44 protein-coding genes and 1 tRNA gene (1 of these 45 running past the window's edge) are annotated in these 57,671 nt (G+C 70.5%); 19 read left to right on the top strand and 26 right to left on the bottom strand.

Features of this window, described 5'->3' with window-relative positions; translation table 11 throughout:
- The 12 genes from KRR26_RS30305 to KRR26_RS30250 all read right to left on the bottom strand — a co-directional run.
- A protein-coding gene (locus KRR26_RS30305) for an RCC1 domain-containing protein (protein WP_217081508.1) crosses the window boundary here: on the bottom strand, window positions 1–1,428 show its 5' portion. 336 nt of this gene lie to the left of the window's left edge; only the first 1,428 of its 1,764 coding nucleotides appear in the window; it begins with the start codon at window positions 1,426–1,428; its stop codon lies beyond the left edge, outside the window.
- Between the two features lie 149 nt (window positions 1,429–1,577).
- A complete protein-coding gene (locus KRR26_RS30300) occupies window positions 1,578–4,679 on the bottom strand; it encodes an efflux RND transporter permease subunit (RefSeq protein ID WP_217081507.1) in 3,102 nt (1,033 codons plus the stop codon).
- A gap of 13 nt (window positions 4,680–4,692) precedes the next feature.
- Entirely contained in the window at window positions 4,693–5,895 is a 1,203-nt protein-coding gene (locus tag KRR26_RS30295; protein WP_233577522.1) for an efflux RND transporter periplasmic adaptor subunit, read from the bottom strand.
- Complete coding sequence (locus KRR26_RS30290) at window positions 5,892–7,133, bottom strand: TolC family protein (RefSeq protein WP_217081506.1); 1,242 nt, start codon at window positions 7,131–7,133, stop codon at window positions 5,892–5,894. Before KRR26_RS30290 ends, KRR26_RS30295 begins: the two co-directional genes overlap by 4 nt.
- A 235-nt stretch (window positions 7,134–7,368) precedes the next feature.
- Window positions 7,369–7,698 carry a hypothetical protein gene (locus tag KRR26_RS30285; RefSeq protein WP_120210652.1) on the bottom strand — a complete coding sequence of 110 codons (330 nt, stop codon included), beginning with the start codon at window positions 7,696–7,698 and terminating at the stop codon, window positions 7,369–7,371.
- A gap of 134 nt (window positions 7,699–7,832) precedes the next feature.
- A complete protein-coding gene (locus KRR26_RS30280; protein ID WP_217081505.1) occupies window positions 7,833–9,458 on the bottom strand; it encodes a bifunctional metallophosphatase/5'-nucleotidase in 1,626 nt (541 codons plus the stop codon).
- 188 nt (window positions 9,459–9,646) lie between these two features.
- The gene (locus KRR26_RS30275) at window positions 9,647–10,393 is read right to left on the bottom strand and encodes an MBL fold metallo-hydrolase (RefSeq protein ID WP_120210650.1); all 747 of its coding nucleotides are present in this window, start codon (window positions 10,391–10,393) and stop codon (window positions 9,647–9,649) included.
- Window positions 10,390–10,887: a pantetheine-phosphate adenylyltransferase gene (coaD, locus tag KRR26_RS30270; protein ID WP_217081504.1), complete on the bottom strand. Its 498-nt coding sequence runs from the start codon at window positions 10,885–10,887 to the stop codon at window positions 10,390–10,392. Before coaD ends, KRR26_RS30275 begins: the two co-directional genes overlap by 4 nt.
- A complete protein-coding gene (locus tag KRR26_RS30265) occupies window positions 10,884–12,098 on the bottom strand; it encodes an MFS transporter (protein ID WP_217081503.1) in 1,215 nt (404 codons plus the stop codon). The genes coaD and KRR26_RS30265 overlap by 4 nt, the downstream gene beginning before the upstream one ends.
- A complete protein-coding gene (locus tag KRR26_RS30260) occupies window positions 12,095–12,703 on the bottom strand; it encodes a TetR/AcrR family transcriptional regulator (RefSeq protein WP_120210647.1) in 609 nt (202 codons plus the stop codon). Before KRR26_RS30260 ends, KRR26_RS30265 begins: the two co-directional genes overlap by 4 nt.
- A gap of 79 nt (window positions 12,704–12,782) precedes the next feature.
- Window positions 12,783–13,613, bottom strand: a complete 831-nt coding sequence (locus KRR26_RS30255) for an alpha/beta fold hydrolase (protein WP_120210646.1) — start codon at window positions 13,611–13,613, stop codon at window positions 12,783–12,785.
- Between the two features lie 92 nt (window positions 13,614–13,705).
- Window positions 13,706–14,248, bottom strand: coding sequence for an adenine phosphoribosyltransferase (locus KRR26_RS30250; RefSeq protein ID WP_120210645.1), 543 nt, complete (start codon window positions 14,246–14,248; stop codon window positions 13,706–13,708).
- A 334-nt stretch (window positions 14,249–14,582) separates the two neighbouring features.
- On the opposite strand from KRR26_RS30250, the gene KRR26_RS30245 reads away from it, so the two are divergent.
- From KRR26_RS30245 to KRR26_RS30230, 4 genes are all read left to right on the top strand, one after another.
- Window positions 14,583–17,861 carry a DEAD/DEAH box helicase gene (locus tag KRR26_RS30245; protein ID WP_236069339.1) on the top strand — a complete coding sequence of 1,093 codons (3,279 nt, stop codon included), beginning with the start codon at window positions 14,583–14,585 and terminating at the stop codon, window positions 17,859–17,861.
- Between the two features lie 154 nt (window positions 17,862–18,015).
- The gene (gene recN, locus KRR26_RS30240; RefSeq protein WP_120210643.1) at window positions 18,016–19,752 is read left to right on the top strand and encodes a DNA repair protein RecN; all 1,737 of its coding nucleotides are present in this window, start codon (window positions 18,016–18,018) and stop codon (window positions 19,750–19,752) included.
- 104 nt (window positions 19,753–19,856) lie between these two features.
- The gene (locus tag KRR26_RS30235; RefSeq protein ID WP_120210642.1) at window positions 19,857–20,654 is read left to right on the top strand and encodes a Stp1/IreP family PP2C-type Ser/Thr phosphatase; all 798 of its coding nucleotides are present in this window, start codon (window positions 19,857–19,859) and stop codon (window positions 20,652–20,654) included.
- Between the two features lie 229 nt (window positions 20,655–20,883).
- Window positions 20,884–21,798: a M23 family metallopeptidase gene (locus tag KRR26_RS30230; RefSeq protein ID WP_120210641.1), complete on the top strand. Its 915-nt coding sequence runs from the start codon at window positions 20,884–20,886 to the stop codon at window positions 21,796–21,798.
- 60 nt (window positions 21,799–21,858) lie between these two features.
- Here the strand turns inward: KRR26_RS30230 and KRR26_RS30225 are convergent, their stop codons facing one another.
- Both KRR26_RS30225 and rlmM read right to left on the bottom strand, forming a co-directional pair.
- Window positions 21,859–22,557 (bottom strand): diguanylate cyclase domain-containing protein, encoded by a 699-nt coding sequence (locus KRR26_RS30225; protein ID WP_217081502.1) that lies wholly within the window; start codon window positions 22,555–22,557, stop codon window positions 21,859–21,861.
- A 42-nt stretch (window positions 22,558–22,599) separates the two neighbouring features.
- A complete protein-coding gene (rlmM, locus tag KRR26_RS30220; protein WP_217081501.1) occupies window positions 22,600–23,619 on the bottom strand; it encodes a 23S rRNA (cytidine(2498)-2'-O)-methyltransferase RlmM in 1,020 nt (339 codons plus the stop codon).
- Between the two features lie 330 nt (window positions 23,620–23,949).
- Here rlmM and secA point away from each other — a divergent pair, with 330 nt between their 5' ends.
- From secA to KRR26_RS30190, 6 genes are all read left to right on the top strand, one after another.
- A complete protein-coding gene (gene secA, locus KRR26_RS30215; RefSeq protein ID WP_120210638.1) occupies window positions 23,950–26,775 on the top strand; it encodes a preprotein translocase subunit SecA in 2,826 nt (941 codons plus the stop codon).
- Window positions 26,776–27,143: 368 nt separating this feature from the next.
- The gene (gene rpsB, locus KRR26_RS30210) at window positions 27,144–28,100 is read left to right on the top strand and encodes a 30S ribosomal protein S2 (RefSeq protein WP_120210637.1); all 957 of its coding nucleotides are present in this window, start codon (window positions 27,144–27,146) and stop codon (window positions 28,098–28,100) included.
- A gap of 161 nt (window positions 28,101–28,261) precedes the next feature.
- A complete protein-coding gene (gene tsf, locus KRR26_RS30205; protein WP_120210675.1) occupies window positions 28,262–28,915 on the top strand; it encodes a translation elongation factor Ts in 654 nt (217 codons plus the stop codon).
- Window positions 28,916–29,101: 186 nt separating this feature from the next.
- Window positions 29,102–29,845 carry a UMP kinase gene (gene pyrH, locus KRR26_RS30200; protein WP_120210674.1) on the top strand — a complete coding sequence of 248 codons (744 nt, stop codon included), beginning with the start codon at window positions 29,102–29,104 and terminating at the stop codon, window positions 29,843–29,845.
- Between the two features lie 27 nt (window positions 29,846–29,872).
- Complete coding sequence (gene frr, locus KRR26_RS30195; RefSeq protein WP_120210636.1) at window positions 29,873–30,430, top strand: ribosome recycling factor; 558 nt, start codon at window positions 29,873–29,875, stop codon at window positions 30,428–30,430.
- Window positions 30,427–31,365 carry a diguanylate cyclase gene (locus KRR26_RS30190; protein WP_233577521.1) on the top strand — a complete coding sequence of 313 codons (939 nt, stop codon included), beginning with the start codon at window positions 30,427–30,429 and terminating at the stop codon, window positions 31,363–31,365. Before frr ends, KRR26_RS30190 begins: the two co-directional genes overlap by 4 nt.
- Here the strand turns inward: KRR26_RS30190 and cyaY are convergent.
- Together cyaY and KRR26_RS30180 are read right to left on the bottom strand one after the other, a co-directional pair.
- Window positions 31,353–31,685 (bottom strand): iron donor protein CyaY, encoded by a 333-nt coding sequence (cyaY, locus tag KRR26_RS30185; RefSeq protein WP_217081500.1) that lies wholly within the window; start codon window positions 31,683–31,685, stop codon window positions 31,353–31,355. The genes KRR26_RS30190 and cyaY overlap by 13 nt on opposite strands.
- Before the next feature lie 16 nt (window positions 31,686–31,701).
- Window positions 31,702–32,256 carry a SixA phosphatase family protein gene (locus KRR26_RS30180; protein ID WP_120210634.1) on the bottom strand — a complete coding sequence of 185 codons (555 nt, stop codon included), beginning with the start codon at window positions 32,254–32,256 and terminating at the stop codon, window positions 31,702–31,704.
- A gap of 186 nt (window positions 32,257–32,442) precedes the next feature.
- Between KRR26_RS30180 and KRR26_RS30175 the strand changes: the two genes are divergently transcribed.
- Window positions 32,443–33,099: a hypothetical protein gene (locus KRR26_RS30175; RefSeq protein WP_120210633.1), complete on the top strand. Its 657-nt coding sequence runs from the start codon at window positions 32,443–32,445 to the stop codon at window positions 33,097–33,099.
- 52 nt (window positions 33,100–33,151) lie between these two features.
- On the opposite strand, the gene KRR26_RS30170 is transcribed toward KRR26_RS30175, so the two are convergent.
- The gene (locus tag KRR26_RS30170) at window positions 33,152–36,931 is read right to left on the bottom strand and encodes an FAD-dependent oxidoreductase (RefSeq protein ID WP_217081499.1); all 3,780 of its coding nucleotides are present in this window, start codon (window positions 36,929–36,931) and stop codon (window positions 33,152–33,154) included.
- A 279-nt stretch (window positions 36,932–37,210) separates the two neighbouring features.
- Between KRR26_RS30170 and KRR26_RS30165 the strand changes: the two genes are divergently transcribed.
- Window positions 37,211–38,146 (top strand): class I SAM-dependent methyltransferase, encoded by a 936-nt coding sequence (locus tag KRR26_RS30165; protein ID WP_236069338.1) that lies wholly within the window; start codon window positions 37,211–37,213, stop codon window positions 38,144–38,146.
- A gap of 14 nt (window positions 38,147–38,160) precedes the next feature.
- On the top strand, window positions 38,161–40,056 hold the full coding sequence (locus KRR26_RS30160; protein ID WP_217081498.1) for a hypothetical protein: 1,896 nt from the start codon (window positions 38,161–38,163) through the stop codon (window positions 40,054–40,056).
- Window positions 40,057–40,158: 102 nt separating this feature from the next.
- On the opposite strand, the gene KRR26_RS37065 is transcribed toward KRR26_RS30160, so the two are convergent.
- Window positions 40,159–40,821: a hypothetical protein gene (locus KRR26_RS37065; RefSeq protein ID WP_236069337.1), complete on the bottom strand. Its 663-nt coding sequence runs from the start codon at window positions 40,819–40,821 to the stop codon at window positions 40,159–40,161.
- Entirely contained in the window at window positions 40,818–43,058 is a 2,241-nt protein-coding gene (locus KRR26_RS30150; protein WP_217081497.1) for a glycosyltransferase family 4 protein, read from the bottom strand. The genes KRR26_RS37065 and KRR26_RS30150 overlap by 4 nt, the downstream gene beginning before the upstream one ends.
- Before the next feature lie 42 nt (window positions 43,059–43,100).
- On the opposite strand from KRR26_RS30150, the gene KRR26_RS30145 reads away from it, so the two are divergent.
- Complete coding sequence (locus KRR26_RS30145; RefSeq protein ID WP_217081496.1) at window positions 43,101–44,198, top strand: glycosyltransferase family 4 protein; 1,098 nt, start codon at window positions 43,101–43,103, stop codon at window positions 44,196–44,198.
- Here KRR26_RS30145 and KRR26_RS30140 read toward each other — a convergent pair.
- On the bottom strand, window positions 44,185–44,688 hold the full coding sequence (locus KRR26_RS30140; protein WP_217081495.1) for an NADAR family protein: 504 nt from the start codon (window positions 44,686–44,688) through the stop codon (window positions 44,185–44,187). The two genes, KRR26_RS30145 and KRR26_RS30140, sit on opposite strands and share 14 nt — an antisense overlap.
- Before the next feature lie 113 nt (window positions 44,689–44,801).
- Here KRR26_RS30140 and KRR26_RS30135 point away from each other — a divergent pair, with 113 nt between their 5' ends.
- Window positions 44,802–45,530: a hypothetical protein gene (locus KRR26_RS30135; protein ID WP_217081494.1), complete on the top strand. Its 729-nt coding sequence runs from the start codon at window positions 44,802–44,804 to the stop codon at window positions 45,528–45,530.
- Between the two features lie 24 nt (window positions 45,531–45,554).
- Here KRR26_RS30135 and KRR26_RS30130 read toward each other — a convergent pair whose 3' ends face one another.
- Complete coding sequence (locus tag KRR26_RS30130) at window positions 45,555–46,490, bottom strand: GDP-mannose 4,6-dehydratase (RefSeq protein ID WP_217081493.1); 936 nt, start codon at window positions 46,488–46,490, stop codon at window positions 45,555–45,557.
- Window positions 46,491–47,465 (bottom strand): GDP-mannose 4,6-dehydratase, encoded by a 975-nt coding sequence (gene gmd / locus KRR26_RS30125; protein WP_217081492.1) that lies wholly within the window; start codon window positions 47,463–47,465, stop codon window positions 46,491–46,493.
- 151 nt (window positions 47,466–47,616) lie between these two features.
- Between gmd and KRR26_RS30120 the strand changes: the two genes are divergently transcribed.
- The 3 genes from KRR26_RS30120 to KRR26_RS30110 all read left to right on the top strand — a co-directional run bounded on the left by KRR26_RS30120 (window position 47,617) and on the right by KRR26_RS30110 (window position 51,345).
- A complete protein-coding gene (locus tag KRR26_RS30120) occupies window positions 47,617–48,894 on the top strand; it encodes a myxosortase-dependent phytase-like phosphatase (RefSeq protein ID WP_217081491.1) in 1,278 nt (425 codons plus the stop codon).
- A gap of 44 nt (window positions 48,895–48,938) precedes the next feature.
- A complete protein-coding gene (locus tag KRR26_RS30115; RefSeq protein WP_217081490.1) occupies window positions 48,939–50,738 on the top strand; it encodes a bifunctional metallophosphatase/5'-nucleotidase in 1,800 nt (599 codons plus the stop codon).
- A 223-nt stretch (window positions 50,739–50,961) separates the two neighbouring features.
- Window positions 50,962–51,345, top strand: a complete 384-nt coding sequence (locus tag KRR26_RS30110; protein ID WP_120210621.1) for a hypothetical protein — start codon at window positions 50,962–50,964, stop codon at window positions 51,343–51,345.
- A gap of 81 nt (window positions 51,346–51,426) precedes the next feature.
- Here the strand turns inward: KRR26_RS30110 and KRR26_RS30105 are convergent, their stop codons facing one another.
- The 4 genes from KRR26_RS30105 to KRR26_RS30090 all read right to left on the bottom strand — a co-directional run bounded on the left by KRR26_RS30105 (window position 51,427) and on the right by KRR26_RS30090 (window position 56,924).
- Window positions 51,427–54,207: an Hsp70 family protein gene (locus KRR26_RS30105; RefSeq protein WP_217081489.1), complete on the bottom strand. Its 2,781-nt coding sequence runs from the start codon at window positions 54,205–54,207 to the stop codon at window positions 51,427–51,429.
- A gap of 25 nt (window positions 54,208–54,232) precedes the next feature.
- Window positions 54,233–56,095, bottom strand: coding sequence for an Hsp70 family protein (locus KRR26_RS30100; RefSeq protein ID WP_120210619.1), 1,863 nt, complete (start codon window positions 56,093–56,095; stop codon window positions 54,233–54,235).
- A 47-nt stretch (window positions 56,096–56,142) separates the two neighbouring features.
- A complete protein-coding gene (locus KRR26_RS30095; protein WP_217081488.1) occupies window positions 56,143–56,751 on the bottom strand; it encodes a DUF2760 domain-containing protein in 609 nt (202 codons plus the stop codon).
- A gap of 97 nt (window positions 56,752–56,848) precedes the next feature.
- A tRNA-Ala gene (locus KRR26_RS30090) sits at window positions 56,849–56,924 on the bottom strand.
- 210 nt (window positions 56,925–57,134) lie between these two features.
- Between KRR26_RS30090 and KRR26_RS30085 the strand changes: the two genes are divergently transcribed.
- A partial coding sequence (locus KRR26_RS30085; protein WP_407931745.1) for a tetratricopeptide repeat protein occupies window positions 57,135–57,671 on the top strand: 537 nt, incomplete at its 3' end.

Below are 57,671 nucleotides of genomic sequence, written 5' to 3'. Positions count from 1 at the left end.
GACGGCGCTCTGCTTCTCCACGCTGATGGCGCCCGTGCCGAGCTGCCCCGCGGAGTCCAGGCCCCACGCGGACACCGTGCCGTCCGCGTGCACGGCGAGGACGTGGTCTCGGCCCGTGGCGATGTCCACCACGTTCTCCACGCCGGGGACCTTCTCGGGCGTCGGGTGGTTGATGGCGTCCGCGGCGCCGAGCCCCAGCGTGCCGTAGGTGTTGCGGCCCCACGTCCACACGGTGCCGTCCGCCTTGAGCGCCACCGAGTGCTGCGAGCCGGCCGCCAGCTTCACCACGTCCGTCAGCCCCACCACCGCGACCGGATAGTCGCGCGACGTGACGGTGCCGTCTCCGAGCTGGCCGTTGCTGTTGTCGCCGAACGCGCGCACGGTGCCGTCCTCCATCAGCACCAGGGTGTGCCGGTAGCCGAGCACGCCCGCCACCGCGCCCGCCACCGCGACCCGCGTGGGCTCCGAGCGCGGCGTGACGTCCGGCGTCCGCGTACCGCCCTCGACGGCGGGGGGCGCGCCGAGTCCGAGCTGCCCGTTCGCGTTCTCGCCCCATGTCCACACCGCGCCCGCGTCATCGATGGCCAGCGAGTGGTTCTGGTTGAACGCGATGGCGGCCACGTGGGTGAGCGTGCGCACGGCGTGCGGCACGGATTGATCCGCCGTCACCGATGCGCCCAGGCCCAGCTGTCCCTTGTTGTTGCGGCCCCACGTGTAGAGTGCGCCCGCGCGCACCACGCCGGTGTGCAGTCCGCCCGCCGAGGTGAGGCTGCCGAAGTGGAACGTCACCGAGGCCGTGCCGGTGTTGCCGCGCGCATCGGTGGCCTGCACCACCAAGGTGTTGGCGCCGGGGCGCGGCGTCACATCAAAGGTGAGCGCGCCATCCGCGCCGGGTCCCGTCACCGGCTGCGCCGTGGCGCCATTCAGCGTGAACGACACCTGCGCTACACCCTGGTCATCCGTGGCGATGGCCTGCACTCGCACCCGGCGCACCGTGAGGGCCTGGTCCGGCTCGGGCGTCACCAACCGGACGGAGGGCGCCGTCGTGTCGGGCGGCTCCTCGCGATGCAGCCGCAGCGTGCGCGTGCTGTGCCCGCCCGCCTGGTCCACCGCGTCCAGTCGCAGCGTGCTGTCCCCAAGCGGGAGCGACACCTGCACGCGGAAGCTCGGCGTGTGGCCCTCCGCCTTGTCCCATTCGACGGGCAGCGGCTCGCCCTCGTCGAGCCGCCCTTCGATGGACTCCACCGGACTGCCCGCCTGCACGTAGCCCGTCACGGTGAGGGGGGCCTGCGTCAGCGTGCCGGACACGGACGACAGCACCGCGATGTACGGCGGCGCGGGGATGCCAGGAGTCGACGAGGAGCCCTCCGAGCCGCAGGCCGCGAGCAACAGCAGCAGCAGCGAGGGCAGGAGACGGAAGCGCTTCATGGGGAGCCCGGTGTTGAAGTTGAAATTGATAGTGATTCGCAAAGTCGAAAGGCGCGCAGGAAATACCGCGTGGGTGGGCCATGACGCAAGAGGGGAGCGCGCCAGCGGTAGGGCCCGCGGCGCGCTCCCCGAATTCCCCGCGCGTGACGCTACGCGGAGTGGGTCTCGCGGCGATCCGGATCCAACGCGGCGTAGAGCGTGGGCAGCACGAGCAGCGTCAGCAGCGTGGAGCTGAGGAGCCCGCCGATGACGACGGTGGCCAGGGGCTTCTGCACCTCGGCGCCCGCCCCGGACGCGAGCGCCATGGGGATGAACCCGAGGCTGGCGACGAGCGCGGTGGTGAGGACAGGCCGCAGCCGCAGGTGCGCGGCCTCACGCGCGGCGTCGAGCGCGGTGCGGCCCTCCTGGCGCAGCTGCCGCATGCAGCTGACGAGCACGAGTCCGTTGAGCACCGCCACGCCGAAGAGGGCGATGAAGCCCACCGCGGCGGAGATGGACAGCGGCATGCCTCGCACGAGCAGCGCCAGGACTCCGCCCGTCACGGCGAACGGGATGTTGAGGAAGATGAGCGCCGCGGGCCTTCCCGCCCCGAACGTCCCGTACAGCAGCACGAAGATGAGGAAGAGCGTGAGCGGCACCACGATGGCGAGCCTCCGCGTCGCGGACTGGAGGTTCTCGAACTGGCCACCCCACTCGAGCCAGTAGCCCGGCGGCAGCGGCACCTCTCGTGCGACCACGGCCTGGGCCTCGGCGGCGAAGCCCTGGAGGTCTCGGCCGCGCACGTTGCCCTCGATGGTGATGCGCCGTTGGATGTTCTCGCGGCTCACCTGGGCGGGGCCCTCTTCCTCCACCACGCGGACCAGCTCGGACAGCGGGATGCCCTGGCCGCTTGGATTGGACACCTTGAGCGCGCCGAGGGCCTCCACCGTCGCGCGCGCGCCGGGGGCGAATCTCACCTGGAGCGTGAAGCGCTTCTGTCCCTCCAGCACGGTGCCCACGGCACGGCCGCCGACCGCCTCGATGGTGTCGAGCACCTGTCGCGTGTTGATGCCGTAGCGCGCGATGGCCTGTCGGTCCACCTGGATGCGCGCCACCGGCAGGCCCGCGACCTGCTCGGCCTTCACGTCGGCCGCGCCCGGGACGCGCGCGAGCGCCGTGACGATGCGGTCCCCCGTCTTCTTCAGCACGTCCAGGTCCTCGCCGTAGAGCTTCACCGCGAGGTCCGAGCGCACGCCCGAGATGAGCTCACTGACGCGCAGCTCGATGGGCTGCGAGTAGCTGAACACGCTGCCGGGCACCGCGCCGCGCAGGGCCGAGTCGAACGCGGCGATGAGCGCCTCGCGGTTCTTCGCGGTGGTCCATGTGTCGTGGGGCTTGAGCATCACGAGGATGTCGGAGATCTCCACGCCCATGGGGTCGGTGGCGATCTCCGCGCGGCCCGTGCGGGACACCACCGTTTCGACCTCAGGGAAGCGCCGCAGCACCTGCTCGATGAGCGTCGTCTGGCGCACGGACTCCTCCAGCGACACGGACGGCATGCGCCACGCTTGGAGCGCGAGCGCGCCCTCGTCGAGCCTCGGGATGAACTCCGCGCCCAGGAACGGGACGACAGCGAGGCTCGCGGCGAGCACGCCCACCGCGGTGCCCATCACCGCCTTGCGATGCTTGAGGCACCGCTCGAGCGCGGGGCCGTACAGCTTGCGCGCCCAGACGACGATGGGGCTCTCCTGCTCGCGGACGAAGGTGGGCAGCACCAGGGACGCCAGCGCCGGCACGAGCGTGAGGGACAGGAGGAAGGCCCCGGCCAGCGCGCAGATGACGGTGATGGCCATGGGGCGGAACATCTTCCCCTCGATGCCGGTGAGGCTGAGGATGGGCAGGTAGACGACGGCGATGATGCCCACGCCGAACGAGGCCGGGCGGACCATCTCGACGGCGCTCTGGTACGTCACCTCGTCGCGCTCGGCGCGCGTCAGCGGCCGGCCCAACTGGTGGTTCTTCTCCGCGATGTGGCGCACGGCGTTCTCGATGATGATGAGCGCGCCGTCCACGATGAGCCCGAAGTCGATGGCGCCCAGGCTCATGAGGTTGCCGCTGATGCCAAGCGCCCTCATCCCGATGAAGGCCGTCAGCATGCACAGGGGAATCGTGCTCGCGACGATGAGGCCCGCGCGCAGGTTGCGCAGCATCAGGAAGAGCACCACCACCACCAGCACGCCGCCCTCGATGAGGTTCTTGGCCACGGTGTGGATGGTTTTGCGCACCAGGTCCGTGCGGTCATAGAACGTCTCCAGCGTGACGCCCGGCGGGAGGGTGGGGCGGATGGCCTCCACCGTGGCCTTCACGTTGTTGACCACCTCGCGCGAGTTCTGCCCGATGAGCATCATCACGATGCCGGTGACGACCTCGCCCCGGCCGTCGCGGGTGACGGCGCCCTGGCGGACCTGCGGCGCGAACTTCACGTCGGCCACGTTGCGGATGAACACCGGCGTGCCGTGCGGGGACGTGGCGACGACGATGTTCCCGATGTCCTCCAGCGACTCGACGATGCCCTCCGCGCGGATGAGCACCTGCTCCTGCGCGCGAGAGATGGAGGCGCCGCCCGCGTTGGCGTTGTTCGCCTCCAGCGCGGTGAAGACCTCCTGCAAGGACAGGCCATGGGAGGCCAGCCGCGCGGGGTCCACCTGCACCTCGTACGTCTTCAGCTCGCCGCCGAAGGCGTTCACCTCCACCACGCCGGGGACGCCGCGCAGGCGGGGCGAAATCTGCCACTCGAGGATGGAGCGCAGCTCCATGGGGCTCGTGCCATCGCCCCGCACCTCGAACTGGTAGATTTCTCCGAGTCCACTGGAGATGGGCCCCATCTCGGGCGTTCCGTAGCCCTCGGGGATGCTCTCCTTCGCGGCGGACAGGCGCTCCTGCACGAGCTGGCGCGCGAAGTAGATGTCCACGTCGTCATGGAAGACGACGGTCACCACGGACAGGCCGAACTTGGAGACCGAGCGGATCTCCTCCGTGTCCGGCAGGCCGCTCATGGCGGTCTCCACCGGCACGGTGACGAACTTCTCCACCTCCACGGGCCCCAGGCCCGGCGAGGACGTGAGCACCTGCACCTGGACGTTGGTGACGTCGGGCACCGCGTCGATGGGCAGCTTGCTCAGGGCATGCAGGCCCAGGCCAATGAGGACCGCGGTGAGGACGAAGACGAGGAAGCGATTCCGGATGGAGAACCGGATGAGGGAAGCAAGCATGTGCGCCTCGCTCTCAGTCGGACTCGCCCAAGCTCTCCTTGGAGAGCTCGGACTTGAGGATGAACGCGCCCTGGGTGATGACCTCCGTGCCCGCGTCGAGCCCCGAGAGGACTTCCACCTCCTGGGCCGTGCGGGCCCCCAGCTTCACCGGCACCGGCCTGAACCGGCCCTCTCCCAAGGGCACGAAGACGACGCGCGCGTCGCCTTGCTCCTGCACGGCCTCGCGCGGGATGACGAGTCGGGCGGGGCTGGGCTCTGTGCCCGCGGCCTCGGTGGTGAGCACCTCCGCCTGGGCGAACATGCCGGACTTCAGCGCGCCGTCCTCGTTGGAGACGGTGACGCGCACGGGAACGGTCCGCGTCTTCTCGTCCACGATGTCGCCGATGGAGTCCACCCGTCCCTCGAATCGCCGCTCGCCCAACGCGGCGACGGTGAGCACCACGCGCTGCCCGGTGCGCACGCTGGAGAGCTGGGACTCGAACACGTCCAGCACGCCCCAGAGGCGGCTGGGGTCCGCCACGGTGAACAGCGGCGTGGAGGCCTCCACGCTTGCGCCCACCGCGCCGGTCATCTCCACCACCGTGCCGTCCAGCGGGCTTCGCGCGGGGAAGCGGGAGCTGTAGTGCTCGTCGGCCTTGAGCGCGCGGATCTCCGCGTCGTTGAGTCCGAGCGCATGCAGCCGCCCCTCCGCGGCGTTCATGTCCGCGCGCGCGGTGGAGAACTCAGCCTCGGCCTGCAGCGCCTCGCGCTCGGACGAGATGCCCTTGCGCAGGAGCTCCTGCTCGCGGCGGAAGTTCTCCTCGGCCACGCGAGACTTCGTCGCCGAGGACAGGTAGTCCGCTCGGGCCTGGCCCAGCTCCGGGCTCTCCAGGTAGCCGAGCACCTCGCCCTTCTTCACCTTCTGCCCGAGATTGACCTCGAGGCTCACGAGCCGCCCGGGTACGCGCGCCGCCACCTGCGCCACGGACTTGGGCAGGAACGCGAGTCGCGCCGTGGCGTTCAGGCCGCGGCGCAGGGGGCGGTGCTCGGCGCGAGCACGCTCCAGCTTGGCGTTCTTCAGGGCCTCGGGGGCCAGGGTGATGACCTCGTCATGCTCCGTGGGCCTCGGCTCGGGCTCGGCCGCCGCGGGGGGCGTGGGGGGGGCCTCGTCGCGTTTCGTGCAGGCGGGGGCGGAGAGCAGCAACGTCGTGAGCCACATCCAGGACAGGCGCTTCATGGAATGCTCCCCAGGGACTGCTTCAGGCGTGCGTCAGCGACGGTCATCTCCCGTCGCGCTTCGATGGCTCCGCGTCGCGTGTCCAAGGACTCGCGGCGGATGATGAGCAGCTCCAGGAAGTCCACCTTCCCCGCGCGGTAGGCCTCGTTGATCAACTCCAGGTTCTGTTGAACGGCGGCGAGCACCTCGTCGCTGTAGTTGGACGTCGCGGTGACTGCGGACTCGTAGCGTTGGCGGGCGAGCGTCACCTCGGAGCGCACCTGCTGCTCGACGGCGCGCACGGTGCTGTCCGCCGCGGTGGCGCGCGCGGCGCTGGCGCCGCGCGCCTCCTGGTTGCGCTGGAAGAGGGGCAGATCGATGGCGAGCGTGCCCTGGATGATGGTGGCGCCCTCCTCGCGGCCGTAGCTCGCGCCAAGGCGTGGACTGGGCAGGGCCTCTCTTCGCGCCAGGGTGGCCTCCGCGCGCGCGGCGGCAAGCCCGGAGCGCGCGGCGCGGACTTCCGGGCGACGGGCGAGGGCGGTGTCGACGAGCGCCGCGAGCGGCGGCACCTCCTCGGGCTTCGTGGGCGTGTTCACCAGGTCCAGCGTTTCGGAGGGCTCCAGTCCCATCAGGAGCCGGAGCTGCGCGAGCGCCACGTCGCGTCGCTGCACGGCGAGCGCGTGCTCTCGCGCGGCGCGGCCTTGCTCCACGCGCGCGGTGTTGACCTCGATGCTCGACGCCGCCCCCGCGGCGTGCCGCTCCCGCGCGGCGCGGAGGGCCTCTTCCGCGAGCGCCCGGCCTTCCTCCGCCAGCCGGGTCTCCTCCTGGGCCGCGAGCGCCAGGGCATGCGCCTCACGCGCCTCGGCGGCGAGGTCGACCCGGAGGGCCTCCCAGCGCGCCTCGCTCGCATCGAGCCGCGCGCCCGCCGCGTCACGGCGGGCACTGCGCTGGCCTGGCAACTCAATCCGCTGGCTGAGGCCGACCGACACATCCGCGCTGTCGCCTTCGGGGCGCAGCCGGGGCCCCGCGGCCACGGTCAGCTCGGGGTTTTGTTGGAAGAGGAGTCCCGCGCCTTGCACCCGCGCGCGGGCTTCCTCCACCTCCGCGCGGGCGGGAATCAAACGAGGGCTGTGGTCCAGCGCGAGCGCCACCGCGTTCTCCGCGGTGAGGGCGCGCTGGGCCAGGGCGGGCATCGACAAGAGGCCCACCACGAAGGGGAGCCAGGGTTTGCGTGCGACGGTGAATCGGAAACGAGACATGAACGTGCCTCCGCGACGCCACTCCGGGCACACCGGAGACGGCCTTCGCGAGGACTGCGAGAAGGTGCCAGGGCAGCCCCAGGCCCAATGCCTTGCATGGACCTGGGAGCGCCACGTTGGAAGCGTCAGGCTTTCGCGCGCGCGACGAGTCCACGGCGCGCGCAACGCCAGCGCGGCCCAGCCCGGACGAGCGGGTGGCCACGATGGACGCGAGCCATGACCGTGAGGGCGCGCGCTACGCCGCTATGGGCGGGCGCAGCAGCCGCTGAGGCGTTCCGGTGGCGACCTTCAGCTCGGCGCCGCGGATGGGCTCGTCCGCCCGGATGGGCGGGAGCACCGTCTGGGCAATCCCCGAGGGAAGCATCGACTGACTGACACAGCAGGAGCAGTGGTGGGCCACGGGGCCACAGCCATGCTCCCGGTTGCCCGCGTCCAAATCCTTCTCACCGGCCTGGAAGTGCGCCAGGTGGCCGGTCGTCGCGAAGTGCACGGCCATCTCCACGGCCTCTCCCAGGGGAGGCACGAGGCCGAGGACCAGCACGAGGACGAGGAGGAAGCGCAGCACCGCCCATGTCCTTAGCGCACGCCCCGCGAGGCCGCAACCGGCCCCTGACCAATGTCAGACAGACTGCGTTGCTTCCTCCCTGCTGGGCGCCAGGGTGGAGCGGCGCGGGCGGGTGAGCGAGCGCCAGCCAGGGCCTACTTCATGGGCGGGGCGGGCGCGTGCGCGGCGTCCTGGACAGGGCCGCCGACGTGTTGGATGCGCCCATCGGGCCTGGCGCGCGGCGCGGGGCGTCCGGTGCGCAATGCCGTGGCGAGCACATCCCAGGGCGTCGCGCCGGTGGGGGTGCCCGGTCGCGGAGGGAGGTCCTTGAGCATGGTGTAGCCGTCGTTGCCCGCGGTCAGGAAGCTGAGCGTGGCGAGGCGATAGGTGGCCGTGGGGTCGAGCGGCTTGCCCCCCACCTCCACGCGCGTCACCCGCTCGCCCGCGGGCTTGTCCAGGTCATAGGCGAAGCGCAGGCCCGACACCTGCGGGAAGCGTCCCGGAGGCTTGGGCTTGCCGCTGAGGCTCACGCCGTTCTCCAGCACCGCGCGCAGCGTGGCGCCGCTCACGTCCACCACGACCAGGTCGTTGCGGTACGGCAGTAGGGAGTAGAGCTCGCGTCGCGTGAGCGGCCCCGCGGGCAGCACGCGATCCGCGCGGATGGCGCCGCCGTTGCACAGCGCCACGTCCGCGCCCGTGGCCGCGCGGAACGCATCCGCCACGAACGAACCCAGGTTCGTCTCGCCCAGTCGGTTCTCCACGCTGCGCGCGTCCAGCGGCACCGGCGAGCGCCCCACGCGCTGCGACAGCTCCTTCAGCAGCGGCGCGTAGCCCTTCATCGCTTGGGTGAAGGCGGGCGATTCGGGGATCCGCGCGGTGATGGGCGTGGCCTTCCACGCATGGCTCCGCACGGCGCCCGTTGCCGCGTCCACGTCGAGGGTGAGCTCGCCCAGGTCCTCGGCGTCCTCATCCAGCTTGTAGATGGGCGTGCCCTCGACGGTCTCTTCCATCCGCTCGTGGCTATGCCCGCCGATGATGGCGTCCACGCGCACGCAGCGCGCCAGTTCGCGGTCCTCGGAATCTTCCAGATGCGTCAACGCGACGACCACTTGGGCGCCCGCCGCGCGCGCGTCCGCCACCGCGCGCTGGGCCGCCTCGCAGAACGGCTTGAACTGCGTGGTGGGGCCCGCCTTGGAGGCGCCCTGTGTCTCGGGCAGGACCACGCCGAAGATGCCCACGCGCACGCCGCCGACCTCGCGGATGTCCCAGCCCTTGAGCCCGGCGAACGTCTGCCCCGTGGTCGCGTCCACCACGTTGGCGCCCAGCCACGTGAAGCGCGACTCGCGGATGCGCGCGCGCAGCACGTCGTCGCCAAAGTCGAACTCGTGGTTGCCCACCACCGCGTAGTCCAGGCCGAGCGCGTTCCACGCATCCACCATCTGCCGGCCCTTGAGCGCCTCGCCGTGAATCTCGGCGGAGGACTCGACGGACGGCGACAGCGTGTCGCCTGCGAGCAGCGTCAGGACATGGGGCGACTTCTTGAGCGCCTGGGCGCGCAGCGTGGCCACGCGGGCCAGCCCGCCGCGTCCATTGGCCAACGGCTGGAACTGGTACACGTCATTGAGGTGCAGCAGCGTGAGCCGCACCGTGCCCGGGGGCGTGCCCGGGGGCGGCGAGGCGGCAGGCGCGGCCTCGGCGGGAAGGGCGGTCAGGACGAGGGCCAGCGCGCAGGACAGCAGCAGCGTCCAGGTGGTGCGAGTCGGCGCGGTCGTCTTCGTCATGTCCAGTCATCCACTCCAGGGGCGCCGCGACGGCGCCAACGAGGTCGGGACTAGCGCACTCGTCACTCGAAGGCGAGCACGCCGCGCGGTGCATTGACCAGAGCGATGGCATTCCTGGCCGGATGGGTGGGGGGCGGGCGCGGACCGCGCATGGAGTTGACGCGATGCATCGGCTCCCGCCCCGTGGGTCAGACGGTGTAGCGGCGACCCTGCTCGAGGGGTTCGATGTTGCTCGCGGCGAGGTCGAACGTGTCGGGGTAGTGGATGAGGCGCATTCGCGCGCGCAGGTCCGCGGGCAGCGCCGCGAGCTTCTCGTAGGGCGTGTGCACGCCGTAGTTCGTTTCGTGCACCACGAGGTCCGCCTCGGCGAGCCACTGGATGAGCCCCTCGTCAAACGCGGTGTCGGCGCTGTAGCCCAGGCAGCGCCCGCCGGCGTGGATGCGGAACGCGGTGGTGGGGACGTGGTGGTAGGTGAAGCGGCTCTCGATGCGGAACGGCCCGTGCTGTACCGCGTGCTCCACGCTCAGCGGGATGGGCGAGAAGTAGTCCTCGAAGTGCTTCGCGTTGGGGCTCGCGCCGCGCTCCTCGATGAGGCACTCCATGCCCGCCGCGAGATGTCCCTCCCAGAGTCGTCGGGTGACGCTCGGGTGCGCGAGCAGCTCCAGCTTCCGGCGCAGGACGAAGAAGGAGAAGTAGCCCAAGCCCTCCAGGCCCGAGGCATGGTCCGCGTGCAGGTGCGTGAGGGCCACGGCGCTGACGCGGTCCGCATCCAGCGGCACGCCCGCCGTGAGCGAGGCCTCGCGCATCATCTTGCGGATGGGGTGCGGACAGTCCACCAGCAGCACCTGTCCCTCCGCTTCCACGGCGAGGCATGACGAATAGTGCAGGGCGGAGAAGGCATCGCCCACGCCCAGCGGAATGAAGGACAGGCTCATGGCGTGCTCGGGGAGGTCGGGGCCAGTCGCTCCCGCAGCTTCGCGAGGACGGCGGGGAGGCAGTGGGTGGAGACATCCTCGCCGCGCGCGAGGCGGGCCTTGAGCGCGCTGCTGCTGACCTCGGCCAGGTGCGCTTCGGCGGGGAGGAAGAGGGTGGAGAGTTCGGGAGCGAGCGCGCGGTTGTGTTGGGCCAGCTCCGTCTCGAACTGCGCATCGGTGGCGCCGCGCACACCGCGCAAGAGCACCGTGGCGCCCATGGCTCGGGCGAGGTCCACGATGAGTCCCTCCGTGTGCAGCACGCTGACATTGGGGTGCAGCGAGGCTGCTTCGCGCACCAGCGCCACGCGTTCCTCTGGGGAGAGCAGCGTGTGCTTGGCTGGATTGACGGCCACCACGACGACGACATGGGCGAAGAGGCGCACCGCCTGACGGATGACGGACAGGTGTCCGGCGGTGATGGGGTCGAAGCTTCCGGCGTACAGGGCGATGGTCATGGCGAGGCCTCGGGGAGCGCAGCGGGCGCTGGGTCCAAGTCGGCGGGGAAGGCGATGGCCACATAGGCAGCGGCGAGGGCGCACAGCCCCGCGGCGAGCAGGAAGTGAATCGGATAGCCGAACGCCTGCGCACCAAAGCCGCTCAGCGCCGCCGCGCCGCCCGTGGCCACCACCACGAGCGAGGCTTGCACGGTGTAGTCGGTCGCGGCGTGGTCGGGCCGGCACACGTCCATCATCGCGGTGAAGAGCGCGGCGGTGGCCATGCCGCTGGCCAGGTGCTCCAGCCCACACGCGGCGGTGAGCAGTGGCAGGGGCGCTCCACGCCACGCCACGGCTGCGTAGAGCCCGACCGCGACGGCCTGGGTCGTGCCGAAGAGGAGCAGCGCGCGCCGCCGTCCCAGCCGCGCCACGAGCGCGCCACCGCCGAGTGCGCCGAGCAGCCCCGCCGAGAACCCCACGCCCCCCAGCATCCACCCGATGTCCGAGAGCGACAGCCCCGAGTCCACCAGGAACGTGCGGAGCATGCCCGTGGCCAGCGACTCGCCTGCTTTGTAGAGCACGAGCAGCGCCACCCACGCGCCCGCGCCAGGACGCTTCAGCCACCAGCGCAGGCCGGGCGCGGCGCGAGGTGGAGGCTGGGAGGGCGGCTCGCGGAACAGCGCGATGGGCACCGTGGCCGCGAGCAGCAGCGCGCCCATCCCGAAGAACGGCGCGCGCCAACCCGCCGCGTCGAAGACGAGGAGCATCGCGCCGCCGCCCACAATCATGCCGAGTCGGTAGCCCGCCACCTGGATGCCGTTGCCCCAGCCGCGCTCCGCGGGCGTGAGCAGCTCCACCGCGAGCCCGTCGGTGGCCACATCCTGCGTGGCGGCCAGAAGGTTGGTGCCGAGCACCGCCGCGAGGATCCACCGCATGCTCACGCCGCCCTCGGGAAGCCCCAGCGCGAAGAGCACGGCCACCGCCAGCAGCTGCAACGGGAGGATGTAGCCCCGTCGGCGCCCCCAGCGCGTCGAGCCGTACCGATCGAAGAGCGGGGAGTAGAGGAACTTGAGCGCCCAAGGCAGCGCGAGCAAGTGGGTCAGGCCAATCTCTGGCAGGGACAGCCCCTGCTTGCGCAGCAACACGGGCAGGGCCTGGGTGAAGAAGCCATACGGCAGTCCTTGGGACAGGTAGAGGCTGGAGAGCAGTCCCAACTTCGCGGGCGTCTTCATGCGTCCTCCTTCTCGGTCGCGGCGTCGAGCAGACCCGCCGCCATGCGCTTCACGGTCCCCGCCGCGGAGCCCGGGGGCACCAGGTCCGGCGCGCTCGCGGCCAGCACGAAGTAGCCCTGCACCGCGGCGAACAATCCCGCCGCCACCGCGCGCGCCCGCCGCTTCCCCGTGAGTTCGGCGACCAGGGACTCCAACTGCGCGAGGTCCGCGCGCACCACGCCCTCGTAGACCGCGCGCACTTCCGGCTGGCGAATGGCCTCCGCGCTGATGGTGACCCAGCCCGCCACCGCCGAGGGGTCCGCGTCCGCGCCCGTGGCGAGGAACCCCTCGATGAAGGCGCCGACTCGCGCGCGCTCGTCCCCAGGCCGTGCCTTCGCGAGCCGCCGCGCCACGCGGGCGCGCGCGGTCTCCGCGAGCTGCGCCACCAGCGTCAGGAGGATCTCCTGCTTGTCCTTGAAGTGATAGTGCACCAGGCCCGCGCTGAGCCCCGCCGCCTTCGCGATTTCATTCACCGAGGCCCGCTCATAGCCTCGCTCCGCCATGACGCGCAGCAGCCCGGTGACGATCTGCTGTCGGCGCTCCTCGGTGTTGGTCGGGCGAGGCATGTGGGCTCGTTTATTGGTTGTGTGACCAACTTATAAACGAGGCCCGCCGGGCCGTCAACGCGCGCTCGGGCCGGGGCGCTTAGTGGGGCGGCACGCCGATGCTCAAGGGCGTCCGGCGGGCGGTGATGAGCGCCTGGATGCCGGCGTCGACCAACTCGGGCACTTCGAGGGTGGGGAAGTGGCTGCGCGCGGGCAGCTTCAGGACGTGGAAGCCGGGGTGCTCGGCGCCGAAGGCAACCTGGGCCGTGAGGTAGTCGGCGTCATCGGGCTGCGCGTACAGGTGCAGCGCCTCCACGTCCGGCCCCAGCGTGGCCAGCATTCGCAGCGGGGACGTCTCTTGCGCGTAGGCGGCGCCTATCTCCCGCGCGGCGCGGGCCCACATCTCTTCGCCGAACGCGCCCATGACGTCGCGCACGTAGCGGAGCACCTCGGGGCGTTCGACGTTCTCGGTCCACAGACGGAACAGCCCTTCGCGCGCGGCGGTCCACCGGTCGGTCATCAGCTCTCGCAACGCGGCGTGGAATCGCGCGGGAGGCGTGGTGACGAGCCAGTCGAGCAGCACGATTTTGGGGATGCGCTCCGGACCCAGACGTCTGCGCAGCTCCAGGGCCCACCAGCCCGCATGCGACAGCGCCACGGGCACCACCTGCTGGGCTCCGCTGGCGTCGAGGAGCACGCGCAGGTCCTCGATGACGGTGCCGTTGTCGAAGTCGGGCACCACCTGCTCGGAGTCGCCGTGCCCGCGCAGGTCCACGCTGAGCAGGCGCCGGTGCGCGGAGGCGAGCGGGACGAGGGGTTGAAAGACTGCCCGCGTGGTGCACCACGCGGGGATGAAGAGCAGGGCGGGCTCGCCGCGTCCCACGTCATCGAAGCGCAGGCGTGCGCCACCGCTGGAGAGCACCTCGGGCATGACCGTTCCCCCTCGCGCAAGGTCGTCCCGATTCATCTGGGGACGCGCCGTCCGGCGGGCATGCGCGAGCGGACGGCGCGGCGCGCGGACGGCTAGAAGGACAGCAGCGTCTTCACCTTCTCCATGCCCAGGCGGCGCGGTCCCTCCAGAAAGTCGAGCGTGATGAGGAAGCTGAAGCCCACCAGCTCTCCGCCCAGCCGCGAGACGAGCCTCGCGGTCGCCTCGGCGGTGCCTCCGGTGGCCAGCACGTCATCCACCACGAGGATGCGCTCGCCTTGGAGAATGGCGTCCTCGTGCATCTCCACCCCGTCCGCGCCGTACTCCAACGAGTAGCGCTCGACGATGGAGCGGTGGGGCAGCTTGCCGGGCTTGCGCGCGGGCACGAAGCCCGCGTCGAGCGCGAGCGCCATCGGCGCGCCCAGCAGGAAGCCGCGCGCCTCCACGCCCACCACCTTGGTGATGCGCTGGCCCCGGAAGGGCGCGCACATCGCGTGGATGACCCGGCCGAAGAGGCGAGGGTCCGCCAGCATGGGCGTGATGTCCTTGAACGTGATGCCGGGCTTGGGGAAGTCCGGCACGTCGCGAAGGATGGCCTTCAAGTCGGAGACGAGCGTCAGGTCGGCGGTGGCGTTCATGGATGAAGCTCCAGGGTCGCGAAATGAAGCGGGCGCCTGTCCGCCCGTCCGCCTCGGGAGGCCTTCGTCATTCGCCGCGGATTCGCACTCAGAGTGCGTCCTCGGCCGAGTGGCCTGGCGAGCGCCGGTCCGCGGGCCAGGACGAGGGCCCGGGGCGGGAGCGCGCGGTGGCGAACGAAGCGGGGACGGGACCGGGACATGGCGTGCGTTGATGGTCTCACAGCTTCGAGTCGGCGGACCGCATCTGCTGGCCGACGCATCGTTTTTTCCAGCGCGCGGGGCCGCCATCGCTGTGGTAAGCGAGGCGGTTCCCCCGGCCAAGGAGTCTGGGGCCTTGCCAGCCGTGCAAACCACCGCCGACATCCGAGACGCTCTCTCCCCGCAGGACGGGATCTGGCTTCGCGCCCTCAAGGCCGAGTGCCTGCCCATCACCTTCAAGAAAGGTCGTGAGGTGGCGGAGTCTCGCCGCGTCTTCGGCCTGCAGCGCGAGGGCGATCGCATTCGCGCCCAAGTCGCCGGCACCACCGGCGAGCGCTACGAAGTCATCTTGAACGTGGGGGACGGTAAAGCCACGTCCACCTGCACTTGCCCTGTGTGGAACACCTCCGGGCCTCACTGCGAACACGTCGTCGCCGTGGCGTTGATCTACGCCGCGCGATTCCGTCCGCCCCCACCACCGGCTCCCCGCGCCCCCGCGCCCCCGCCGCCTCCCGAGCCGGAGCCTTCCGCCGAGCCCGAGGAGGTGATGGAGGCCGAGGCGGACGACCCCGCCCTGCCTCCCGGGACGGATCCGGTGACGCTGCCAGCGCTCGCGAAGGTCGAGAGCTGGCTGGGGTTGTCCTCCCTGCCGGACTACGAATTCCTGTACCGGTTGGCGCCCGCCAACTCCGGGACGGGAGTGTCCAATGGTCGGCACTGGGTGCTGGACGTGCGCCGCCAGGACGCCCAGGCCAAGGGCCCGGTGCATGTGAAGCGCCTGCTGCAAGCCGGCTCGCGCATCGCGCCCGCCGACGAGCGCATCTTCATGGCGCTGTCGCGGCACGAGCACCGCTACGACTCGCGCATCGTCCTGTCCGATGAGGACCTGGTCGAGGTCCTGGATCTGCTGAAGGAACGGCGGGTCATCTACCGAGGCACGGCGCTCCTGTTCATGGACACGCCGGTGCGTCCGCAGATCCATCTGGAGTCCCGTCCGGATGGCGCCACCGCGCGCATCGAACTGCTCTTCCCGGACGCGACGAGCCTTCCGCTGAAGGACGTCATCCTGCTCGCGGGCCGTCGCACGTGGGTGGTCCAGGGCCAGAACCTGCACCCCGTGGAGCCGGACTTCCCGCCGCGCCTGCTGCGCAAGTGGCTCCTGGAGCCCACCATGGCGTTCCCGGCCGCGCAGTTGGACCGGGTGCTGACGTTCTTCGCCGCGCACCTGCCGCGCTTCCGGATGTCGCTGAAGGCGGACGACATCGACGTGGACGAGGCGGTGGAGCCGCGCTTCGTGCTGACGCTCGAAGGCGCCGCCGAGCGCGCCCGCGTGCAGCTCGCCGCGCGCTATGGCCAGACGACGGTGGCGGTGTCTCCCACGGCCACGCACCTGGGCTACGCCAGCGGCGTGGGCGCCGAGAGCCGCAAGCTCTACCGTCGCCGTGAGGACCTGGAGCGCGCCGCCGGCAAGCTCTTGCTGGACATGGGGCTGCGCTACGACGTGCCGGGTCACGCGTTCGAGGCGACCGGGGACACCGCGCTGGAGTTCTGGGCGCGAGGTCTGGCCGGGCTCCCCGAGGACTGGGAGCGCTTCGGCGTGCAGGCGCCCAAGGTGCGGCTGCGCCCCAAGCTCAAGCCTCGCATCCGCGTGGGCATGAGCGGCGTGCAGTGGTTCGACCTGGACGCCGAGTTCGTCACCGACGACCAGGCGGTGGACCTGGGCGCGGTGCGCATGTGGCTCGACTCGGGCCGGCGCTTCGTGCCCCTGAAGGATGGCTCCTTCGCGGAGGCGGACGTCGCGGAGATCAAGCGCGTGGCCGACATCCTGGAGGAAGCCGGCGCGATGCCTGGCCGCACCCGCACGCGGCTGCCGCTGCACCAGGCCGTCGCGTTGGACCTGCTGGCCGACCTGGGCGAGTTCACCGAGGTGGAGGCCAAGGCCCGTCAGGCCATGCTCGCGCTGCGCGAGTCGGCGGGCGTGCCCAAGGTCGGGGTGCCCGAGGGACTCAACGCCACGCTGCGCCACTATCAGGAGTCCGGCCTGTCCTGGCTCTGGTTCCTGCGCCGCCACGGCCTGTCCGGCATCCTCGCGGACGACATGGGTCTGGGGAAGACGGTCCAGTCGCTCAGCCTGATGCAGAAGGTGTCCAACGAGGAGGGCAAGAAGCCCTCGCTCGTGGTGGCGCCCACCAGCGTGCTCGCCAACTGGGAGCGCGAGGCGGAGCGCTTCACGCCCGGCCTCAAGTGCATGGTGTGGCACGGACAGGACCGCAAGGAGCGCGCCGAGGACCTCAAGGGCATGGACTTGGTCCTCACCTCCTACGCCCTGGTGCGCCGCGACCTGGAGCAGCTCTCCCAGGTGGGCTTCCGCTACGTCGTCCTCGACGAGGCTCAGAACATCAAGAACGCGGACAGCGCCACCGCGCAGGCCTGCAAGGCGCTGCCCAGCGAGACGCGTCTGGCCCTCACGGGTACGCCGCTGGAGAACCGGCTGTCGGAGCTGTGGAGCATCTTCGACTTCCTCATGCCGGGCTTCCTCGGCAGCGCGGAAGGCTTCAGCGACCGGTACGAGCAGCCCATCCAGGTGGCCAACGATCCGGGCGTGAAGGACCGGCTGCGCCGCCGCATCCAGCCCTTCATCCTGCGCCGTCTGAAGACGGAGGTGGCCAAGGACCTGCCGCCCAAGACGGAGAGCGTCGCGTGGTGCGAGATGGAGCCCGGCCAGGCCGCGCTCTACCGCGAGGTGCTGGACGAGAGCCGCCGCAAGGTGAACGAGTCCATCGAGAAGGTGGGCTTCAAGCGCAGCCGCGTGTCCATCCTCGCCGCGCTGATGCGGCTGCGGCAGGTGTGCTGTGATCCGCGCCTGCTGAAGCTGCCCCCCGGCACGCTGATGCCGTCGAGCGCGAAGCTGGAGCGCTTCCTCCAACTGGTGGAAGACCTGGTGGCCGAGGGCCACCGCGCGCTCGTCTTCAGCCAGTTCACGGAGATGCTGGAGCTGTTGAAGGGCGAGGCGGACAAGCGCGGCCTGCGCTACCTCTACCTGGACGGTCGCACCAAGGACCGCATGGGCAAGGTGGACGAGTACAACCGGCCGGACGGGCCGCCCTTGTTCTTCATCAGCCTCAAGGCGGGTGGCACCGGCCTCAACCTCACGGCCGCCGACTACGTCATCCACTTCGACCCGTGGTGGAACCCCGCCGTCGAGGACCAGGCCACGGACCGTACCCACCGCATCGGTCAGACCCGCGCGGTCATCAGCTACAAGCTGATTACCCGGGGGACCGTGGAGGAGAAGATCCTCAGCCTCCAGCGCCGCAAGCGCGACCTGGCCGCGGGAGTCCTCGGCGGGGACGGCGACGAGGCGGGCCGCAGCCTCACCGAGCAGGACATCCAGGAGCTGTTCACCGAAGTGTAGGCAAGCAGGCGATAGGAAGGTCGGGCTCTCGACGGAGCCCGGCCTCCCATTCGCCCTCCCGTCCAGCCCCAGACCCGAACGCCTGTGCAGTGTCAGAGGGACCTGTTAGGGTGTTCAGTGCCAGGGCCGTCGTTTTGGACCACGGAGGGCGCTCGTGCTGCTGGGGCTTCGCATTTCGAACGTGGCGGTGATCGAGGAGGTGGAGGTGGCGTTCGGAGCCGGCCTCACTGTCCTCACGGGTGAGACAGGGGCGGGCAAGTCCATCCTCGTGGATGCACTGGGCCTGCTGCTCGGGGGCCGCGCGGATGCGGATGTCATCCGCGCCGGGTGTGAGGACGCGGCGGTGGAGGGCGTCTTTGCCCGCACGCCCGCGTTGGCCGCGCGCCTGGAGGAACTGGGCATGTCGGACCTCGGGGAAGAGGTGCTGGTGCGCCGCGTCCTCGGGCGCTCGGGCCGAGGCAAGTGCTACGTCAACGGCGGCCTGGTGACAGTGGGCATGTTGGCGAAGCTCACCCGGGGGATGGTGGACATCGCCGGGCAGCACGAGCACGTCAGCCTGTTCGACGCGGGGCTGCACCGCGTCCTGTTGGATCGCTACGGCAAATTGGAGGAGCCGCTCGCGGCGTACTTGCTGGAGCACGCGAACCTGCGCGAGGTGGATGCGCGCATGGAGGCGCTGGGCGGGGACGAGGCGAAGGTGCGCGAGCGCGTGGAGTTCCTGCGCTTCCAACTCGATGAAATCACCCGGTTGGATCCAGAGGCCGGGGAGGACGCGGCCCTGGACGTCGAGCGGCGTCGGCTCGGAGGCGCGGAGAAGCTCAAGCGCCTGTCGGCCGAGGCGGAGCTGCTGGTCTCCGGCGAGGAGCACTCGGCCGTGGAGACGGTGGGGCGCGCCCTGGGGCTGGTGCATGAGGCCGTGAAATGCGACGCCGCGCTCTCCCCGGTGGCCCAGTCATTGAGCACCGCGCTGTCCGAGTTGGAGGAAGCGCAGCGCCGCCTCAACCGCTACAGCGGAGGCCTGGAGTCGGATCCCTCGCGGCTGGCGGACGTGGAGGAGCGGCTGGATGCGCTCAAGCGGTTGTGCCGCAAGCACGGCGTGGCCCTGGACGGCGTGCTGAAGAAGCGGAGCGAGTTGGAAGGGGAGCTGGGCACGCTGGAGAACCGCTCGGAGGTCCTGGAGGAGTTGTCCGAGGAGCGGCGGCGGGTGGAGGACCGGGCGCGCAAGGCCGCGGTGTTGCTCTCCAAGGCCCGCGCGGCGTGCGCGGTGCGCTTCTCCGCTCAGGTGCGCGAGGGGCTGGGCGGACTGGCCATGGGCAAGGCCGCCTTCGAGGTGCGGGTGACGCCGGGGACCGCGCTGCGTCCGGACGGCATGGACGACGTGGAGTTCTTCTTCAGCGCCAACCCCGGGGAGCCGCCGCGGCCCCTGGCGCGGGTGGCGTCGGGCGGTGAGGCGAGCCGTCTGCTGCTGGCCCTCAAGCGGGCGCTGGCGGACAGCGACGGGTGCGGCTGCTACGTCCTGGACGAGGCGGACGCGGGCGTGAGCGGGGCCATCGCGGACGTGGTGGGCCGGATGATTCGAGAGGTGGGCTCGCACCGGCAGGTGCTCTGCATCACCCACCTGCCGCAGGTGGCGGCCTACGCGGACGCGCACCTGCTCATCCGCAAGGGACTCAAGGGCGAGCGCACCGTCTCCGAGGTCGTCCCGCTGTCGGCGGGCGCCGAGCGCACGCGGGAGCTGGCGCGGATGATGTCGGGCATGGAGGTGACGCGCGAGGCGCTGGGAGCGGCCGAGGCGCTGGTCCGCTCGGCGCATCGCGGATTGCCCCCCCGCGCGCGCCGCGAGTCAGGACCCGAGGGAGGACCTCGGGGACGGCTGCGTCGGACGGCCTGACCTGGGAGGGGGGTATGAACGGACTTCCAGAAAAAGTCGTCTGGGGGCCCGCAAGCTGTTTCGCGTCCTTGCCCCATTAGGATGGCTCACATAGCATCCTGGGTGTGTCCAGCACCGCAGGGCAGACCGCGGCCCCCCATCATAAAGTGATCTCCGCAGGCCTGACGGACGTCGGGCGTAAGCGCACGCACAACGAGGACAGCTTCCTCATTGACGATGAGCTCCAGCTCTACGTCGTGGCGGACGGCATGGGTGGGCACGCGGGGGGTGGTACCGCGTCGCGCATCGCCGTCGAGACCATCGACAAAGAGCTGCGGCGCGCGAGAGAGAGCAAGGACAACCCGTTCATCACTGTCCCCAACCTTCAGGACTCGCCCATCCCCGAGTCACTGCGCACCGCGGTGGAGAAGGCGTGTCTGGCCATCTTCACGACGGCGCAGGAGGACGCGCGGCTGTCCGGCATGGGCACCACCGTCATCTCCCTGGTGGTTCGGGACGGTCACGCCTTCTTCGCGCACGTGGGCGACAGTCGCGCCTACCTCGTCCGGGGCGACCTCATCCAGCAGATCAGCGAGGACCACTCCCTGGTCAACGAGCAGATCAAGGCCGGGATGATTACCCCCGAGGAGGCGAAGCACTCCCGGTACAAGAACATCATCACCCGCTCCGTCGGCTTCGAGGAGGAGGTGCAGGTGGACGTCATGGGCCTGGTGTCCGAGCCCGGCGACGTCTTCCTGCTGTGCTCCGACGGGTTGGCGAACATGTTGGAGGACAGGGAGATCCACGAGGTCGTCGCGCAGTCCGCCTCGTTGGATGACGCCCCCAAGCGCCTCATCGAGTTGGCCAATGAGCGCGGCGGAGACGACAACATCACCGTCATCGTCGTGCGCGTCGCGGCCTGAAACTCCGTCAGTCACATGTCCACGGGGGGCCTCCCCCGGGTCTGTTGACCTTGACACTCTCGGAACACGGATGGTAGCTGCCCAAACGTTTCCACCATCGGCAAAATGCCGATGGGGCGACGAAGCGCTCAGGGTGGTGCGGTGGGGGGAGGTGTTGCGCGCGAGGGGAGCGACTTAGCTTCTCGCGGCTGATGTCCCACGCGGAGTAGAGACTCACAGGGAGCTGTCCGTGGCGAAAAAGTCCTTCACCCTGATGGTGATCCCGGATCACGACGCTCCGGTGAAGCGCTACACCATCCAGCGCTCCTGGCTCACGCAGGTGGCCATGGGCGTGATGTTGGTGGTGGGGCTGGGAGTCGCGGGGAGCATCCACTACTTCCAGGTGGCGGCGGACGCTTCCGAGAACCGCATCCTCCGCGACGAGAACCTCACGCTCCGCTCCCAGTTGAAGTCCGTGCGGGAGCGCATCGAGCACATCGGCTCCACGTTGGACAGGGTGGAGCGATTCGACCAGAAGCTCCGCGCTGTCACGCTCTTGTCGGATCCCCAGCGCAACCTGGCCATGGGGCCCACCGAGCCCGAGGCGGGCACGGCGCAGGCCACGGACACGCAGTTCACGCAGCTCACCACCACGGAAACGCCCAAGGCGATGATGGGGCGGCTGGACCGGTTGAGCGCGGAGGCCACGCGGCAGGAGCAGAGCCTCCAGGAATTGCAGGCCTACTTCCAGGACCAGAAGTCGATGTTGGCCTCCACTCCGTCCGTGTGGCCCGCGCGCGGTTGGGTGACCAGTGACTTCGGTCAGCGGTTGGATCCGTACACGGCGGATCGCGTGATGCACGCCGGCCTCGACATCGCGGCGGAGCACGGCAAGGAAGTTCACGCGCCGTCGGATGGCACGGTGGTGTTTGCGGGGCTCGAGGGCGGCTACGGCAACGTCATCGTCATCGACCACGGCTACGGCATCAAGACGCGCTATGGCCACTTGTCCAAGCTGATGGTGAAGGCCGGGGATCGCGTGAAGCGCGGCGCGCTGATCGCGGCGGTGGGCAACACGGGGCGCTCCACCGGTCCTCACCTGCACTACGAAGTCCGCGTGAACGGCATCCCGCAGAACCCGCGCAAGTTCATCCTGGAGGAGTAGCGCACCCTGGAGATCCCAGGCGCGCGCGAGTCGCGCGCCGGGTCTCCTGTCCCTCGGGCATTACGCGGGCGGGATGAAGGCGTCCAAGCGGATGCGCCGGTACTGGAGCCCCTGGGCTCGCCCCGAGCGCTCCATGACGTAGGCCCGCTCCAGCTCACCCCACAGCAGCGGCCCCAGCACCTGCCAGTGCGAGGGCTGATCCACGGTCAGCTCCAGGAGCGCCACGGTGTAGTCCGGCGTGTCCTCGGCGGCGGCCCCTTCGGGCAGGGCTTTGCGCGCGTCCTGGACGAGGCGCTCGCGCGTGCCTACTCCCATGGAGGCGTCCACCGCGAGCTGCGAGGTGGGGACGAGCAGGGCCGCGAAGGCATCGGGCTGGACGCGGACCACCTTGGCCCCCGGGTATTGCGCCGCGAGCGAGCGCGCGGTGGCCGCGAGCAGCGCGTCCCCAGCGGGGAAGCCGAACTTCGCGTTGAAGCGGATCAGCTCCCGGACATCGGCGATGACCGCGCCCACGCGCCACCCGTCATGGTGGGCGTGGGTGGACAGGTCGAACTCCTCCTTGAGGAGCGCGCCCTGGGTGAGCGCGAGCACATGGAAGGCGCCCGTGCGCGGATCCGGCTGGCCCCGCCGATGTTGCTCGGCGGTGATGAGCTCCGAGGCCGCGGCCTGCACTGACTCCTGGGGACGGCCGGGCCGCACGGAGCGGGGGAAGAGGGAGATGAGCGCCGTGGCGCTGGCGTCGTCGAGCGGGTAGGGCATCGTGGGGCCTCTCTATCGCGGCGGGAGTCGAAGCACAGGGGCTCAGCGCATGCGGTGCGCGGTGACCGTCACCTCGTCGCGGTCGTGGTAGAGCTGCCGGACCGAGATTCCCTCCCAGCCGCCCTCTCCCGCGAGCGTGTGGCGCACGCGCATCAGCCAGGGGTTCTTGTCCTTCATGGGCAGCTTGATGTTGGCCACCAGGTGGTGCGCCCACCCTCGGCGCCCCCACTTGGCCAGGAGCTGGGCTACCTCCAGGGGGCGCCACGCCATGTCGCAGAAGAGCCAGTCCACCGGCTCCTCCGGGGCGTAGGCGAAGGCGCTCTCCTGCATGTGCCGCACGCGCGGGTGGGCGGCCAGCTCCGGCATGAGCTTCGCCGGGTCCACCGCCACCACGCGCGCCCCTCGGGAGACCAGCCGCTGCGTCCACCCTCCAGGCGCGGCGCCCAGGTCCACGCAGACGTCGCCTCGGCCGGGCTCGAAGGCCAGCCCATCCAGGGCCTCCTCCAGCTTCATGGCAGCGCGGGACGGAGACTCACCCGCCCGCTTCATCCGCCGGCGCCCGCCGGGCGCCAGTGACAACGCCTCACTGGCGGCCACCGCTCCCACCACGACGCCCTCGGGCGCCACGCACAGTCCCACCAGCAGGGCGCCTGCCTCCCGTGCGCGCTGCTCGTCGTCCAGCAAGCGCTCCGCCGGGAGTTGCGCCCGGACGGCCGCCTCCAACGCCTCCGCCCGCGCCGTCTGGGTGTTGGCCCGAGGGGTGTCCGGCGTGAAGGCCTGCACCGCCCAGGGCCCTCGGGTGGACAGCGCCGCCACGGCTCGCGCCGCCGCTTGCGCCACGGACTCGGGGGTCCCCTCCAACAGCGGGGTCACCACCCGATGCCCCGCGCGCGCGAACGCGGGCTTCAATCCTGGGACGCCGTCGCTCTCCACCAGGGCCTCGCCCAGCAGCCGGGGCTGGGCTCCCGCCCAGGCCAGCTCCTCGTAGAGGTGCGCCTCGAAGCCGGCCCGGCACGTCCACAGCCACCGGCCTGGGCGGGGCGCCAGGAGGTGTGGGGGCATGGCGGGCATCCTCGCTCGAGGTGGGATGGAGGGGGCGGCGGGCGGGGGAGGGGGGGCTCGGGAGGCCGGGGGGCGACTGGCGGGGGGCCGGGGAGGGCGGGGGGAAGATGGCCGATCCGACCGGCGGCGTTGATTTCTGTGAGGGGACATTGCGTGCGCTCGGTTCCGCTTTACTCTGTGCCGCCGCGTACTGGGCGGCCAGCCGAGTGGAAGTTTTTGGGGGACGCCCGTGGTTCTGATGGTTTACATCCGGTTCTCCCTTACATCTCCTGGGACTTCCCTTCACTCGCCGCCGTCCAACATGGATTCCCCGGTGAGAGAGTCGAACGCATGATCGAATGGACGCTGAAGAAGCTCATCGGTACCAAGAATGAGCGCGAGCTCAAGAAGGCCCGGGCGAAGGTCATCCGGGTCAACGAGCTCGAGAGCCGGATGAAGGCCCTGTCGGACGAGGACTTCCCTCGTGAGACGGCCCGGATGAAGCAGGAAATCCAGAACGGCCGCTCCCTGGACGACACGATGTTCGAGGCGTTCGCGCTCACGCGCGAGGCGGCCCGTCGCGTCATCGGCCAGCGCCACTACGACGTTCAGCTCATCGGCGGCATGTTCCTGCACGAGGGCTGCATCGCGGAAATGCGCACCGGTGAAGGCAAGACGCTCACCGCCACGCTGCCCAGCTACCTCAACGCGCTGTCGGGCCGCGGCGTGCACGTCGTGACGGTCAACGACTACCTCGCCCGCCGCGACGCGGAGTGGATGGGGCGCGTCTACCGCTTCTTGGGCATGACGACGGGCTGCGTGCTGCACGAGCTGAACGACAAGCAGCGCCAAGAGGCGTACCGCGCGGACATCACCTACGGACAGAACAACGAGTTCGGCTTCGACTACCTGCGCGACAACATGAAGTTCCGCTTGCAGGACTACGTCCAGCGCGAGCTGAACTACGCCATCGTCGACGAGGTGGACTCCATCCTCATCGACGAGGCCCGCACGCCGCTCATCATCTCGGGCCCCACCGAGGACAGCACGGACAAGTACTACCGGGTGGATCAGGTCATCCCCGGCCTCGTCCCGGACCAGGACTACACCCTGGACGAGAAGCACCGCGCGGTGGCGCTCACCGACGACGGCATCGAGAAGCTCCAGAAGCGCCTCAACGTGGGCAACCTGTACGACCCCGGGGAGATCGAGACGCTGCACCACGTGGAGCAGGCCCTGCGCGCGCACACGCTCTACAAGCGCGACAAGGACTACGTGGTGAAGGAAGGCGAGGTGATGATCGTCGACGAGTTCACCGGTCGCCTCATGCCGGGCCGGCGTTGGTCGGACGGTCTGCACCAGGCCATCGAGGCCAAGGAGGGCGTGAAGATCGAGAACGAGAACCAGACGCTCGCCACGGTCTCGTTCCAGAACTACTTCCGCATGTACTCCAAGCTGTCCGGCATGACGGGCACCGCGGACACGGAGGCCGAGGAGTTCGCGAAGATCTACAACCTCGACGTGCGCGTCATCCCGACCAACCGGGGCCTGGTCCGGCAGGATCAGCAGGACGTGGTCTACAAGACCGAGCGCGAGAAGTTCGAGGCCGTCGCCGAGCAGATTGAAGAGCTCCACAAGGCCGGCCAGCCGGTGCTGGTGGGCACGGTGTCCATCGCCAAGAGCGAGGTGGTGGCCAACTTCCTCAAGAAGCGCGGCGTGCCGCACAACGTCCTCAACGCCAAGGCGCACCAGCGCGAGGCGGACATCGTGGCGCAGGCGGGCCGCAAGGGCGCGGTGACCATCTCCACGAACATGGCCGGCCGTGGAACGGACATCCTCCTGGGCGGCAACGCGGAGATCATGGCGAAGGCCGCCATGGGCGCGCCCCCCGAGATGCCGCAGCCCGTGGAGGGCCAGGCGCTGGACCTCACCGCCTACCAGCAGGCGCTGGCGGACTGGGAGAAGACCTTCGCCGAGACGAAGCAGAAGTTCGAGGAGCAGACCAAGCAGGAGCGCGCGGAGGTGATGTCGGCCGGTGGCTTGTTCATCATCGGCACCGAGCGCCACGAGTCGCGCCGCATCGACAACCAGCTGCGCGGCCGCGCGGGTCGCCAGGGTGACCCGGGCGCCAGCCGCTTCTTCCTGTCGCTCGAGGACGACCTGATGCGCATCTTCGGGTCCGAGCGCATCCAGGGCCTCATGGAGCGCCTGGGCATGGAAGAGGGCGAGGTCATCGAGCACATCTGGCTGTCGCGGGCCATCGAGAGCGCGCAGAAGCGGGTCGAGGGCCACAACTTCGACATCCGCAAGAACCTGCTCGAGTACGACGACGTGATGAACCAGCAGCGCCGCACCATCTACAAGCTGCGGCGCCAGGTGCTCGCGGCGGGCGCGGGCATGCCGCTGGTCGAGTACGAGGAGGACCCCAAGACGCGGGTCAAGTCGCGCTCCGAGCGCACGGTGAGCTGGGCGGACTTCCGCGAACTGGTGCTCGACGCGGTCGAGGATGTCATCGTCTCGCTGACGGACACCTACGCGCCCACGCGCAGCTCGGACAGCTGGGACGTCGAGTCGCTCCAGAACGCCGTGAAGGAGTCCTTCAACCTGGAGATGGACTTCGGCGGCACGGGCAACCGCGAGGAACTCCAGGAGCAGATCTACCAGGCGGCCGAGAAGATCTTCGTCGAGCGCGAGAAGGAGTTCGGCGAGGACTTCATGCGCTTCCTGCAGTACCGCTACCTGGCCACCATCGATCAGCTGTGGAAGGACCACCTGCTGGCCATGGACCACCTGCGCCAGGGCATCGGTCTGCGCGGCTACGGCCAGAAGGACCCGAAGCAGGAGTACAAGAAGGAAGGCTACGAGGGCTTCATCCAGATGCTGGGGGCCATCAAGACCCAGTTCGTCAGCCAGATGATGCGGGTGCAGGCCCGCTCGGCGTCGAGCGCGGCCGAGGAGGCTGCCCGCATCCAGAAGCAGCTGGCCCAGCAGCAGAAGAAGGCCGTCGAGGGCCGTGGAGACGCCGAGGGCCGTCTGGACGAGGCGAGCGTCGCCGCCGCTGCTCGCCCGGCCGCCGCCAAGGCCGACGGGCCGCGCGTGGGCCGCAACGACCCCTGCCCCTGCGGCAGCGGCCGGAAGTACAAGAAGTGCCACGGCGCCGCCGAGGCCAGCGTCTAGCGGACTCGCGGTGAAGCGGTTTGCGGCGCGGTCGCCCTCCTCACGGGGAGTGGAGGCCGCGCCGGTTGTCTTCCAGGCGGCGGAGGCGGCTGGCCGCTGGGGGAACAGGCAGGGTGGGGCGTTCGCGCCCGGACGTGGGGGCTTGCGAAGCTTGCGCCCCGTGTGAGGGTTCTGTTAAGGACCCCGCGCCCTGGAGGATCGGGGTGGGGCGCAAGCCCCAGGACCAACAAGCGGTACCTACTTCACACACGCGCGTACCGGCCACCGGTGCTCTCGCGGGTGAGGCACCACCTCTCGGGGTGGCGCCTCCTTCTCGGAGCGACGGCCGGAGTCACTCGGGCGTGGCGGAACAACCGGAGCGTAGACACATGGAAACGACGCAAGACACGCAGACCCAGGCGCAGGCCATGGCCGCCGCGAGCGGCATCACGATGCGGCAGCTCCTGGAGGCCGGCGTTCACTTCGGCCACCAGACCAAGCGCTGGAACCCGAAGATGAAGCCGTACATCTTCGGTGCCCGCAACGGCATCTACATCATCGACCTGCAGAAGACCGTGACGATGGCCCGGGCGGCCTTCCGCTTCGTGGCGGACATCACGGCGCGCGGCGGCTCGGTGCTGTTCGTCGGCACGAAGAAGCAGGCGCAGGACGTCATCCGCGAGGAGGCCCTGCGCGCCGGTCAGTTCTTCGTCACCAGCCGCTGGCTGGGTGGCACGCTGACCAACTTCAAGACCATCAAGCAGGGCATCGACCGGCTGAAGACCCTGGAGAAGATGGCCGAGGACGGGACCTTCGAGCGCCTCCCCAAGAAGGAGGTCGCCGCGCTGGACCGTGAGCGCGAGAAGCTCGAGAAGAACCTGGGCGGCGTGAAGGAGATGTCCAAGCTGCCCCGCTGCGTCTTCGTCATCGACCCGAAGAAGGAGCACATCGCCATCCACGAGGCCACCCGCCTGGGGATCCCGGTCATCGGCCTGGTGGACACGAACTGCGATCCGGACGGCATCGACTTCGTCATCCCTGGCAACGACGACGCCATCCGCTCCATCAAGCTGTTCACCTCGAAGATTGCTGACGCCTGCCTCGAGGGTGGTGCCCGCTACCGCGCCTCTGGCGCCGCCGAGCGCGACGAGCAGGAGGAGCGCGAGGGCCGTGAGGACCGCCGCGACCGCGACGACCGCCGGGGTCCGCGCCGGGGTGGTGACCGCGATCGCCGCGGTGGTGACCGTGGCGGTGACCGCCGGGGTCCGCTCGTGGAGATGAAGGGCGCGCCGGTTGCGGCCGAGCCCGCGCCTTCCGAGGGTGAGGGCGGTCAGGGCGGCGAGTAATCGTCCCCCTCTCCACCTGAAGTTCCCGGAGTCGGCCGGGCGGCAACCGCGAGGGCCTGCTGCCCGGCCGTTTCTATTTTCGTTTCGTATCAGTCGTCTTGAACCTGATTGCTCCGCGCATGGCGCATGGCGCCGTGGCACCGCGGAGGCTGGAGAAGAACATGGCCGAGGTCAGCGCCCAGATGGTGAAGGAGCTCCGCGAGCGGACCGGCGCGGGCATGATGGACTGCAAGAAGGCGCTCGCCGAGACGGGCGGCGACTTCACCAAGGCGGAGGAGTGGCTTCGCAAGAAGGGCATCTCCCGCGCCGCCGGCAAGGAAGGCCGCGTGGCGGCCGAGGGCCTCATCGGCAGCTACATCCACAGTGGCCGCATCGGCGTCCTCGTGGAGGTCAACTGCGAGACGGACTTCGTTGCCCGCAACGATGACTTCCAGGACCTGGTGAAGGACGTGGCGATGCAGATCGCCGCCGCCAACCCCAAGTACGTCCGCCGCGAGGAAGTCCCCACGGCCGCGATGGAGAAGGAGAAGGAGATCCAGCGCGAGCTGCTCAAGCAGCAGGGCAAGCCCGAGGCGATGCTGGAGAAGATCCTCGTGGGCAAGATGGAGAAGTACTACGAGCTCGTCTGCCTGGTGGATCAGCTCTGGGTGAAGGACGACAAGAAGAAGGTCGGTGACATGATCACCGAGCGCGCGGCGAAGATTGGCGAGAAGGTCTCCGTGCGCCGCTTCACCCGCTACGAGGTGGGTGAGGGCATCGAGAAGAAGAAGGACGACCTGGCCGCCGAGGTCGCCAAGACGCTGGGCCAGGCCTAAGCGCCCGTCTCATCCGTCGCCGTGCCGAGGGCCGCGTGCGCCGGCTCCCTTCCGGGGAGCGGGGGCCCGCGGCCTTCGCCGTTCCAGGGGCGCCTGGACCCCAGGCGCATGCCAGCCAACGATGTGGGAGCCGAGGGAGACTCCATCGTTGATCGGGCGCGGGCCGGGCGATACAAGCGGTCGCGCATGCCAGACACGACCCTTCCCTACAAGCGCGTCCTCCTCAAGCTCTCGGGTGAAGCCCTGATGGGTGAGGGGAAGTACGGCATCCATCCGCCCACGCTGCTTCGCATCGCGGAGGAGATCGCGGAACTGTCGAAGGCGGGGGTGGAGCTGGCCGTCGTCATTGGCGGCGGCAACATCTTCCGAGGCGTGGCGGGCGCCACGGAGGGCATGGACCGCGCGAGCGCCGACTACATGGGCATGCTCGCCACCTGCATCAACTCCATGGCCATGCAGGACGCCCTGGAGAAGCAGGGGCTGCACACGCGAGTCCAGTCCGCCATCAAGATGGAGCAGATCTCCGAGCCCTACATCCGCCGGCGCGCGGTGCGGCACCTGGAGAAGGGCCGCGTGGTCATCTTCGCTGCGGGCACGGGCAACCCCTACTTCACCACGGACACGGCCGCGTCGCTGCGCGCGATGGAGATCAACGCGCAGATCATCCTCAAGGCGACCAAGGTGGATGGCGTCTACAGCGCGGATCCGAAGAAGGAGCCCACGGCGCGCCGCTACAAGACGCTGACGTACATGGATGTGCTCCGCCAGAACCTGAACGTGATGGACTCCACCGCCATCTCGCTGTGCATGGACAACAAGCTGCCCATCATCGTGTTTGACCTCACCACGCGGGGGAACATCCAGCGTGCGGTGCTGGGCAACGGGGAGATTGGTACGGTGGTGGGCGCGGCCGAGACGGCCTGGGCCTGAACCCAAATCGGTGCTGAGGAGAATGCAATGAACGGAGACGTCGTCGCCGAACTGAAGGGCCGCATCGACAAGTCGCTGGAGGACCTCCGCCGCGAGCTGTCCAAGGTGCGCACGGGCCGGGCCAGCACCGCCATCCTGGATGGCGTTCGGGTGGACTACTACGGCACCCCCACGCCGCTGTCCGGCGTGGCCAGCGTCAACGCGCCGGAGCCCCGCCTCATCGTCATCAAGCCTTGGGAGAAGAACCTCCTCAAGGAGATCGAGAAGGCGCTGCGCGAGGCGAACCTGGGCATCAACCCCATGAACGATGGGGAGATGATCCGCCTGCCCTTCCCGCCGCTCACCGAGGAGCGCCGCAAGGACATCGTCAAGCAGGTGAAGACGAAGGGTGAGGACCACAAGGTCGCCATCCGCAACGTCCGCCGCGACGCGAACGAGTCCCTCAAGACGCAGCTGAAGGACAAGAAGATCACCGAGGACGACCACAAGCGCATCACCGAGAGCGTGCAGAAGCAGACGGACGCCGGCATCGCTCAGGTCGATCAGATTCTCGCCGCGAAGGAGAAGGAGATCATGTCGGTTTGATCGCCTCCGTTCTTCTGGCCGAACCCTCCGCCCCCGTGGCGGGGGCGTTGCGGCGCTTCCTGGACGTCGCCACGCAGGAAGTCACCACCGCGGCCAGCCTCGAGGAGGCGCTGCGCCACGCGCTGGCGCAGCCTCCCCCGTCCCTCGTCGTGGCCTCGGCCACGGGGGCATGGGACGGCGAGGCCCTCTGCCGCAGCCTGCGGGATCAGGGCTCGGACGTGCCCGTGCTCCTGCTGTATCCGCCTGATGAGGAGCACGCGGATGAGCGGGCCGCCTCCGTGGGCGCAGACGCGTGCCTGGTGGGGCCACTCAAGCGTGGCAACCTCCTCGGCTGTGTGCGGCTGCTGTCGAAGCTCGTCGAGGCACGCCGGACGCCAGCCCCCGCGCCGGCCGCGCCGCTGCCGCCCGCGGCTGCTGCATCCGCGTCCGCAGACTTCGAGTTCCTCAAGCGCTTGCTGCTGCTGGAGGTGAAGCGCAGCCGCCGCTACCGCTATCCCATCGCGCTGCTGGTGGTGGAACTGGACGCCTTCTCCACGCGCGTGGCCGCCCTGCCGCTGGCGCAGCGCACCGCGGTGCTGGGCGAGGTGCTGGGCTTGCTCATCGCCGGAGTGCGGGACATCGACGTGGCGGTGCCCTTCGCGGATGGCCGCTTCGGCATCTTCCTGCCGCACACGCCGCGCACCGGCGCGCTGGTGGTCGCCGAGCGCCTGCGCGCGCAGGTGAAGTCGCTGCGCTCCCTGCCAGGCGTCAGCGCGTCCGTGGGGGTGGCGGTGTCCGAGCCCTCCATGACCAAGGCCGCGCCCGCGCAGGGACAGGGCGTCAGCTTCGGCGGCATGTTGAAGGAGGCAGGTGAGGCGCTTCGGCGCGCTCAGGCCGCGGGGGGCGATCGCGTGGAAGCGCCCGCCGGCGCGACGGGTGCGGCTCAGGCGGGGTAGGGGAAGTCCTGCCCCGTGAGGGACTTCACCGCGTCCGCGACGAAGGTGAGCAGCTCCATCCCGCGCCCCTTGTCGTCCTTCCAGGTGCGGGTGGCTTCGTCGTAGTTGAAGTGGATGCCCTGGCCCATTCCGGCCACCCAGAGCTGCCGCACCGCGCGCTGCGTGTTGATGATGCACTTCTCACGCGCGCGCGAGGTCAGCGTCACCATGTCCCCGGTGCTCTCGGCCTCGAGCACGTCTGGATCCATGGCGTCCGCCGCCGCGATGATGCGCTTGAAGACGGCGGAGGCGAGCTGATTGAAGCGGGCTTCGTCCATCATGGCCGCGCTCGCGACGTCACTGAATGACGTCGAGGACTTGCTGACCAGGGGCCGCGTAGAACAAGAACTTGAGCTGCTGCACGGCCGCGTTCGCGTTCTCGCCCTGCTTGTCGTTGATGGTTGGCATGGCGTCGTCGTCGATGGGCGTCTCCGGACGCTCCATGGCGATGACGGTGCCCGGGTTCACCGGCTTGGGGAATGACTGCATCCCCAACAGGTGCGCGGCGAGCGCGCCCATGGACGGCTGGTGTCCCACGAGCACGATGTTCTGATCCGCGTGCTCAAGGATGACGGGCTCCACGGCGCCCACGGGCATGTCCGGCAAGAGGCACCGGTGCACGCGCAGGAGGCCCTCGTGGCGAGTGGCGGTGGAGAGGATTTGCGCCGTCTGCACCGCCCGCACCAACGGGCTGGTGAGGATAAGCCCGATGGGTCCCATCCGCTCCGCCAGCGCCGCGAAATGCAGCGCGGTGTTGGCGCGGGACTTCGCGGTCAGCGCGCGCGCCTCGTCGCCGAGACCCTCGGGGATCTCCGCGTCCGCATCGCCGTGCCTCACCAGGAAAATCCTCAAAGTCCCTCCACTGCTCTCGACAGGACCGCGGTTCGTACACGACCGCAGCCGGGTTGGTCAAAGGGAATGCTGCGATTGTTCAGTGCCCGGAAGAGCCCCTCTTCTAGCGGGGTTCGTGCACCAGCGCTCGCGCGCGAGGTCGGGAGCATATACTTCATCTCCCCCGGCGCGACCGGAGGAGAACGCATGCGCAAGGTGTCGTGGGTGTTGCTGGGGGCTCTGGCCTTCTCGGCCTGTAAGAAGGACGAACGGGCGAGCGAGTCCCAGGCTGCCGAAGCGGGCGCGGCGTCGCGTCCGACCACGCCGGGCGAGTCCGAGGAGCCCCGCCCCTATGCGGTGACTCCGCAGAAGCTGGACGCCTACGTGGGCTATCAGCGGCGGATGCTGGAGGTGTATGGCTCGCTGATGCGGGGCCTCCAGGACATGGGCTCGCTCATGGACGCGGGCACGGGCGAGGCGCGCGCGGGGCTCAAGCTCATCGAGCGCAAGGCCAAGGCCGAGGCCGAGGCGCGACAGGCCGCGGGGCTGAGCGAGGACGACGTCAACGGCATCGCGGAGATCGTCACCGCTGTCATCAGCCAGCGGCAGATGGGGCGCACGCTTCAGTTCGAGGAGGAGCTCAAGAAGCTGGAGGCGCTCCAGGCCCGATTGCCGCAGGAGCAGCGCTCACAGTTGGCGCCTCAAGTGGACTCCATGCGGCGCCAGGTGGAGACGTTCCAGAAGCTGCCGCAGGTGCGGTCCCAGTTCGGTGACGCGAGCGTGGATGCGGTGCTCGCGCGCGAGGAGGACCTGACCAGGAACTACCAGGACATGCTCAAGGCGTTCGCCGGACTGCGGCGCTGAGGGGTGGTGGGCCGCCCGGGCGTTGAAGGCCCGGGCGACCTGGTGAGTCGTCTCAGACGCGCTTGAGGTGCGGCGCGCTCTTGAGCAGGCGCGCGAGGAACGTGTCCGCGACCTTCTCCAGGACGGTGTTGCCGCGCAGCCGCTGGTTGAGGTTGACGAAGTCGACGTGGTCCAGGCGCTGGTCCTGGTTGTAGCAAGAGAACACCCACGTCTCCTTGCCCGTGGTTGGATCCACGTGCTTCTGGAGGCACTGGGCGCAGATCTCCTTCATCATGCACTGCATCGGCGAGTTGATGGAGCCGATCGCCTCGTGGCCCGGCTTGAGGTACGGCTGCAACACCCCGTGCCGCGCCTCGGCCACCGCGCGCATCATCCGGTCCGAGCCGATGGCGATGATGCGGTCCACGTCGCTCAGCGAGAGGACAGGCGCCACGCCCAGCTTGCCTTGCGCGTACGCGACCATGGCCTGCACCACGTTGCCCTGGAACGACGCGTCCTGCGGCCGTCGCGCGGGCAGCGGCTCGCCGGAGTCCACCGACCAGATGACCTGATCCGTGCCGGCCTCAATCTCCTCGTGCTTGAACGAGTCCGCCTTCAGCCGGTAACCGGCGAAGTACACGACGCGGCAGCCCGCGGCCTTGAGCGAGCGCGCAATGGAGAAGAGCACCGCGTTGCCCAGGCCGCCGCCCACCAGCACGACCGTCTCGTTGCGGCCAATCTCCGTGGGCGCGCCCGTGGGGCCCATGAGCACCACCGGCTCGCCCGGCTTGAGCGCGGCGCACAGGCGTGAGGACGAGCCCATCTCCAACACGATGGTGCCCATGAGCCCGCGCTCCTTGTCCACCCAGGCACCGGTGAGCGCCAGGCCCTCCATGGTGAGGCGGATGCCATCCACCACGGGCGCGTTCCGCTCGAAGTTCTGCAGCCGGTAGAACTGGCCGGGCTCGAAGTGGCTCGCCGCGAACGGGGCCTTCACCACGACCTCGACGATGGTGGGCGTCAGGCGGTTGACCGCGACCACCGTGGCGAGCAGGGCCTCGTCCAGCTTGGCGAAGTGCGCGGCGCGGCGCTCCTCGCGGCGGGCCTCGGCCAGCTCGTCGTGGACGTCCAGGGCGGCCACTTCCCGCGCGAACAGGCGCGCGACTTCCGGGTGGCCATCCTTCGCGCTGGCCATGGCCTTCACCACGTTGCCCGCGTAGGTCGGGTGGTTGTCGCCGTAGAAGCTGATGAAGCGCCCGTCCTTCTGGTACGAGGTGAAGAAGCCCACGCGCGCGGACAGGTCCTCCGCGGCCTCGACGGATTCGAGCGCGAAGCCCTCGGCGGTCTCCTTCAGGGCGTGGCCCTGGAAGTAGTCACCGGACGCGTCGAGCTGGAAGGTGCCCGGGTACTCCTTCTCGTATGTGACGTTGGGCGAGGTGCCGGCGGCGACGCACACCGTGCGGGCGGGCATCTCGAAGAACTGGCCGCTGCCCTTGAGCTTGCCGTCCACCGTCACCATGCGCTCGAAGCGCAGCGCGCGCACCGCGCCCGTGGCGTCCGGCAGCGCCTCCACCGGGCTCATGCGCTCGATGAAGCGGATGCCTTCCTCCAGGGCCTTGGAGACCTCTTCGTGGTTGAGGCGGTAGGCGGGGGACTCGGTGAGGCCGCGGCGATACACCAGGCTCACGCCGCCCCAGGTGCGCACGAGCTTGATGAAGTCCGGCGCGCGGTCCTCGGCCTTCGCGCGCTGCCGCTCGGCGCGCACCGCGCGGCCGTGCTCCAGGAAGGTCTGGTAGGTGGCGCGCTCCTCGGCGTCCAGCTTCGCGAGGATGGCGTCCTCGCCCAGGTCCGCCGCGAGCTTCTCGTGCCGGTCGAGCGCCTTCTCCACCTGCACCGGGTAGTACGCCATCAGCTCGGTGGCGGTGTCGACGCCGGTGAGTCCGCCGCCGATGACGATGGCGGGCAGCTGCACCTGGAGGTTCGCGAGCGAGTCCTTCTTGAACGCGCCGGTGAGCTGCAGCGCCATGAGGAAGTCGCTCGCCTTGCGGATGCCCCGGATGAGGTTGTTCTTCATCCCGATGATGGTGGGGCGCCCCGCGCCGGCCGCGATGGCGATGTGATCGAACCCCAGCGACCACGCGTCGTCGATGGTGAGCGTGCCGCCGAAGCGCGTGCCGCCGTAGATGCGGAAGCCCTCGCGCCGCGCGAGCGTCAGGTGGATGAGCGTGAGGAAGTTCTTGTCCCAGCGCACGGTGATTCCGTACTCGGACACGCCTCCGAAGCCCTCCAGCACGCGCTCGTCCAGCTCGCGCGTCAGCGCGCGCCAGTCGCGGATGGGTTGCAGGCCCTGGCCGCCGCGGCCCACCAGCGCATCGGGGAACGGCTCGACCTTGAGGCCGTCGATGCCGGTGACCGCGAAGCCCTCGTTGAGCAGGTAGTGAGACAGCGTGTAGCCCGCGGGACCCAGGCCCACCACCAGCACGTTGCGGCCCACGTAGGGCAGCGCGTACGGCCGGCGGATATTGAGCGGGTTCCAGCGCGTGAGCAGGCCGTAGATTTCAAAGCCCCACGGCAGGTCGAGCACGTCCGTGAGGGCGCCCGTCTCCGCCAGCGGGATGTTCACCGGCTCCTGCTTCTGGAAGATGCACGCCTTCATGCAGTCATTGCAGATGCGGTGGCCCGTGCCCGGACACATGGGGTTGTCCAGGGTGATCATCGCGAGCGCGCCCAGCGAGTCGCCCTCGCGCTTGAGCAGGTGCGCCTCGGAGATGCGCTCGTCCAGCGGGCAGCCGGTGAGCGGGATGCCGAGCGGGTTCTTCTTGTACGTGTGGCCCTCGGCGACCGGGTCCTTCGCGGGGAAGCCCGTGGAGCACGAGTCCTTCTGCCGCTCGTGGCAGATGACGCAGTAGTCCACCTCGCTCATCACGTCGCGCTGGGTGCCCCGGCGATCCGTGAGCTTGAAGCCATCACGGTGGCGCAGGTGGTGCTCCAGGCCCTCGGTCTTCTCGGGCAGCTCGGCGTCCGGGCGCTGGAGCTGGACGAGCTGATCGAACACGAGCGGCTTGGGGAGTCGGTGCGTGGGCCACGTGTGGAAGACGTCCTTCGTCTCCGGGTGCAGGGCCCGCGCGTACGTCCAGCGGTCCGCCAGCGACACGAGCGCGCGCACGGCCACCAGCTCCGCCGCGTCGTCGCCCTTGGAGACGAGGCTGGAGCCGAAGCTGTCGCGCCCCTCGGGCGTGGACAGGAGCGCGGTGCGCAGCGAGGTCCAACGGGCGCGCAGGGACTCGGCGCGGGGCTGGGACTCGGGCGGGAGGCTGCCGGCGAAGAGGCGCTCCAGGTCGAGCAGCGTGAGGATGGATTCGGCCAGCCCGCGTTCCAGGTCCCCCAGCGCGAGCGCGTCCGGGAAGCCCAGCTGCATGAGCAGGCGCATGCGCGCGTCGAGCGAGGGGAACTCGGCCAGCGACGGCCGCTCGGGGGCGCCCTTCTTGAAGACGCGGCGGGTGATGAACTCGCGCTTGAAGTCGAAGAGGGGCAGCTCGCCGCGCAGGTGGCCGGCCAGTCGCTGGGACTCGGTCTCGATGCGGAAGAGCTGGCTGATGAAGCGCGAGATGTGACGCGCGACGCGCACGAGCACATCCGCCTCTTGCGGACCGGAGAGGCTGGCGCCCCCCGACTGGCGGTAGGCGTCGAAGGCTTGGAAGAGGTCGGGCTCATCCTTGGCGAGCTGCGCGTCGAAGCGCTCCATGAGCCGCCGCAAGCCGCGCGGACGGTACAGGTCTTCGAACGTGAAGCCCGGCATGCCCAGGGTGAGGGAAGGGCCGGTATCGGTTTGCAGGTCGGTCAAGGCGCGCATGTCACGGAAGGAGAAAGAGGAACCGTGTTCAACGGCTCCGGGACGGGGCCTATTTCGCGGCGAGCCGCCCGGAAAGCAAGCGGGCTCGTCACCGGGGGTGATGGGAGCAATCTGCCTGGCTGGAGGGCGGAGTGCGTCAACCGACGCGTCAGGCCCTGCACCCCGGCGTGGCCCGCTGGGGTGTCCGCCGTTCAGTAGACCCCCTGGCGGCTTGGGTCATGCCTTCCCGGTAAACAGCGTGTTGAGGCGGCCCGACCTTGCGGATACGGTTCGCCGCCCATGACGGAACCCGCAGCCCGCCGCTCCTCGGAGCCTCACCTGGCTCCTGTCCCCGACGCCTGCTACCTGTGCCGGGGCGGGCGGCTGACGCTGCGCCACGCGGCGCGAGGGGGCGCGGGGCCGGATGGGGCCGCGGCCTACAACTGCACGTCCTTTGGTCATCGGCACCACCCGCCCATCTGGGGGTGCGAGGACTGCGGCATGTTGTTCCAGTGGCCCATGCGCTCGGCGCAGGCGCTGCTCCAGGCGTACCAGGACGTGGAGGACCCGCTCTACGTGGCGGAGAAGGACAACCGCTACCGCACCTTCCGCCGCGTGCTGAAGGAGCTAGGCCCGGCTGACAGCCGGAGCCTGCTCGACGTGGGGGCCTACTGCGGCTACTTCCTGGACGTGGCGCGCGAGGGTGGATTCCGCCCCGAGGGGTTGGAGCTGTCGCGCTGGGCCGCGGGGCATGCGCGCCAGCTGGGCTTCACCGTGCATGGCGTGCCCCTTCAGGAGTTGGCCTCGCGCGGGGGGACCTATGACGTCGTGACGCTGTGGGACGTGGTGGAGCACTTCGCGGATCCACGCGAGGAGCTGGCCGCCGCGTTCCAACTGGTCCGCCCGGGAGGCCGCGTCTACTTGTCCACCATCGATGTGGGCAGCCTGGTGGCCCGGATGCTGGGCGGGCAGTGGCCCTGGTTGATGGACATGCACCTCTTCTATTTCGCTCGGCGCACGCTCGCGATGCTGCTGGAAGAGGTGGGCTTCCGGGTGACGGACGTCCGGACGTACACGCACATCATCTCGGCGGACTATCTGTTGCGGAAGGTGTCCGCGAGCTTCCGGCCCGCCGCGCCGGTGTTGGAGTTGCTGCGGCGCGGGATGCCGGGCGAGTGGTCCATCCCGTTCAACCTGGGCGACAACATGTTGATGGCCGCCGAGCGGCCCCTCTGAGTTCTTCGACCCCCATGTCCCCTCTGCTGCGTCGGTTGTCGCACCCCGTGGTGCTGCTGGCGTTCGGCGTGATGTCCGCGTTCCACACCTGGCCCCTGGTCGCGAACCTGCGCGGCCACGTGGCGGGAGGGCGCGAGGACGTCTACATGAACATGTGGCACCTCTGGTGGATGCGCCAGGTGGTGTCCGAGGGGCACAACCCCTTCTTCGCGCCCATGTTGCACTGGCCGCTGGGGGCCGAGCTGTACTGGCACACGCTCGCGCCGGCGAAGACGCTGTGGGGCGCGGTGCTGCTGCCGTTCATGCCGGTGGAGACGGCGTACAACCTGGTGCTGTTCGGCTCGTTCGTGCTGACGGGCTACACGACGTGGTTGCTCGTGCGTTACCTGCTGGAGCGCGCGGGCCACGAGCCGTGGGTGTCCGCGGCGGCGGCGCTGGTGGGCGCGTGCGTCTTCGACTTCTCGCGCTACCACCTGAGCCACGCGCTGGCGCACCTGAACCTGGTGGCGCTGGAGGGCATCCCCCTCTACCTGTACTTCTTCTTCCGCTGGTTGGATGAGGGCCGCCGCCGGTGGCTGGTGGGGCTGGCGCTGACGGCGCTGTATGTCCTGCTGTGCGACTACTACTACCTGCTCTACAGCGCGCTGTTCTCGTTCCTCTGGGTGGTGGCCGAGCGCTGGCGGCGCGGGCCGGTGCTGTCGCTGGAGGCCTGGAAGGATCCGCTCGTGCGGCGCGCGCTGTGGGCGGGGCTCGCGGCGGGGCTCGCGTGTGTGCCGCCCGTGGTGCCCCTGCTTCTGCATGCCTTCCCCGCGCCGCTGCAGATCCACCACGGCGATTCTGACTACTACACGGACCTGTACGCGTTCTTCGTGCCGGACTCGCTGTCCGCGTGGCTGCCGGAGCTCCCCGCGGCGATGCGGGACTTCTCGACGGGAATCGTGCGCGCGAAGATGGCGAGCAACCGCGAGGAGGCCGGGACGTTCATCGGCTGGGTGACGCCGCTCCTGGCGGTGTTCGCGCTCTGGCGAGGCGTGCCCGACGGGCGCCGCTGGGCGGGGCTAGGCCTGGGCTTCGCGGCGCTGTCCATGGGCACCGTGCTCAACATCGGTGGCGAGGACCGCCTGTCGCCCGTGGTGCTGCTCGTCGTGCTCACGGGGGTGGTGGCGCTCGTGCCCGCGTGGCGCGAGCGCGTGTGGCGCCGGGACGTCCTGGTGGTGCTGGGGTTGGCCACGGCGCTGTCGGTGGCCACGCCGCTCACCTCGTTCGGTCAGCCCCTGCGCGTGGTGATCCCCATGCCCTACGTGGTCTTCAAGCATGTGGTGCCGCTGTTCTCCCGTGGCGGCATGCCGGTGCGCTTCGAGTTGCTCACCACCCTGTCGCTGGCGGTGCTCGCGTCCTTCGCCGCCGTCTATCTGGGCGAGTGGGTGGGGCGGCGCTCGGGGCAGGTAGCTCCAGGAGCCCTGGCCGCGCTCGCGCTCGTTGCCGTGCCGAACCTGGAGTTCCGCGGTCAGCCGCTGCCCATGCCGCCGCTGCCGAACCTGCCGCCGGTCTTCCAACAGATTCGCGACGACCCGATGCCTTCCGCGGTCATCACGGACCACGTGGTGGGGCAGTGGGAGCAACTCTTCCACGGCAAGCCCGTGTCCTTCGCGCGCCTGTCGCGGTTGCCGGTGCGTGAGGCGGCCATGCTGAACCAGCGCCTCTATCAAGCGCTCGAGGGACTCAACGGCGCCTTCGGGCCCGTCTCCGAGGAGGAGCGCGCGCGCATGCGTGCGTACCTCCAGGACAACCACTTCCACTGGTACGTCTCGCACTACTTCCACCCGGTGCGGCACCGCTTCGTGGTGGAGGAGCTGGGCGGCCAGTTGGTCTACAGCGACAGCTACGTCACCGTGTACCGGTTCCCGTGAGTGAAGGGGGGCGCGCTTCGTCGCGCCACCTTGTTGACCGCCGGTGAGGTGCGCCGCTCGGCCCATGCGTCGAGCCGCGGCGTCCACCTCCCCTGTGGGAACTCACGGTTGCTTGGGGCGGCGCGAGCGCTTGGCGCTGCCGCGCGCTCGGACTTGTCGCTCCTCGGTGCGCTTCGCGGGTTCGTTCGTCGCGGGGCGGCGGGGCGGGGTGGGGCCGGCATGGCCCGAGGTGGCGAGCGCGGCGGACTCAGGCGCGGAGGCGCGGGGAGTCGGGGCCGTGCGCGCGGCGGATGAGGGCGGGCGTGCCGCGGACTCGGGCGCATGCGAAGGCGCGGTCATTTGCGAGGCGCGGGGGGCGACTGGCGGATGCTCAGCGGCCTGGGCTCGCAGCGCCTCGACCTCTCGGCGCAGGCGGATGACCTCCGCGGAGAGCTGGGCGTACGAGTCGCGCACCACGCCGTTGAAGACCCGCTGCCGGCCGAACGCCTCGTTGATGAACACCTGGCACGAGGTGCGGAAGGCCCACTTGGCCACGAGCACGAGCTGCCCGACGCCGCCTCGGTGCGTGTGCAGGGGCAGCGGGCGCGTGGCGTCCGCGTTCTCCTCCAGGGAGTGCAGGTTGAACGACAGCGGATCCACGGGCGGCTCCACGCCCTCCACGGGCACCGCCACCGATTCGGAGGTGGGGAGGCCGCGCGTGCGCAGCCGCTCCTCGATGCGGGCAATCAGCTCGCGCGCGGGAATGTCTCGTCCCAGCAGCTTCATCGGTGCTTCTCCTCGAGGATGCGATTCATCTCTTCCCGATACGCCGCCACCACCTGCGGCCACCCGTGTCGCTTCGCGTACGTGCGCCCCTTCTTGCCCATGGGCCCACGCGCGCTGCCTACCTCCCGAAGCCCCTCGATGAACGACGCGAGGTCCATGTAGGCCCGGCCGGCGCCGCTGCGCTCGACCTGGCCCACCAGCACATCCGAGCGCCCGTTCACCAGCACGGGCGTGCCCTGCCCGAAGGCCTCCAGCGTCAGCAGCGAGAGGCTCTCGTACCGCGATGGCACCACCACCGCGAGCGCGCCCGCGAGCGCATCGTGCTTGTCCTGCTCATCGATGCGACCCAGGTGGCGCACGCCCTCGCCGCTCAGCTCCATGTTCGCCTCGCCCGCCAGCACGAGGTCCGGCGCATCCGCGTACCTCGCGCGCAGGGTGCGGTAGTACGAGAGCAGCTCGGGGATGCCCTTTCCTGGCTCCAGCCGTCCCACGTAGAGCAGGTACTCGCGATGCACGCCGTGCTTCTCGCGGAAGCGGGTGCTGTCGGACGCCGGCGCGTCCACGCCCACCCCCACCACGCGCGCTCGCGCGTGCCCGGGGTAGAAGCGCTCGATGAGGGAGATCTCCTCGGGCGTGTTGCACATGAGCACGCGGGGGCGCTCGAACGTGTCCGAGTACGCGCCGAATCGCAGCGGCGGCTCGTCATGCGCGGTGGGGACGAGCATGGCGCGGTCCGCGACCAGGGGCAGGCCCCACGCGGTGGGCGCGTAGAGGTACGTGAAGAAGAGGTAGCCGTCGTAGGCCCCGCGCGAGTGCGCCAGGTGGCTCAAGAGGTCCGGACACAGCGGGCCTTGCTCAGCGACCCACTGCTCCTCGCGCAACCGCTCGTTGTGCCGGTCGAACACCTGCCGCGACAGGTGATTGAACGGACGGATGTGGCGCACCCGCGTCACCGGGAAGCGCAGGACCTTGATGCGGTCCACGCGGTCCGGTCCGGGGGGGAAGACGTTCTCCCAGGTGAGGTGGTTCTTCGCGCACGTGGTGAGGACCGTGACGTCCCAGTGGGAGGAGAGGTGCTCGGCCACCTGCGCGGCGTGGCGCTCGGCGCCTCCCGTCACCTCTCCGTAGCGCTGGACCACCACCGCCACGCGCGGGCGGTGAACGGGGGCGCGCGGGTGGGCGCGGCGTGCCGGCGCGGTGGGCGCGGCCAGGGCTTGGGCCAGGGACTGCTGCGCGGACTCTGCGGAGAAGTGCCGCAGCCGCCGGGCCTGTCCGGCGAGCACGGCGTCGCGCAGGGCCAGGTCCTCGCTCAAGTCCACCACCAGCTCGGCGAGGAAGGCGAAGCGCTTCTGATCGAAGGTGATGCCCGCGCCGCCCATCGTCTCGGGCACGGCCGCGGCGCCGTAGGCGAGCACGGGCACCTCGGCGGCCATCGCCTCCAGCAGCGGCACGCCGAAGCCCTCGTGCTCGCTCATGGAGACGAAGACGGAGGCGGAGCGGTAGGCCGCCACCAGCTCGGGATGCGACAGGCGCCCGAGGAAGTGCACACCCGAGAGGCCTCGGGCCTCGCGCTGGAGCGCCTTGAAGTAGCGGCTGCCGGGCTCATAGCCGCCCACCATCAGCAGTCGCGCGCGGGGCCGCAGGCGCAAGAGCTCGCGGTGCAGGGCGATGAGGTCCTCGAAGCGCTTGTGCGGCGCCACGCGGCTGACCGACAGCATCACCGGGCCGGGGCCCGCCAGTTGGCCCGTCATGCGCGGATCCGCGCAGGTGGTGGAGAAGCGCTGCGGCTCGATGAAGAGCGGGACGGTGTGGACGTTGCGGTAGCCGGCCGCGCGCAGCTCCGCGGCGTTGTAGTCGGAGACGCCGAGCGCCACGTCCACGAAGGGCGCCATGGCGGCCAGTTGGGCACGGCCCGCGCGCAGCGCGGTGGCCAGCGGCGTGCCCCCGTAGAAGCGCTCGGGGCTGATGTTGTGGAACACGAGCCCGCGTCTGCATGGCAGGTGCAACAGCCGGCCGCTCAGCGCGGAGGCGATGCCGTGGTGGTAGAGCACGAGGTCGTCCGCCTGGGGACGCAGGGCGGAGGCAGGGCGCGCGAGGCCCTCCAGCCCGGAGCCCACCTCGTCGGCGTACAACTCGCCGAAGTGGCCCAGCCGGCGGAGCAGCAGCTGAAGATGCAGCGCGGCCTGTCCGGTGGCGTCGCCGGGGACGAAGCTCGGTATCAACTGGTGGACTGCCATGTCCGCCCTGCCTATCACACGCCCGTGGTATGAGGCGGCTCCGTGTCCACCACCGGACCCATCGCCCTCGACGCCACCCTCTGGGACGAGCCCACGACAGGCATCGGCTTGTACACGCGGTGTCTGGGCCAGGCGCTGCAATCCTTGGGCGTTCGCGTGGAGCGGTTGGGGGCGAGGACGAGCGGGGAAGCGCCTCGGGGCGCGCAGGGCCGCACCGCGTGGACCCTCGCCGAGCTGCCTCGGGTGCTTCAGCGCACCGCGCCGCCGCTGTTCCATGCCCTAGGCAACTTCAATCTTCCGCTCACACGCGTCGCGGGCACGGCCTACGTCGTCACCGTGCACGATCTGATCCCGCTCCAGATGCCGGAGACGGTGTCCAAGACGTTCCGGTGGCAGTTCCGCCTGTGGCTCGGTCGCAGCCTCACACTGGCGGACCGGGTGCTGTGCGTGAGCGAGCGGACCCGCAGGGACCTTGTCGAACGCTACCCGGAGGCCGAGGACAAGGCCGTGGTGGTGCACAACGGCGTGGACCACGTGGTGGCGCCCCGATTGGACGCCACGAGCGTGGACTTCCTCCGAGCGCTCTCGCTGCCCAAGGACTTCGTGCTGTACGCGGGCTCGCTCGATGTCCGCAAGAACGTGGAGCTGGTGCTGGACGCGCTGGAGCGGCTGCAAGCGCGCGGTCGCTGCGTCCCGCTCGTCCTCGCGGGGCAGAGCTGGTTCGGCTCGGGCCGGGTGGAGTCGCGCATCGCTCGGATGCGCGCGGAGGGGCTGGACGTGCGCGCGCTCGGCTATCAATCCGACGCCGTGTTCTACGAGTTGATGCGCCGCGCCGCGGTGTTCGTCTTCCCCTCGCGCTACGAGGGCTTCGGCCTGCCTCCGCTGGAGGCCATGCACCTGGGCACGCCCACCATCGTGTCCAACGCGGGCGCGCTCCCGGAGGTCTGCGGCGACGCGGCCCTCGCGGTGCGGCCCGACGACGCGGAGGGCCTCGCCCGGGCGCTCACGCGGCTCCTCGATTCTCCCGAGGAGCGCGCCGCGCTGGCCCAGAAGGGGCGCCACCACGCGGCCCGCTACACGTGGCGCCGCAACGCCGAGCAGACGCTGGCGCTGTACGACTCCGTGCTCAGCGGATGGTGAAGCCTTCCGCGAGCAAGTCTTCGCGCAGCTGCGTGAGGACCTTGCCCAAGAGGTTCAGCCCTCTCCAGCGGGACGGCTCCTGAATGCGAGGGTCCTCCGCGCTCAGCCCTACGCCCCAGATGCGATCCAACGGGCTGGCTTCCACCAGCTCCGTGCCCGCCGTCTTCAAGAGTGTCGCCAGCAGCGTGTCGTCCTGCGTGAACTTCGCGCGGTTGCCCTCGTAGACGATTCGCTCGCGCTCCAGCTCCCAGCGCGCGGCGTCGAACCCGCGCACCTTGCGACCGAGCGCCTTGTGCTGCTTCGGAGAGCTCGTGGCCAGGATGGCGGCCTCGTGCTCCCCGTCGCCGAAGAGCCGCGCCTTGCCCGCCATCATGTACTGCTCCGCACAGCCATACGCCTTCCCCTCCACCACGAACCGCGCGGGGTGCCATTGAGAGAACGGCGAGCCCTCTCGCCAGAAGAACGTGAACTTGCGTGCCCTGCCACCCATGGAGCGCTCCGAGGTTGGTGTTTGTATTACACGAACGTGCGGGTGACGCGAACCCTGACGTGAAGGCTCGCGTCGGGGGCGGGCGAGCGGGCTAGATTGCGGCCTGGACTCGCATGCGCCTCGAGGATGCCCAAGCCCGGTTGGACTGCTGCTTCGCGGGCATGGCGGAGGGGGCGCGGCGGCTGCACGAGCCCTCGGATTCGCGCTTCGCCCTGCGGCCGAGCGCCGTGTGGCTGGAGTATCGCTGGTACGTGCAGGGCGCGGGGCTGGCGGAGGTCTTCCTCAAGTGGGGGCGTCGGCAGCCCGCGGCCGAGGCCGAAGCGTCCGTGCTGCGCGTGCACCTGCTGGGCCACTCGCCCACGCTGGCTGCCTGCGCGCGGGGTGTGCTGGAGGGCGGCGTCCCTGCGCCCGAGGATGTGTTGGATTTGTTCGGAGACGATGGCGTGCGCCGCGAGCACGTGCTGCTCGGCCGCACGCGGGTGACGGTGGAGTCGTGGGCCGCACCCGGGCCGAACGGGCTGCTGGAGGCGCACCGCTTCCACGCGCTGGCGGCGGTGGTGAGCGGAGCGGACGCCTCGCCCGAGGAGCGGCACGAGGCCGTGCAGCGGCTGACGGCGGGGGAGCGCAGCGCGCGGGTCGTGGACGTGCTGCTGGAGCTGTTGGAGCGCGTCCCGTCGTTGATGGCGCTGCGGGTGTTGTCGGAGTGGGGCGAGGTCCGCTCGCGTCCGGCCCTGCGACGCGCGCTGGCCGCGGTGCATCCGGACAATCCCGCGGACCTGTGGGCGCTCACCGCGCTCGACCGCCGCTTGGAGGCCTGGGCGCGCGCCGCGCCGGGAGCGTGAGGCCCCCAGCGCGGGACGCCTCGCTCAGCCCAACCGCGCGACGCGCGGAGCCTTGGGCCCGAGCACGTCGCGGAGCGCATCCGCCACGGTGTGCGTGGGGTGCCACCCCAGGGCGCGCAGCTTGTCCGGCGCGCCGACGAGGCTCGGGATGTCCGAGGGGCGCAGCCGGGCGGGATCCAACTCGATGCGCGCGTCGACCCCGGCGAGCACGAGCATCTCCTCCAGCAGGCTCCGGATGGTGCGGCCCTCGCCCGAGCAGATGTTGTACGACTGGCCCGGCACGCCCTGCGTGAGCAGCACCCGATACGCCTCCACCACGTCCTTCACGTGCGAGAAGTCGCGGATGGCGTCGAGGTTGCCCGTGCGCAGCACCGGATCCACGGTGCCCAGCGCGATGGCGCGAATCTGCGCCGCGAAGGACGGCACCACGAAGGTGGGGTCCTGCCCCGCGCCCAGGTGGTTGAAGGGCCGGGCCTGCACCACCTCCATGCCGTAGCTGCGGTGGAACTGCTCACCGGCCAGCTCCGCCGCCGTCTTCGAGGCCGCGTACGGACTCAGGGGCACCTGGGGATGGGACTCGGTGGCGCGCGTGCCCTCGCGGACGGGGCCATACACCTCGCCCGAGCCCACGAGCAGCACGCGGGCCTTGGGCGCGCTCTCGCGCAGCGCGGTCAGCAGGTGCACCACGCCCAGCGTGTTCACGGCGAACACGCGGGACGGGTTCTGGTGACTCTTGGCCACCGAGCTGAAGCCCGCCAGGTGGATGACGGCCTCGGGCTTCACCTCGGCCACGGCCTCGCGCACCGCGGCCTCGTCCGCCACGTCGAAGTGGAGGGCCGTGCTGTTGATGCCCTCACCCCGAGGCCCGTGGGCCTCCACCACCTCGTCGCCGGCCGCGCGCAGTGCGCCGCACATGTGCCGGCCGACGAATCCATCCGCTCCGGTGACCAGAATGCGCATCTACCGCTGCCCCGCCTTCACGCGCTCCAGGTCCGCGTCCACCATCATCTCCACCAGCTGCTTGAAGCGCACGGAGGGCTCCCAGCCCAGCTTCTTCTTCGCCTTGGCGTAGTCACCGATGAGCAGGTCCACTTCCGCGGGGCGCACGAAGGCCGGGTCGATGTGCACGTGCTTCTGCCAGTCCAGCCCCACGCGCCCGAAGGCGATCTCCACCAACTCCCGCACCGTGTGCGTCTCATTGGTGGCGATGACGAAGTCCTCGGGCTCGTCCTGCTGGAGCATGCGCCACATGGCCTCCACGTAGTCGCCCGCGAAGCCCCAGTCGCGCTTGGCGTCGAGGTTGCCCATGGGCAGCTTCTCCGCGAGCCCCAGCTTGATGCGCGCCACGTTGTACGTGACCTTGCGCGTGACGAACTCGAGGCCGCGGCGCGGCGACTCGTGGTTGAACAGGATGCCGCTGACCGCGAAGAGCTTGAAGGACTCGCGGTAGTTCACGGTGATGTGGTGACCGTAGGCCTTCGCCACGCCGTAGGGGCTGCGCGGATAGAAGGGCGTGTCCTCGGTCTGGGGGACCTCCAGCACCTTGCCGAACATCTCGCTGGAGGACGCCTGGTAGAAGCGCACCTGCGGGCGCGTGTGCCGGATGGCCTCCAGCATCTTCGTCACGCCCAGCGCGGTGAACTCGCCGGTGAGGACCGGCTGGTTCCAACTCGTGGGCACGAAGGACTGCGCCGCGAGGTTGTAGACCTCGTCCGGCTGCACGAGGTTCAGCAGCGCCGCGAGCGAGAACTGGTCGAGCAGGTCGCCCTGATGGAGCTGAACTTTTCCATGCAGGTGCGCGATGCGCTCGAACTTCTCCTCGGACGAGCGGCGCACCATTCCGTGCACCTCGTAGCCCTTCTTCAAGAGCAGCTCCGCCAGATAGCTGCCGTCTTGCCCCGTGATGCCCGTAATCAGTGCGCGCTTGGTCGCCATGGCCTCGCCCGTTCGATGGAAGACGCGGGCTTTCTACTCGACGCGCTCACAGGTCGCCAACCGTTCCCAGGGGCCTGGAACTTGAATGGGCGCGGGCTCGTGCCTACTACGGACTGTCGTGCCCGGGCGTCATGCCCACTGGGAGACGGTCATGCGCATTGCCTCGTCGCTTCTCGCCGTGCCGGTGCTCTTCGCGAGCGCCTCGTCGCTGGCCCAGCCCGTCACGTTGCCTTGGTCGCTACAGACCCAGCCCGCGGTGGCGGGAACGAACACCATCCAGGACGTCGCCATCTGGGTGCATCCGCGTGTGCCGGCGAACAGTCTGCTGCTGACGGCCGACACGCAGAACGGACTGTTGACGTATGGATTGGACGGCGGGGCGCAGCAGCTCTACGCGGCGGACGGAATCGTCTCCAGCGTGGACGTGCACGAGGGCTTCCCGCTGGGCACGACGTCGCAGTCCCTGGTGGTGACGGCCAATCCCAGCCTCAACGGGTTGGTGGCCTATGTCATCGACCCCACCACGCTCACGCTGCGCCGCGTGTCGTCGGTGATGGACCAGGCCCACGGGTACAACACGGTCCGGCTCTACCGCAGCCCCAACACGGGCAGCTTCTTCGCCTTCGCGGGCGGGCAGGACGGCACCCTGCGCCAGCTCCAACTGCAGGCCGTCAGTGACGGTGGGGTGGAGGCGACCCCGGTGCGTGACTTCGGCAACGTGGGGACGGGGCTGGCGGGCGCGGTGGCGGATGACCTCGCGGGGGCGCTGTACGTGACGCGCGCGGGGCAGGGCATCTTCCGCTTCGCCGCCGAGCCCGACGCGGGCATCTCCGGGACGCGCGTGGTGGACCCCTCGTTGCTGTCCGCGCAGGCGGGGCGCTTGGCGCTCTACTCGGCGTCCTCGACGGATGGCTACCTGCTCGTCGCGGATACGGGCGCGAGCGCGTTCGATGTGTTCGACCGCCGCTCGCTCGCGAGCCTGGGGAGCTTCCGGTTGGACCAGGACGGCGGCGTGGACGCGGTGGACGCGCCCCGGGCGCTGGCCGTGTACTCGGGCCCGCTGGGCAGCGTGTTTCCCGAGGGGCTCTTCGTCGCGCATGACGCCATCCACGCGCCCGCGGACAACCTGAAGCTGGTGTCGTGGGGCGCCGTGGCGCGGGCCTTCTCGCCGCCGCTGCGCATCGCCAGCCAGGTGCCGCCGGCAGATGGGGGCGTGCCTGGGGACGGGGGCGTGGGGGACGGGGGCGTGGACGGGGGCTCGGGCGGGACGACCCAGCCAGGGGGCAATGGCCCCGTAGGTGGCTTCCCCTCCGTCCCTCATGACGATGGCAACGGCTGCGCCTGCGGCACGACCTCCGTGCCGGGCGCCACGCTGCTGGCCTTGCTGGCGATGGCGGTGTGGGGGCGGAGGCGCACGCGCCAGAGCTGAAGCGCGTTGCCTGCGGGCGGGCGCCGCGCTGAAGTGCGCCCTCCATGCCGCGCTCCCTTCGAACGACCGCCGTCCTGCTCGCGGCGCTTGCCTCGGCCTGCCGGGGCGGGCCCGCGCCCACGCCGCCCGGGTTGCCCCCGAGCTCTCCCACCTCCGACGCGCCCCTCCGGCTGACGCTGGTGGGCACCAACGACTTCCACGGGTGGGTGGAGGCTCGCCGCCAGACGCTCCCGGATGGGCAGGTGGTGGAGCAGGGGGGCGCGGCGAACTACGCGGGCTTCGTCGCGCGGCTGCGCGAGGACAACCCCGGCGGCGTGTTCCTGGTGGACGCTGGAGATCTCTTCCAGGGCACGCTGGCCTCCAACCTCACCGAGGGCGCCGTCGTCGTCGACGTGTACAACCACCTGGGGTACGCGGCCGCGGCGGTGGGCAACCACGAGTTCGACTACGGCCCCGAGGGCCCGCCGCCCATCGCGACCCACCCCGGAGAGGATCCGCTGGGCGCGCTCAAGGCCCGGGTGAAGCAGGCGCGCTTCCCGTTCCTGTCCGCCAACCTGCGCGAGGCCGACGGCCAGCGCCCGGCCTGGCTGGGCAATGACGGCACCGCGCTGGTGACGGTGCACGGCGTGAAGGTGGGAATCCTCGGCCTCTCCACGCCCAGCACGCCGCAGACGACGAACCCGGCCAACGTCGCCGCGCTGCGCTTCCAGCCGATGCTGCCGGTGACGCTGGCGGCCGCACAGTCGCTGCGCGCTCGGGGCGCGGAGGTGGTGGTCATGACCGCGCACGCGGGAGGCCACTGCACGAAGCTGGAGGAGCCGCGCGACACGTCGAGCTGCGATCGCCAGGACGGCGAAATCTACGCGCTGCTGGAGGCGCTGCCGCCGGGCACGGTGGACGCGGTGGTGGCCGGCCACACGCACCAGACCATGGGCCACTTCTTCGGAGACGTGCCCGTCATCGAAACCTCCGGCCAGAGTCGCTCGTTCGGCGTCGTGGACCTCTACGTGGATCCGCGCGCCCACCGCGTGCGGCCCGAGCTCACCCGCATCCAGGCCGCGGTTCCGGTCTGCCCGCGCGTGGACGCGGCCTCGGGGAGCTGTGACGTGGCCGTGTTGCGCGAGCAGGCCTCCGTGCACCTGGTGCCCGCGACGTTCCGGGGGGGCCCCGTGGCGCCGGACGCTCAGGTGGAGGCGCTGCTGGCGCCCACGCTCGCCCGAGTCGCGGCCGCGCAGCGCGCGCCCGTGGGCGTCACCGCGACGGAGAAGCTCCTGCGCGCGTATGAGTCAGAAGGGGCGCTGGGCAACCTGGTCGCGGACGCGCTGCGCTCGATGGCGGGCGCGGACGTGGGCGTGATGAACGCGGGCGGCCTGCGCGCGGACCTCGCGGCGGGACCGCTGACCTTTGGCGACGTCTACGAGGTGCTGCCCTTCGACAACACGCTGGCCGTGCTCAACCTCAGCGGCGCCGAACTGCGCCGGCTGCTGACGTTGGGCTATGGCAGCCGCAAGGGCGTGTTCGCCGTGTCCGGAGTCCAGGTGACGCTGGACACGTGCCAGGGGCCCCAGCGGCTCCAGCGGGTGACGCTGTCGGACGGGCGCCCGCTGGAGCCCACCCGCATGTACCGCGTGGCGCTGCCGGACTTCCTGGCGCGCGGCGGCGACGGCCTGGGGCCGCTGACGGACACCCTGCCGCCGGAGCGGGTGGACCTGGCGAGGGGGGATGATCTGCGCCAGGTGGTCATCTCCCACGGTCGGGCGCACGGCGGCACGTTGGTGCCTCCCCAGGTGGGGCGCATCGTCTTCACGCCGCCCCAAGGCGCGTGCCCGAACGCGGTGCGCTGAGGCGGGGCGCCGCTGGAAATTTGCCACCCGTGCTGATCCGCCCGGACTGCACGGGGCCGCAACCCTCCGAAAGATCGAAGGAATCGCGCCGGGGCCGACTTTTCGGCCTGGGAGCAGTTTCCAACGGGAGGATTCCTCCTTACTCTACGGAGGGCGAGTGCCCGTGCCAGCGCGGCGGAACCCTGCCTGCGCGCGCGGTGTGCCCGCCAGCGGAGGAAGAGACATGCTTTACAAGGTCACCCCGATGATGGCGCCGCCTGCGCCTGAGAAGGCTCAGTCACGGGAGCCGGGGCAGCCGCGCAAGCGGCGCAAGTCCGCGGTGTACGACGCGGACGGCCACGAGGTGCTCATCTCCCTGATGTGCATCAAGTGCCGCACGCTGAAGCCGCTGGCGCAGTTTGGCCTGCGGAAGATGGCGGACGGCGCCATCCGCAACCAGCCGTGGTGTCGCACGTGTCGCTCGGGCGCGGGCACGAAGAAGCCGAAGAAGGGCGAGGAGGTCGTGGCCACAAGCCCGGTCGCCGAGTCTCCTCCGGACACGGCGCCCGAAGCGCTCCCCGAGCCGGCCGTGGACGACGTGGCCGAGCCGGCCGTCGCCCAGGGCTGATCCACCCCCCAGCAGGACTCTCGGCGGGTCGCGAGGCATGTGCCCGACCCGACGGGAGGGCTTTACCCCGCCCCCCGCGCCTCAGGAGAGCCGCAGTCCCGCGGGCAGCGTATCGCCCAGGGCACGGGCCTCGTCCGCGGCCTCCAGGGCCACCACTTCCCGCACCATCCGCACCCAGGTGTCCGCCGCCTTCGCGGCCACGAGCGCCAGCGCGGTCCGCTCGCGCAGCGCCGGGGCGAGGTCTCGCGTCCGGTCGCCGGTGAGCCGCGCGAGCTGCGCGGCGGCGAACGGCGCGCCATCGAGCTTGCGCAGATCCATGTCCAAGAGGAGCGTGAGCCACGCCTCGGCGGTCTCCACGTCCACGACCTTGTGGCCGCTCCCATAGAGGGGGACGCGCGCGCCCAGTCGGCCCAGGGACCAGGTCCACGGGCCGCCGGACTTCGCCTCGGCTTGGAGGCGCGCGGCGACCCACTGGCCCAGCTCCGCCTTGTCGCGGGCCGGCAGGTGCTCCAGTGAGGCGGCGGTGCGGACCATCTCCTCCAGGCCCTCGGGCTGGATGCCCTTGAGCTTGCCCGGAGTCGCCGGCGCGGTGGGCGGCACGCGCCGGGCGAGGTGGGGCTGGAGGTACGCGTAGAGCTTCTGCTGCTGGGCCTCGGTGAGCCCGCCCGAGGCGCGGCGCCACATGACCCAGAACTCGGTCCACACGGCCTTGTCGGTGTGGTGCTGCACCAGCCCCTCGAAGAGGCCGAAGGTCTGCTCCGCGCGCCACGCGTCCAGCGGGTAGCCGAAGCCGGGACGCAGGCAGAAGCCGGTGAGGTTGTAGAAGACGCGCTCGTGGTCATCCGAGCGGCGGCGCTTGCTGGCCCCGGCGTACAGCGTGCCCCACAGCTCGCGCAGCACCGGCACGCGCCACGTGTCGCGCGGGCCCAGCGCCTTCTCCAGCGTGCGCGAGAGCTGCTTCACGTCCTTGGGGCCCAGCGGCAGAGGCTTGTTGCCGTACACCCGCTCCACGTTCTCCTTCGCCTCGGCGAAGCGCGCGGGCATGGACTCGGTGACGGTCAGCTCGTGGGAGCCGCTCGTGCCGCGCAGCTCGAACTCCAGGCGCCAGCGCTCGTCCGCCACGTTGGAGACGCAGTACAGCTCCAGGGTGCCAATCTCCGTCAGCGCCGCCTGCAGGTGCACCGGCACATCCGAGGCCTTGCCCGAGGCGCCTCGAAGCAGCGTGTGGATGGGCGGCAGCGGCTTCAGGTCCTCGGCCAGCGGCACCAGGTCCCCGGGCTTGTCGATGCGGTCGCTGGTGGTGGAGTAGAGCTGGAACTGCACGGGCTTGCCCAAGGTGAGCGTGAAGGGGCGCTCGCCCAGGTCCACCTTCTGTCCTTCTTCGAAGCCGCGGGGGATGAGACACAGCGCGGGCTGCTCGGTGCTGTCCGCCGGGCGCTGGAGCCCCACGTAATAGGCCCGCGCCGCGCCGCCGCCGATGCGCAGGCCATGCCCGCGCCGCACCAGCCCGTAGTAGGCCGCGCCGCGCGCCACGGCCAGCTCCAGGGACTCGTGCCGCAGCAGGGGGATGCGCGGCGCGTCCGGCCACCACGCCGACAGCGCCTCCACCAGCCGCTCGGAAATCTGGGGCGAGTTGAACACGCCGCCGTTGAGCAGCACCGCGTCCGGACGGGGCAGGGCGCTCGCATCGGAAGGAGACTGGCCCAGCGCCGCGAAGCCCGCCGCGGCGTGCGCCGCCAGGAAGGCCGCCAGGTGGCGCGTCACCGCCGCGTCCTGCACGTACGGCAGCCCCAGCTCCTGGAGCGCCATGCGCGCGGCCCGGCGAGGGCGCTCGGTGGGCGGCGAGCGCGGGAAGAAGCCATCGAGCACCAGGGCCTGCGCCTCGTCGCGGCCCAGCTCGGCGGACAGGGTGCCCCCGAGGAGTCGGCTGCCCTCGCCCAGGAGCGACACGCCGTACTTCTCTGGCGGCGCGTGGCCGAGCAGGGACTCCTTCGCGGTGCGCGCGGCCTGGATGGCCTGCGTCCACTGCGCGGCGGACAGGCGGCGGCCATCCGAGAAGAGCTTCTCCTCCACGCGGCGCGCGAGCGCGGCGTCCATGTTGTCGCCCCCCAGCATCAGGTGCTCGCCCACTGCGAGGCGCCGGAGCATGGGCCCCTCGGGCGAGACGCCCGCGTGCACGAGGGTGAAGTCCGTGGTGCCGCCGCCCACGTCCACCACCAGCACCAGCCGCACCTGTCCGAGCGCGGCCTCCAGCCCGGCGCGGTGGCGCGCGGTGTAGTCGTAGAACGCGGCCTGGGGCTCCTCCAAGAGGGTGAACTTCTCCAGGCCCGCCTTGCGCGCGGCGCTCACCGTCAGCGCGCGCGCGGCCTCGTCGAAGGAGGCGGGGACGGTGATGACCACTTCCTGCTTGGACAGGGGCTCGCTCGGGTGGGCGAAGTCCCAGGCCCGCGCCATGTGCGTCAGGAGCAGCGCGCTGGCGTCCACGGGGGACAGCTTGGCCACGTCCGCGGGCGCGCCCCACGGGAGGATGGGCGCGGAGCGGTCCACGCCGGGGTGGCACAGCCAGCTCTTGGCGCTGGCCACGAGGCGGCCGGGCACGCGCGCGCCCTGCCATCGGGCGAACTCGCCCACCACCCACGGGCCACCGTCATCGCCCCAGGGGAGGCGGGTGGTGCCCGCGGCCAGCTCGGCGCCGGCGGGGACGTAGACGGTGGAGGGCAGCAGCGCGCGCGCGCTGACCTCGCCCTGTCGCACGAGCTGCGGGATGGGAAAGTCCTCGACGGGCGCGCCCGCTCCCTTCGCGGGGTCCACGGACGCCACCGCGCAGTGGGTGGTGCCCAGGTCGATGCCGACGATTCGCATACGCCTCCGGTTGACGCCGGCCCTTCTATTCCTTCATCCGCACGTTGAGTTCCAGCTTCCAGCGACCGGAGCCCCCCTTCTCCAGGCACCGCAGCTCCAGGGTGCCCAGCTCCGTCACCGCCGCCTGGAGGTTCACGGGGGTCAGGTCGCCAAAGGGCGTGGGTTGGCCGGGGAGGGAGGTCTCGATGGGGGCCAGCTCCTCCAGCGTGCCCTCCGCCAGCTCCATGTCCACGTCCTCCAACATCACGCCCACGGCGTCGTCGCGCCGCAGCGAGGAGGAGAAGAAGCGGAAGCGGGTGGGCTCGCCCGTGACGAGTCCGAACTCCTGCGGGGGCACGTCCGCCTGGGTGCCTTCCTCCATGCCGAAGGGGGCCACGCACAGCGCCTTCACAGGGGGCTCCATGCCGGGCACCGCGGGCATCGCCGTCTCCACGCCCACGTAGTAGGCGCGCGCCGTGCCGCCGCGAATGCGCAGGCCGTGGCCCTGGCGGACCCAGCCGTAGTACGCCGCGCCGCGAGCCACCGCGAGGTCCAGGTCCGCGCCCTCCAGCTCCTTCGCGGGCGCGCCACCATCCGCCGCCAGCCACGCGTTGAGCACCTCCAACACACGCGCCTTCAGCGGCCCCGCCTTGAAGACGCCGCCGTTGAAGAGCACCGCCGTGGGGTGGAGGAAGGCCTTGCCGGTGACGTCCACCGGCGCGTCGTGGCTGGCCGCGAGCGCCTGGGCCTGCCGCGTGAGGAAGGCGGCCAGGTGCCTGGTGACGGCGGCGTCCTGCGCGTAGGGCAGCGCCATCTGCGCCAGGCCCGTGCGGCGCGCGGTGCGCGGCAGGTCCGTCAGCGGGGACACGGGGAAGAAGCCGTCCGTGAGGACGCGGTCCAGCTCCTCGCGCGTCAGCTCCGTGCGCAGCGTGCCGCCGATGAGCGACGAGCCTCGGCCCGGAATGGCGATGGGCGCGCTCTTCAGGGATGGGTCGGCGTACAGCGCTTCCTTCGCCTGCCGGCATCCATAGGTGAGGGCGTTGAACTGCCACGTGTCGAGCTTCTTGCCCTCGGTGGCGAGCCGCTGGCTCAGCGTGTGCGCCAGGGCGAGGTCCATGTTGTCGCCGCCCAGGAGGATGTGGTCGCCCACCGCCACGCGCAGCAGCTCCAGGTCCCCGTCTCGGTCCTTCACCGTGATGACGGAGAAGTCGGACGTGCCGCCGCCCACGTCCACCACGAGGATGACCTCGCCGGGCTTCATCTGCTGGCGGAAGTTCTCGCCCATCGCCTCCAGCCACGCGTAGAGCGCGGCCTGCGGCTCCTCCAGGAGGGTGGGGTTCGCGATGCCGGCGGCCTTGGCGGCCTCCAGGGTGAGGTCCCTGGCCGCGGCGTCGAACGAGGCGGGGACGGTGACGATGACGTCCTGCTCGGCCAGCGCGTTGCCGGCGTCCTCGCGCGCGCGGGCGAAGGTGTGGTCCCACGCTTCCTTCAGGTGCCGCAGATAGCGCGCCGAGGCGTCCAGCGGCGAGACGCGCTGCACCTCCGGGGGCGCCTGCCACGGCAACAGCGCCGAGCGGCGGTCCACGCCGGGGTGGGACAGCCAGCTCTTGGCGGAGGACACCAGCCGGGTGGGCACCTTGGCGCCGTGCGCGCGGGCGAACTCGCCCACGATGGAGGTGGCGTCCGCGTTCCAGGGCAGCGCCAGGCTGCCGGCGGGGAACTCCTGCGGGCTGGGCAGGTAGAGGAACGAGGGCAGCAGCGGGCGCGCCTCCACGGTGCCGGGCGCGGTGAGCTGCGGGACGGGCAGCATGGATTGCGCGCGGCCTCGGGCCTTGCCGTCCTCGAGGTTGAAGTACGACACCGCGGAGTGCGTGGTGCCGAGGTCGATGCCGATTGCGTACCGGGCCATATCGGACGGGGACTCCTGAAGAAGGGCGTGCGTGCGTGCGCTGCGGCTCAGGCCAGCTCCACCTCGGCGGGGGCGAGCACGCGGGGGTCCATCGCCGGGCTCACCGCCGGGAACTTCACTTCGGTGGTCACCCAGCCGTGGTGGCGCAGGGTGCCGGCGAAGGGAGGCTCACCCGCCACGTTGCCGGTGAGCCGGATGCGCTGGGCGTCGAACCCGGCGGGCACCGTCACGCGCGCCCCCTCGCCCTCCGGGAGGACGGGCTGGAGCGTCAGGTACTGGTGCACCACCTTGCGGCAGCCCTCATGGACGATGCGCGCCGCCGCGCCCACGTCCGCGTCCGGGAACGCCGCCACGTTCTCCTGCACGAAGTCCAGGAAGCGTCCCTCCCGCTGGAGCATCCCCAAGAGGCCGAGCGCGCTGGCGTGCTCCTTCTCAGGGGGCGGGGCGGCGGGGGCCACCACGGTGACGGGCAGGGCCTCCTTCTGGAGGGCCGGCGCGCCGGCGGGCAGCTCCTTCAGCGTCCCCGAGTCGTACGCGCGACTGGCCGGAAGCACCGCCTGCGCGAAGTCGCGGGACACGAGGCAGCGCCAGAAGCACAGCCAGGCGAGCCAGAAACGGGCGAAGAACGACAGGGAGGCGGATGAATCGGCGGTCATCGGCTCCGGATAACAAAGCCCGCTTGCTTTGCAATTCGGCAGACGCCGCAAATGCAAAGGGCCTCACGGTTTCCCGTGAGGCCCTTCGTTTTCAACATGGTGGAGGTGGACGGGATCGAACCGACGACCTTCGCATTGCGAACGCGACGCTCTCCCAACTGAGCTACACCCCCATAATGGGCTACGACGTACTTCGGGACTCTCGTCCCGCCGCGCCGGTTTGGGGCCGACGAGGTGGATGCGGCTGATACCGAACCATTCTCCGGCTGTCAAGCATCTCAATTTCTGCCCAGAACCGTGCGATTGACGTGCCGCGCAGCGGATGCCATAAAAACCGTTCTTCTCCGGAGCATCCTTCCCGGTTCCCCGGCCCCTCCCGGATAATGTCTACGTCCCCTTCGAAAACGTTGAGCCCCGCCGAGCTCGCGAAGCTTGAGCACGCGTTCGCTTCCGATCCGTCGTCGGACGCCTACAAGCCCTTGGCCGAGGCCTATCTCGGGATGGGCCGCTTCATGGAGGCGATGGTCGTCTGCAAGAAGGGTGTGAAGGCCCACCCTCAGCTCGCGGCGCCTCGCATCCTCCTTGCCCGTGTCTACGCGGACCAGGGCAAGGACAAGAAGGCGCTCGAGGAGGTCCAGGGCGCGCTTCAAGCGCAGCCCGCGGACAAGGCCGCGCTGCGCATGGCCGGCGTGCTTCAGATCAAGACGGGTGAGGCCGATGCGGGCCGCGCCAACTTGCTGAAGGCGTGGGAGGCGGATCCCGGAGATCCCGAGACCGTCACGCTCCTCCAGCAGCACAAGGTGGAGCCGCCCAAGCCCGCCGCGCCGCCCCCGGCGCCGGTGCCGCCGCCGCCGGCTCCTGTCGAGGCCGCCCCGCGCGCCACACCACCACTCACCTCAAAACCCCACTCAAATACCACC

This window comes from Citreicoccus inhibens (assembly GCF_019039035.1).
Taxonomy (GTDB): domain Bacteria; phylum Myxococcota; class Myxococcia; order Myxococcales; family Myxococcaceae; genus Citreicoccus; species Citreicoccus inhibens.
This window is presented reverse-complemented; position numbering and strand designations above follow the sequence as displayed.

Excerpts from the sequence above, each read along its gene's own strand:
- KRR26_RS30300 (WP_217081507.1), bottom strand. The coding sequence starts at position 4,679 with ATGCTTGCTTCCCTCATCCGGTTCTCCATCCGGAATCGCTTCCTCGTC.
- KRR26_RS30295 (WP_233577522.1), bottom strand. The coding sequence starts at position 5,895 with ATGAAGCGCCTGTCCTGGATGTGGCTCACGACGTTGCTGCTCTCCGCC.
- KRR26_RS30290 (WP_217081506.1), bottom strand. The coding sequence starts at position 7,133 with ATGTCTCGTTTCCGATTCACCGTCGCACGCAAACCCTGGCTCCCCTTC.
- KRR26_RS30280 (WP_217081505.1), bottom strand. The coding sequence starts at position 9,458 with ATGACGAAGACGACCGCGCCGACTCGCACCACCTGGACGCTGCTGCTG.
- KRR26_RS30275 (WP_120210650.1), bottom strand. The coding sequence starts at position 10,393 with ATGAGCCTGTCCTTCATTCCGCTGGGCGTGGGCGATGCCTTCTCCGCC.
- coaD (WP_217081504.1), bottom strand. The coding sequence starts at position 10,887 with ATGACCATCGCCCTGTACGCCGGAAGCTTCGACCCCATCACCGCCGGA.
- KRR26_RS30265 (WP_217081503.1), bottom strand. The coding sequence starts at position 12,098 with ATGAAGACGCCCGCGAAGTTGGGACTGCTCTCCAGCCTCTACCTGTCC.
- KRR26_RS30260 (WP_120210647.1), bottom strand. The coding sequence starts at position 12,703 with ATGCCTCGCCCGACCAACACCGAGGAGCGCCGACAGCAGATCGTCACC.
- KRR26_RS30255 (WP_120210646.1), bottom strand. The coding sequence starts at position 13,613 with ATGCCCGAGGTGCTCTCCAGCGGTGGCGCACGCCTGCGCTTCGATGAC.
- KRR26_RS30250 (WP_120210645.1), bottom strand. The coding sequence starts at position 14,248 with ATGAACGCCACCGCCGACCTGACGCTCGTCTCCGACTTGAAGGCCATC.
- KRR26_RS30225 (WP_217081502.1), bottom strand. The coding sequence starts at position 22,557 with ATGCCCTACCCGCTCGACGACGCCAGCGCCACGGCGCTCATCTCCCTC.
- rlmM (WP_217081501.1), bottom strand. The coding sequence starts at position 23,619 with ATGCCCCCACACCTCCTGGCGCCCCGCCCAGGCCGGTGGCTGTGGACG.
- secA (WP_120210638.1), top strand. The coding sequence starts at position 23,950 with ATGATCGAATGGACGCTGAAGAAGCTCATCGGTACCAAGAATGAGCGC.
- rpsB (WP_120210637.1), top strand. The coding sequence starts at position 27,144 with ATGGAAACGACGCAAGACACGCAGACCCAGGCGCAGGCCATGGCCGCC.
- tsf (WP_120210675.1), top strand. The coding sequence starts at position 28,262 with ATGGCCGAGGTCAGCGCCCAGATGGTGAAGGAGCTCCGCGAGCGGACC.
- pyrH (WP_120210674.1), top strand. The coding sequence starts at position 29,102 with ATGCCAGACACGACCCTTCCCTACAAGCGCGTCCTCCTCAAGCTCTCG.
- frr (WP_120210636.1), top strand. The coding sequence starts at position 29,873 with ATGAACGGAGACGTCGTCGCCGAACTGAAGGGCCGCATCGACAAGTCG.
- cyaY (WP_217081500.1), bottom strand. The coding sequence starts at position 31,685 with ATGATGGACGAAGCCCGCTTCAATCAGCTCGCCTCCGCCGTCTTCAAG.
- KRR26_RS30175 (WP_120210633.1), top strand. The coding sequence starts at position 32,443 with ATGCGCAAGGTGTCGTGGGTGTTGCTGGGGGCTCTGGCCTTCTCGGCC.
- KRR26_RS30170 (WP_217081499.1), bottom strand. The coding sequence starts at position 36,931 with ATGCGCGCCTTGACCGACCTGCAAACCGATACCGGCCCTTCCCTCACC.
- KRR26_RS30165 (WP_236069338.1), top strand. The coding sequence starts at position 37,211 with ATGACGGAACCCGCAGCCCGCCGCTCCTCGGAGCCTCACCTGGCTCCT.
- KRR26_RS30160 (WP_217081498.1), top strand. The coding sequence starts at position 38,161 with ATGTCCCCTCTGCTGCGTCGGTTGTCGCACCCCGTGGTGCTGCTGGCG.
- KRR26_RS37065 (WP_236069337.1), bottom strand. The coding sequence starts at position 40,821 with ATGAAGCTGCTGGGACGAGACATTCCCGCGCGCGAGCTGATTGCCCGC.
- KRR26_RS30150 (WP_217081497.1), bottom strand. The coding sequence starts at position 43,058 with ATGGCAGTCCACCAGTTGATACCGAGCTTCGTCCCCGGCGACGCCACC.
- KRR26_RS30140 (WP_217081495.1), bottom strand. The coding sequence starts at position 44,688 with ATGGGTGGCAGGGCACGCAAGTTCACGTTCTTCTGGCGAGAGGGCTCG.
- KRR26_RS30135 (WP_217081494.1), top strand. The coding sequence starts at position 44,802 with ATGCGCCTCGAGGATGCCCAAGCCCGGTTGGACTGCTGCTTCGCGGGC.
- KRR26_RS30130 (WP_217081493.1), bottom strand. The coding sequence starts at position 46,490 with ATGCGCATTCTGGTCACCGGAGCGGATGGATTCGTCGGCCGGCACATG.
- gmd (WP_217081492.1), bottom strand. The coding sequence starts at position 47,465 with ATGGCGACCAAGCGCGCACTGATTACGGGCATCACGGGGCAAGACGGC.
- KRR26_RS30120 (WP_217081491.1), top strand. The coding sequence starts at position 47,617 with ATGCGCATTGCCTCGTCGCTTCTCGCCGTGCCGGTGCTCTTCGCGAGC.
- KRR26_RS30115 (WP_217081490.1), top strand. The coding sequence starts at position 48,939 with ATGCCGCGCTCCCTTCGAACGACCGCCGTCCTGCTCGCGGCGCTTGCC.
- KRR26_RS30110 (WP_120210621.1), top strand. The coding sequence starts at position 50,962 with ATGCTTTACAAGGTCACCCCGATGATGGCGCCGCCTGCGCCTGAGAAG.
- KRR26_RS30105 (WP_217081489.1), bottom strand. The coding sequence starts at position 54,207 with ATGCGAATCGTCGGCATCGACCTGGGCACCACCCACTGCGCGGTGGCG.
- KRR26_RS30100 (WP_120210619.1), bottom strand. The coding sequence starts at position 56,095 with ATGGCCCGGTACGCAATCGGCATCGACCTCGGCACCACGCACTCCGCG.
- KRR26_RS30095 (WP_217081488.1), bottom strand. The coding sequence starts at position 56,751 with ATGACCGCCGATTCATCCGCCTCCCTGTCGTTCTTCGCCCGTTTCTGG.